The 57441-nt window shown below is 43.6% G+C and carries 57 protein-coding genes and 8 pseudogenes (2 of these 65 running past the window's edge); 26 read left to right on the forward strand and 39 right to left on the reverse strand.

The features are described from left to right. On the reverse strand, positions 1-389 hold the 5' portion of the coding sequence (gene purN / locus B5D77_RS12445; RefSeq protein ID WP_106908923.1) for a phosphoribosylglycinamide formyltransferase. 247 nt of this gene lie to the left of the window's left edge; only the first 389 of its 636 coding nucleotides appear in the window; it begins with the start codon at positions 387-389; its stop codon lies beyond the left edge, outside the window. Between the two features lie 142 nt (positions 390-531). Further along, positions 532-2025: a polyphosphate:AMP phosphotransferase gene (gene pap, locus B5D77_RS12450; RefSeq protein WP_106908924.1), complete on the reverse strand. Its 1494-nt coding sequence runs from the start codon at positions 2023-2025 to the stop codon at positions 532-534. A 69-nt stretch (positions 2026-2094) separates the two neighbouring features. Between pap and galE the strand changes: the two genes are divergently transcribed. Together galE and B5D77_RS12460 are read left to right on the forward strand one after the other, a co-directional pair. Next, the gene (gene galE, locus B5D77_RS12455; RefSeq protein WP_106908925.1) at positions 2095-3093 is read left to right on the forward strand and encodes a UDP-glucose 4-epimerase GalE; all 999 of its coding nucleotides are present in this window, start codon (positions 2095-2097) and stop codon (positions 3091-3093) included. 268 nt (positions 3094-3361) lie between these two features. After that, positions 3362-3787: a hypothetical protein gene (locus tag B5D77_RS12460; protein WP_106908926.1), complete on the forward strand. Its 426-nt coding sequence runs from the start codon at positions 3362-3364 to the stop codon at positions 3785-3787. Positions 3788-3929: 142 nt separating this feature from the next. Here B5D77_RS12460 and B5D77_RS12465 read toward each other — a convergent pair whose 3' ends face one another. After that, positions 3930-4901 carry an FkbM family methyltransferase gene (locus B5D77_RS12465; protein ID WP_106908927.1) on the reverse strand — a complete coding sequence of 324 codons (972 nt, stop codon included), beginning with the start codon at positions 4899-4901 and terminating at the stop codon, positions 3930-3932. Positions 4902-5063: 162 nt separating this feature from the next. Here B5D77_RS12465 and B5D77_RS12470 point away from each other — a divergent pair. The 5 genes and pseudogenes from B5D77_RS12470 to B5D77_RS12490 form a co-directional block, all read left to right on the forward strand. Next, a pseudogene (locus tag B5D77_RS12470) lies at positions 5064-6677 on the forward strand (MBOAT family O-acyltransferase); the annotation flags it as partial. A gap of 96 nt (positions 6678-6773) precedes the next feature. Then, positions 6774-7664 (forward strand): hypothetical protein, encoded by an 891-nt coding sequence (locus B5D77_RS12475; RefSeq protein WP_008204937.1) that lies wholly within the window; start codon positions 6774-6776, stop codon positions 7662-7664. Between the two features lie 464 nt (positions 7665-8128). After that, positions 8129-8617 (forward strand): annotated as a pseudogene (locus tag B5D77_RS12480) (MBOAT family protein); the annotation flags it as partial. A gap of 37 nt (positions 8618-8654) precedes the next feature. Next, positions 8655-9323 (forward strand): annotated as a pseudogene (locus B5D77_RS12485) (hypothetical protein); the annotation flags it as partial. Then, complete coding sequence (locus B5D77_RS12490; RefSeq protein ID WP_106908928.1) at positions 9320-10540, forward strand: NAD(P)/FAD-dependent oxidoreductase; 1221 nt, start codon at positions 9320-9322, stop codon at positions 10538-10540. The pseudogene B5D77_RS12485 and the gene B5D77_RS12490, both read left to right, overlap by 4 nt. A 348-nt stretch (positions 10541-10888) precedes the next feature. On the opposite strand, the gene B5D77_RS12495 is transcribed toward B5D77_RS12490, so the two are convergent. After that, entirely contained in the window at positions 10889-11809 is a 921-nt protein-coding gene (locus tag B5D77_RS12495) for a LysR substrate-binding domain-containing protein (protein WP_008207354.1), read from the reverse strand. 146 nt (positions 11810-11955) lie between these two features. On the opposite strand from B5D77_RS12495, the gene B5D77_RS12500 reads away from it, so the two are divergent. The 3 genes and pseudogenes from B5D77_RS12500 (at position 11956) to B5D77_RS12505 (ending at position 13412) form a co-directional block, all read left to right on the forward strand. Beyond that, positions 11956-12639, forward strand: coding sequence for a cadmium resistance transporter (locus B5D77_RS12500; RefSeq protein ID WP_008207355.1), 684 nt, complete (start codon positions 11956-11958; stop codon positions 12637-12639). Further along, positions 12630-12821: pseudogene (locus tag B5D77_RS28085) on the forward strand (hypothetical protein). The gene B5D77_RS12500 and the pseudogene B5D77_RS28085 overlap by 10 nt, the downstream one beginning before the upstream one ends. 156 nt (positions 12822-12977) lie before the next feature. Beyond that, positions 12978-13412: a YidH family protein gene (locus tag B5D77_RS12505; protein WP_002762666.1), complete on the forward strand. Its 435-nt coding sequence runs from the start codon at positions 12978-12980 to the stop codon at positions 13410-13412. Between the two features lie 10 nt (positions 13413-13422). Here B5D77_RS12505 and B5D77_RS12510 read toward each other — a convergent pair whose 3' ends face one another. Beyond that, on the reverse strand, positions 13423-14220 hold the full coding sequence (locus tag B5D77_RS12510; RefSeq protein WP_008207358.1) for a sulfite exporter TauE/SafE family protein: 798 nt from the start codon (positions 14218-14220) through the stop codon (positions 13423-13425). Between the two features lie 284 nt (positions 14221-14504). Here B5D77_RS12510 and B5D77_RS12515 point away from each other — a divergent pair, with 284 nt between their 5' ends. Beyond that, on the forward strand, positions 14505-15509 hold the full coding sequence (locus B5D77_RS12515; RefSeq protein ID WP_106908929.1) for a sulfate/molybdate ABC transporter ATP-binding protein: 1005 nt from the start codon (positions 14505-14507) through the stop codon (positions 15507-15509). Between the two features lie 15 nt (positions 15510-15524). On the opposite strand, the gene B5D77_RS12520 is transcribed toward B5D77_RS12515, so the two are convergent. The 3 genes from B5D77_RS12520 to B5D77_RS12530 are packed head-to-tail and all read right to left on the reverse strand — an operon-like array spanning position 15525 to position 16889. Continuing rightward, a complete protein-coding gene (locus tag B5D77_RS12520) occupies positions 15525-15968 on the reverse strand; it encodes a type II toxin-antitoxin system VapC family toxin (RefSeq protein WP_002795967.1) in 444 nt (147 codons plus the stop codon). Further along, positions 15965-16294: a hypothetical protein gene (locus B5D77_RS12525; RefSeq protein ID WP_002762669.1), complete on the reverse strand. Its 330-nt coding sequence runs from the start codon at positions 16292-16294 to the stop codon at positions 15965-15967. Before B5D77_RS12525 ends, B5D77_RS12520 begins: the two co-directional genes overlap by 4 nt. Positions 16295-16349: 55 nt before the next feature. Then, positions 16350-16889, reverse strand: coding sequence for a pentapeptide repeat-containing protein (locus tag B5D77_RS12530; protein ID WP_008207363.1), 540 nt, complete (start codon positions 16887-16889; stop codon positions 16350-16352). Between the two features lie 374 nt (positions 16890-17263). Between B5D77_RS12530 and B5D77_RS12535 the strand changes: the two genes are divergently transcribed. After that, positions 17264-17959, forward strand: a complete 696-nt coding sequence (locus tag B5D77_RS12535) for a TerC family protein (RefSeq protein WP_106908930.1) — start codon at positions 17264-17266, stop codon at positions 17957-17959. Between the two features lie 138 nt (positions 17960-18097). After that, positions 18098-18343, forward strand: coding sequence for a hypothetical protein (locus B5D77_RS12540; protein WP_212567835.1), 246 nt, complete (start codon positions 18098-18100; stop codon positions 18341-18343). Positions 18344-18414: 71 nt separating this feature from the next. On the opposite strand, the gene B5D77_RS12550 is transcribed toward B5D77_RS12540, so the two are convergent. Both B5D77_RS12550 and B5D77_RS12555 read right to left on the reverse strand, forming a co-directional pair. Beyond that, positions 18415-18813, reverse strand: coding sequence for a YidH family protein (locus B5D77_RS12550; protein ID WP_008207369.1), 399 nt, complete (start codon positions 18811-18813; stop codon positions 18415-18417). A gap of 71 nt (positions 18814-18884) precedes the next feature. Beyond that, positions 18885-19691 (reverse strand): prohibitin family protein, encoded by an 807-nt coding sequence (locus B5D77_RS12555; RefSeq protein ID WP_106908931.1) that lies wholly within the window; start codon positions 19689-19691, stop codon positions 18885-18887. Between the two features lie 619 nt (positions 19692-20310). Here B5D77_RS12555 and B5D77_RS12560 point away from each other — a divergent pair. The 4 genes from B5D77_RS12560 (at position 20311) to B5D77_RS12575 (ending at position 25092) form a co-directional block, all read left to right on the forward strand. Beyond that, complete coding sequence (locus B5D77_RS12560) at positions 20311-21171, forward strand: exosortase-dependent surface protein XDP2 (RefSeq protein ID WP_254053078.1); 861 nt, start codon at positions 20311-20313, stop codon at positions 21169-21171. A gap of 200 nt (positions 21172-21371) precedes the next feature. Beyond that, a complete protein-coding gene (locus B5D77_RS12565) occupies positions 21372-22670 on the forward strand; it encodes an O-acetylhomoserine aminocarboxypropyltransferase/cysteine synthase family protein (protein ID WP_106908933.1) in 1299 nt (432 codons plus the stop codon). A gap of 15 nt (positions 22671-22685) precedes the next feature. Next, on the forward strand, positions 22686-23738 hold the full coding sequence (metX, locus tag B5D77_RS12570; RefSeq protein ID WP_061432704.1) for a homoserine O-acetyltransferase: 1053 nt from the start codon (positions 22686-22688) through the stop codon (positions 23736-23738). 169 nt (positions 23739-23907) lie between these two features. Next, the gene (locus tag B5D77_RS12575) at positions 23908-25092 is read left to right on the forward strand and encodes a DNA cytosine methyltransferase (RefSeq protein WP_052276021.1); all 1185 of its coding nucleotides are present in this window, start codon (positions 23908-23910) and stop codon (positions 25090-25092) included. Here the strand turns inward: B5D77_RS12575 and B5D77_RS12580 are convergent. The 9 genes from B5D77_RS12580 to cysK all read right to left on the reverse strand — a co-directional run bounded on the left by B5D77_RS12580 (position 25058) and on the right by cysK (position 33481). Continuing rightward, the gene (locus tag B5D77_RS12580; RefSeq protein ID WP_106908934.1) at positions 25058-25963 is read right to left on the reverse strand and encodes a restriction endonuclease; all 906 of its coding nucleotides are present in this window, start codon (positions 25961-25963) and stop codon (positions 25058-25060) included. The genes B5D77_RS12575 and B5D77_RS12580 overlap by 35 nt on opposite strands. Further along, positions 25932-26207: a helix-turn-helix domain-containing protein gene (locus tag B5D77_RS12585; RefSeq protein ID WP_052278399.1), complete on the reverse strand. Its 276-nt coding sequence runs from the start codon at positions 26205-26207 to the stop codon at positions 25932-25934. The genes B5D77_RS12580 and B5D77_RS12585 overlap by 32 nt, the downstream gene beginning before the upstream one ends. A gap of 102 nt (positions 26208-26309) precedes the next feature. Then, complete coding sequence (locus tag B5D77_RS28090) at positions 26310-28460, reverse strand: FAD/NAD(P)-binding protein (RefSeq protein ID WP_106908935.1); 2151 nt, start codon at positions 28458-28460, stop codon at positions 26310-26312. Positions 28461-28528: 68 nt separating this feature from the next. Further along, entirely contained in the window at positions 28529-29167 is a 639-nt protein-coding gene (locus tag B5D77_RS12595; protein WP_106908936.1) for a cadmium resistance transporter, read from the reverse strand. Between the two features lie 30 nt (positions 29168-29197). Then, positions 29198-29773 (reverse strand): Crp/Fnr family transcriptional regulator, encoded by a 576-nt coding sequence (locus B5D77_RS12600; protein ID WP_008207372.1) that lies wholly within the window; start codon positions 29771-29773, stop codon positions 29198-29200. A gap of 143 nt (positions 29774-29916) precedes the next feature. Further along, positions 29917-30591 (reverse strand): hypothetical protein, encoded by a 675-nt coding sequence (locus tag B5D77_RS12605; protein WP_008207373.1) that lies wholly within the window; start codon positions 30589-30591, stop codon positions 29917-29919. Between the two features lie 217 nt (positions 30592-30808). Next, positions 30809-31345, reverse strand: a complete 537-nt coding sequence (locus B5D77_RS12610) for an MgtC/SapB family protein (protein ID WP_008207374.1) — start codon at positions 31343-31345, stop codon at positions 30809-30811. A 33-nt stretch (positions 31346-31378) separates the two neighbouring features. Further along, positions 31379-32518 carry a cystathionine gamma-synthase gene (locus tag B5D77_RS12615; RefSeq protein ID WP_008207375.1) on the reverse strand — a complete coding sequence of 380 codons (1140 nt, stop codon included), beginning with the start codon at positions 32516-32518 and terminating at the stop codon, positions 31379-31381. A 15-nt stretch (positions 32519-32533) separates the two neighbouring features. Then, on the reverse strand, positions 32534-33481 hold the full coding sequence (gene cysK, locus B5D77_RS12620) for a cysteine synthase A (RefSeq protein ID WP_008207376.1): 948 nt from the start codon (positions 33479-33481) through the stop codon (positions 32534-32536). Positions 33482-34151: 670 nt separating this feature from the next. On the opposite strand from cysK, the gene B5D77_RS12625 reads away from it, so the two are divergent. Further along, complete coding sequence (locus B5D77_RS12625) at positions 34152-34670, forward strand: phycocyanin subunit beta (RefSeq protein WP_002733930.1); 519 nt, start codon at positions 34152-34154, stop codon at positions 34668-34670. Positions 34671-34725: 55 nt separating this feature from the next. Next, positions 34726-35217: a phycocyanin subunit alpha gene (gene cpcA, locus B5D77_RS12630; protein ID WP_002803130.1), complete on the forward strand. Its 492-nt coding sequence runs from the start codon at positions 34726-34728 to the stop codon at positions 35215-35217. 174 nt (positions 35218-35391) lie between these two features. On the opposite strand, the gene B5D77_RS12635 is transcribed toward cpcA, so the two are convergent. From B5D77_RS12635 to B5D77_RS12650, 4 genes are all read right to left on the reverse strand, one after another. Next, complete coding sequence (locus B5D77_RS12635) at positions 35392-36390, reverse strand: sulfurtransferase (protein ID WP_106908937.1); 999 nt, start codon at positions 36388-36390, stop codon at positions 35392-35394. A gap of 109 nt (positions 36391-36499) precedes the next feature. Then, positions 36500-37168, reverse strand: coding sequence for a phosphatase PAP2 family protein (locus tag B5D77_RS12640; RefSeq protein WP_106908938.1), 669 nt, complete (start codon positions 37166-37168; stop codon positions 36500-36502). Continuing rightward, positions 37165-37545 carry a hypothetical protein gene (locus tag B5D77_RS12645; protein WP_106908939.1) on the reverse strand — a complete coding sequence of 127 codons (381 nt, stop codon included), beginning with the start codon at positions 37543-37545 and terminating at the stop codon, positions 37165-37167. The genes B5D77_RS12640 and B5D77_RS12645 overlap by 4 nt, the downstream gene beginning before the upstream one ends. A 205-nt stretch (positions 37546-37750) precedes the next feature. Further along, a complete protein-coding gene (locus tag B5D77_RS12650; protein ID WP_106908940.1) occupies positions 37751-38833 on the reverse strand; it encodes a sulfate ABC transporter substrate-binding protein in 1083 nt (360 codons plus the stop codon). A gap of 536 nt (positions 38834-39369) precedes the next feature. Between B5D77_RS12650 and B5D77_RS12655 the strand changes: the two genes are divergently transcribed. Then, entirely contained in the window at positions 39370-40368 is a 999-nt protein-coding gene (locus B5D77_RS12655) for an IS630-like element ISMae24 family transposase (RefSeq protein WP_106908334.1), read from the forward strand. Between the two features lie 537 nt (positions 40369-40905). On the opposite strand, the gene B5D77_RS12660 is transcribed toward B5D77_RS12655, so the two are convergent. The 9 genes and pseudogenes from B5D77_RS12660 to B5D77_RS12695 all read right to left on the reverse strand — a co-directional run bounded on the left by B5D77_RS12660 (position 40906) and on the right by B5D77_RS12695 (position 44769). Next, positions 40906-41298 carry a DUF5615 family PIN-like protein gene (locus B5D77_RS12660; RefSeq protein ID WP_106908941.1) on the reverse strand — a complete coding sequence of 131 codons (393 nt, stop codon included), beginning with the start codon at positions 41296-41298 and terminating at the stop codon, positions 40906-40908. Continuing rightward, positions 41295-41672: a DUF433 domain-containing protein gene (locus B5D77_RS12665; protein WP_061432720.1), complete on the reverse strand. Its 378-nt coding sequence runs from the start codon at positions 41670-41672 to the stop codon at positions 41295-41297. The genes B5D77_RS12660 and B5D77_RS12665 overlap by 4 nt, the downstream gene beginning before the upstream one ends. A gap of 240 nt (positions 41673-41912) precedes the next feature. Beyond that, positions 41913-42005: pseudogene (locus tag B5D77_RS28095) on the reverse strand (clan AA aspartic protease); the annotation flags it as partial. Between the two features lie 55 nt (positions 42006-42060). Continuing rightward, positions 42061-43124, reverse strand: a protein-coding gene (locus B5D77_RS12675) for an ISKra4 family transposase (protein WP_106908108.1) whose coding sequence is annotated in 2 segments (ribosomal slippage) — positions 42061-42968 and positions 42968-43124 — 1065 coding nt in all. Because the reading frame shifts where the segments join, the coding sequence is not laid out codon by codon here. Between the two features lie 152 nt (positions 43125-43276). Continuing rightward, positions 43277-43561 (reverse strand): annotated as a pseudogene (locus tag B5D77_RS28100) (clan AA aspartic protease); the annotation flags it as partial. Further along, positions 43558-43833: a hypothetical protein gene (locus B5D77_RS12685; protein ID WP_002733756.1), complete on the reverse strand. Its 276-nt coding sequence runs from the start codon at positions 43831-43833 to the stop codon at positions 43558-43560. The gene B5D77_RS12685 and the pseudogene B5D77_RS28100, both read right to left, overlap by 4 nt. Before the next feature lie 138 nt (positions 43834-43971). Then, positions 43972-44097, reverse strand: a complete 126-nt coding sequence (locus B5D77_RS27745; RefSeq protein ID WP_255348744.1) for a hypothetical protein — start codon at positions 44095-44097, stop codon at positions 43972-43974. A 5-nt stretch (positions 44098-44102) separates the two neighbouring features. After that, on the reverse strand, positions 44103-44291 hold the full coding sequence (locus B5D77_RS12690) for a hypothetical protein (RefSeq protein WP_008195959.1): 189 nt from the start codon (positions 44289-44291) through the stop codon (positions 44103-44105). Between the two features lie 4 nt (positions 44292-44295). Next, on the reverse strand, positions 44296-44769 hold the full coding sequence (locus tag B5D77_RS12695; protein ID WP_008195957.1) for a type II toxin-antitoxin system VapC family toxin: 474 nt from the start codon (positions 44767-44769) through the stop codon (positions 44296-44298). Between the two features lie 385 nt (positions 44770-45154). Here B5D77_RS12695 and B5D77_RS12700 point away from each other — a divergent pair, with 385 nt between their 5' ends. From B5D77_RS12700 to B5D77_RS12715, 4 genes and pseudogenes are all read left to right on the forward strand, one after another. Continuing rightward, complete coding sequence (locus tag B5D77_RS12700; RefSeq protein WP_002759060.1) at positions 45155-45706, forward strand: transposase; 552 nt, start codon at positions 45155-45157, stop codon at positions 45704-45706. Between the two features lie 440 nt (positions 45707-46146). After that, positions 46147-47324, forward strand: a protein-coding gene (locus B5D77_RS12705; RefSeq protein WP_106908886.1) for an IS630-like element ISMae25 family transposase whose coding sequence is annotated in 2 segments (ribosomal slippage) — positions 46147-46588 and positions 46588-47324 — 1179 coding nt in all. Because the reading frame shifts where the segments join, the coding sequence is not laid out codon by codon here. Positions 47325-47811: 487 nt separating this feature from the next. Beyond that, positions 47812-49060: pseudogene (locus B5D77_RS12710) on the forward strand (ISNCY family transposase). A 333-nt stretch (positions 49061-49393) separates the two neighbouring features. Then, positions 49394-50053 (forward strand): PEP-CTERM sorting domain-containing protein, encoded by a 660-nt coding sequence (locus tag B5D77_RS12715; protein ID WP_106908943.1) that lies wholly within the window; start codon positions 49394-49396, stop codon positions 50051-50053. 154 nt (positions 50054-50207) lie between these two features. Here B5D77_RS12715 and B5D77_RS27225 read toward each other — a convergent pair. The 4 genes and pseudogenes from B5D77_RS27225 to B5D77_RS12730 form a co-directional block, all read right to left on the reverse strand. Then, positions 50208-50297, reverse strand: a pseudogene (locus B5D77_RS27225) (transposase); the annotation flags it as partial. Positions 50298-50345: 48 nt separating this feature from the next. Next, complete coding sequence (locus tag B5D77_RS25865; protein ID WP_159036963.1) at positions 50346-50507, reverse strand: hypothetical protein; 162 nt, start codon at positions 50505-50507, stop codon at positions 50346-50348. 203 nt (positions 50508-50710) lie between these two features. Next, positions 50711-50920, reverse strand: coding sequence for a hypothetical protein (locus B5D77_RS12725; RefSeq protein ID WP_002732654.1), 210 nt, complete (start codon positions 50918-50920; stop codon positions 50711-50713). After that, entirely contained in the window at positions 50907-51398 is a 492-nt protein-coding gene (locus B5D77_RS12730; RefSeq protein ID WP_106908944.1) for a type II toxin-antitoxin system VapC family toxin, read from the reverse strand. Before B5D77_RS12730 ends, B5D77_RS12725 begins: the two co-directional genes overlap by 14 nt. 313 nt (positions 51399-51711) lie before the next feature. On the opposite strand from B5D77_RS12730, the gene B5D77_RS26635 reads away from it, so the two are divergent. Next, positions 51712-52668 (forward strand): IS110 family transposase, encoded by a 957-nt coding sequence (locus B5D77_RS26635; RefSeq protein ID WP_216362947.1) that lies wholly within the window; start codon positions 51712-51714, stop codon positions 52666-52668. Between the two features lie 180 nt (positions 52669-52848). Here B5D77_RS26635 and B5D77_RS12735 read toward each other — a convergent pair whose 3' ends face one another. Then, positions 52849-53100 (reverse strand): hypothetical protein, encoded by a 252-nt coding sequence (locus tag B5D77_RS12735; protein ID WP_106908945.1) that lies wholly within the window; start codon positions 53098-53100, stop codon positions 52849-52851. 2 nt (positions 53101-53102) lie between these two features. Further along, on the reverse strand, positions 53103-53711 hold the full coding sequence (locus B5D77_RS12740; RefSeq protein ID WP_106908946.1) for a hypothetical protein: 609 nt from the start codon (positions 53709-53711) through the stop codon (positions 53103-53105). A 793-nt stretch (positions 53712-54504) separates the two neighbouring features. Here B5D77_RS12740 and B5D77_RS12750 point away from each other — a divergent pair. Beyond that, positions 54505-56835 carry a cation-translocating P-type ATPase gene (locus B5D77_RS12750; protein ID WP_106908947.1) on the forward strand — a complete coding sequence of 777 codons (2331 nt, stop codon included), beginning with the start codon at positions 54505-54507 and terminating at the stop codon, positions 56833-56835. Positions 56836-57132: 297 nt separating this feature from the next. Here B5D77_RS12750 and B5D77_RS12755 read toward each other — a convergent pair whose 3' ends face one another. Continuing rightward, positions 57133-57441, reverse strand: partial view of a hypothetical protein gene (locus B5D77_RS12755; RefSeq protein ID WP_008195905.1) — the 3' portion only. The gene runs 33 nt beyond the window's last position; the window shows 309 of its 342 coding nt (coding positions 34-342); the start codon falls outside the window, past its right edge; its stop codon occupies positions 57133-57135.

Consider the following 57441-nt stretch of genomic DNA (forward strand, 5'->3'; position numbering starts at 1 on the left):
TGGATATTGATCACGCGATCGGGAAAAGCATCTAGTAATACCGGGGTGACAATTCGCATCCAGCCCGCCATAATTACCCATTTTACGCCGTATTCTTGGAAAGTTTCGACTATTGCCCGATCGAGTTCTTCTCTGGGTTTAAATTGACGATGATCGAGGAAAACCGCAGGGATATTGTAGTCAGCGGCTTTTTCTTTTACCTTGGCATCGGGATTATTGTAGATGAGGACAGGAATCCTGGCATTTAGCTGTTTTTTAGCGATCGCTGCCGCTAAAACAGCAAAATTGGAACCACTACCAGAAGCCATCACTCCTAAAGAGAGGGTTTCCTCTAGGGGAATATCGGCCAAACTGAGATCGGGAGAAATTAAACTGGGGGAAAAACTCATAAATTCAGTTATCAGTTATCAGATTTAAGTTATCAGATTTAAGTTTTAAGTTAATTAGTTAGTTATTTTCATCTTGATCCCCATTTACTGATCACTGTTTACTGTTTACTGTTTACTGTTTACTGATCACTGATTACTGATCCTATCCCCGTTGTTTCAAACCGGTTTCAATAGCGGCAATTACTGTTTCTATGACTTTAACGCGGGCGAAATACTTATCATTTGCCGCCACAATCGTCCAGGGGGCGACGGGGGTGCTAGTACGGGCTACCATGTGATTAACTGCCACATGGTAGAGGGGCTGTTTTTCCCGATTGCGCCAATCTTCATCGGTGAGTTTATGTTGACGATAGGGGTTATTTTGGCGCTCATTGAAGCGATTTAACTGTTCTTCGGGGCTAATATGTAACCAGAATTTGACTAAAACACAGCCTGAATGGGTTAATTGGGCCTCAAATTCGTTAATTTCTTGATATGCCCGTCGCCAATCCATATCTTTAGCGAATCCTTCCACTCTCTCCACTAAAATCCGTCCATACCAACTGCGATCGAATATACCGATAGTTTTGGCTGCGGGTAATTTGCGCCAGAAGCGCCAGAGATAATGATAGCGGTGTTCTTCCTCCGTCGGGGCAGCAAAGGCAATCACTTGATAACTGCGAGGATCGAGGGTATCGGTTAAGCGTTTGATCGCACCTCCCTTACCGGCGGCATCCCACCCCTCAAACAGGACTAAAACGGGAATATTTGACTGAAAAATCTTTAATTGCAGTTTTCTTAATTCTACCTGTGCCTGACGCAAACGGATTTTATAGTCTTCTTTTTCCAATTTGGCACTTAAGTCCACTCTCCCCAGATAATCGGGTTCCGTCGGCAGTAATTGGGCTTGGGGTGGTAGATTGACAGGAGGTTCGATCGGTAATTGCCGCTGATCCAAAGCTTGAGCGATCGTACCGACTAATTGGGAGAGAACTTTTACCCGGGCCCAGCGTTGACAGTTGCCCTCCACCAATGTCCAAGGAGCGGCCCCCGTGCTAGTGTAGGTAATCATTTCCTCGGCTAAACTGGCATACTCATCATAACGTTTGGCCTGTTGCCAATCTTCTGGACGCACGCGCCAAGATTCTAGCTCATTTTCGGCGTATTCTTTGATGCGTGACTTTAATTCCTTTTGACTGAGGTGAATCCAGAATTTAGCGATCGCAACCCGATCATCAGATAATTGTCGCTCAAAGGTGTTGATATCGCGCATGACTAGGGGAATCTGGGAGGAGGGCAATTTGTTTAAGAGTCGATCCTCTAGTAGATGGGTGTACCAACTGTGATAAAAAATGCCGATACTGCCTTTTGCTGGCAGTTTTTGCCAAAATCGCCACAAAAACGGGTAACTTTCCTCTTGGGGGGAAGGGGTTAAAATTGGATGGACGGTAAAACCGCGAGGATCCATATAGTTAACCATTTTTTTGACTAAAGTTCCCTTGCCTGCCGCCGCCCAACCTTCCAAAACCACCACCACGGGTAATTTACATTCCCAACAGGACTTCTGTAGCGATCGCAGTTGTTCCATTAAATCTTTAATTTGTGATTGATAAGTTTCTTTGTCAAGGGAAAGAGATAGATCGAGGGGACTTAACATGATGGTCAAATAAAAGCAAAATTAGGGTATAAAGTTATAGACAAGTCAATTTCAAATAGGTATGATCGCGTGTCTCAAGTTAAACCTACCATTCTCGTTACTGGCGGTGCGGGTTATATTGGTTCCCATGCAGTTCTAGCGCTCAAAAATGCCGGTTATTCCGTCATCGTACTCGATAACTTATCCTACGGTCACGCCGAAATCGTTAAGGATATATTAAAAGTTGAGTTAATTGTCGGTGATACTAGGGATCGATCGCTGCTGGATAATTTATTTGCTAGTCGTGATATTGCCGCCGTCATGCACTTTGCCGCTTTTATTGCCGTGGGGGAATCGGTGCAAGAACCGGCTATTTACTATCAAAATAATGTTAGTGGTAGTCTGACTCTTTTGCAAGCGATGATCGCCGCCGATGTGAAGAAATTTGTTTTTTCTTCCACCTGTGCTATTTATGGAATGCCGAAGGAAATTCCGATGACGGAAAATCATCCCCATCATCCCCTCAGTCCCTACGCTGCCAGTAAGGAAATGGTGGAACAAATTCTTCGGGATTTTGATCCGGCCTACGGTTTAAAATCGGTGGCTTTCCGTTATTTTAATGCTTCTGGAGCGGATCCCAGTGGTTTATTAGGGGAAGATCACCAACCAGAAACCCATTTAATTCCCCTAGCTTTATTAACTGCCCTAAAAAAACGGGATTCCCTGTCAGTTTTTGGCACGGATTATGATACTCCCGATGGCACTGCTGTTCGCGATTATATCCATGTTAATGATTTAGCCCAAGCTCACGTTTTAGGCTTAGAATATCTCTTAAATGGGGGCGAAAGTAATGTGTTTAATTTGGGCAATGGTAACGGTTTTTCCGTGCGTGAAGTGATTGAAACAGCGCAAGCGGTAACTGGTTTAGATATTCCCGTCATCGAAAGTCCCAGAAGGGCAGGTGATGCCCCCATTTTAATCGGCAGTAGTGATAAAGCTAAACAGGTTCTCGGTTGGCATCCCCAATATGCCGATCTCAAGGTAATAGTTGAACACGCTTGGAATTGGCATCAAAAAAGACACGCTTAACAGCGATCGAGTGCTAAACTTTAGTATTATCAGATTGAACATTTCTAAGTAAGTGGTTTCAATTAAATTGAAGATAGATTTTGTCTTTGATCCCCCCTGCCCCCCTTGATAAGGGGGGTGCCGATAGGCGGGGGGATCCCCCTTGATAAGGGGGGTATCTGACAATTTTGAACACCCACCTACTTATCAGTCGATAACAGTAAAAAACTGCTAGAGGCTGATAGTTTACCGCTATAAGCTTCTCTAGAATCCTCTCGAATACAATGGTATGAATAACAAAATAATCTTAATATTTATAGGCTTGACTTTTTTAGCAAGTTGTGCTGATAGTAAACAGTTTCAATGTCAAAAAATCTATCGGATTGCCAACGAAGTGGCCCAAGAAACCAAATCCTTAACCAAGGGTCAAGGGAAAGAAATTGACCAAAAAAGTTGGCTATTGGCCGCCGATAAAATCGAACAGGCCGCAGAAAATATGAAAAAATTAGAAGTGAAGGATACCGAACTAGAGAAATATAAAATCGCTTTCGCTCAAGTTTACGAAGATTATGCCACTGCCACCCGTGAAATAATTCAAGTTATCGAAACTCGCAATAAAAACGGGGCAAAATTAGCACAGGAAAAGGTAAGAAAAGCGGGACAATTAGAAAAAGAAACTGGCGAAGCTTTTAATACCTATTGTCAAGCACAGTAAAGCAGTTATCAGTTATCAGTTATCAGTTATCAGTTATCAGTTAGAAGGTGTTGGGTTTTTGGGGTATTAGTGGAAATTTCCCCATTTCCCCATTTCCCCATTTCCCCATTTCCCTATCTCCCCATCACCTCACTTCTGTACTTTAGGGTTTAATTGCGTACAAAGTGCCGACATTTTTACTGCGAGGCATCCTGGAAAAGATGATAAAACCGAAGTCTTGCAGATGTTTGACTAAAGCATCGGGACCCTTGTTATGCCATTCCATCATGATAATTTTGATCTGTCCTAATTGACCAGTTGCCGCTAAAGAATCGAGGATTTCGTATTCGGAACCTTCACAATCAATCTTGGCAACTATATCGATATCGGGATAGTCAGAGGTAATACCTTTAAACTCATCGGTGAAAGGTTTAATAATTAAATCGGCTGTAGCGGTTTGTTTCGAGGCAAAAGGTTTTAATTGGTTATCAATACCAGAAATACCAACACTACCTTTAACACTGTAATCGTATTCGACTTGAATAATTTCATCACGAGCGCCGACTCCATAATCAAAAGCTTTAATCTTCTCCGCCAGATTGGGATTGAGGGCAAAATTTCTTAAAGCTTGGTCGTAGGTAGCCTTAAAAGGTTCGTAACTATAGACAGCTTTCACATTAGCTCGATTGGCAAAAAAGAGACTAGCAAAACCCGTATTCATGCCAATATCGATCGCTACACAGGGCTTATCATAGAGGAAATTATATACACCTAAAAGGAAAATTTCATGGGCGATATCCAAATCCTGTCCCGTCTCGATAATTAACTTAACTCCATCGATCTCGATAATTAATTCCTGTTGCTCATCGATATAAAATTTACAATCGGCCAGAGCTTTTAAGGCGTTAGCTTTGTTAAAAACTTTACTACCCAAGAGGAAATCCTGCTTATTTTTGCTTAAACTGACCCCTAAAGGCTTATAAAAAAGTTGACCAGATTTAGCATCATATTCCACATAATTAGGACTAATATTATGCTCTGCCAATTGACTAGACCAATATTGATCGGCAATATGGGGATAAGTCTTAAATTGTCGATAGCGTTTATGGACATCTAACAGTTTTTGATAAAGCATTACTTGTCTAGCCTCGATTTTTTAGGATGGATGAAGGTAATTTTATGGACAAGTCTGACAAAGTTTGATAGGCTTGTCAAGAAAATCCCTCCTCTATGAGCATCAGAAGTGAGGAAACCGATCTCAAACAAGGTAACACAGACCATCAGGAGTTAACAAGCCTTGAATTACTCTGATTTTATATTTTGGTGGATATTAATCCTTTTTAGCGTTCCTTTCTTAACGGCGCGCTATATAGCGAAGTCCTTCAATCTCTGGCGAGGTGTTTTTGATGGAGTCGGATTAGCGGCACTTTCCCTGATCCTATTTTATTACGCCAGTCGCACCAGTTTCCTCGTTTTTATCGTCTCCCTAGCCTTTAACTACATTATGGTCTGGCTAGTGCTGAAAATGAGCGGCTGGAAAGCGAATCTCCTGGCCACAATCGTTATCGTCATCGATATTCTTGTCCTCGCTTACTTCAAGTATTTCGGCTTTTTCGTCCAGGAAATCATCGGATTATTCGTTTCCCTTCCCCCTAACTGGAAGGAACTTTCTCCGATTCCCGTGCCTAGCCAGATACCGCCAGGGGTATCCTTCTATACATTCCAGATGGTGGCTTTCGTGGTGGACTCCCTGCGGGAAAAGAAAAAGAAACCCCTAGCCGTTCTCGATTATGTCAATTTTATCTCCTTTTTCCCCCAAATTGTCGCGGGTCCGATCGATCGTCGCTGGGATTTATTACCACAGATGGGGGGATTTCGCCTCAAATTTACAGGAGAAAACTTCGAGAAGGGTTTGCGTTGGCTTTCCCTCGGTTTATTTATGAAATTTGTCCTTGCAGATAACATTGCGCCCTACATTGAATTAGATAAGATGATCGACAATGCTTGGTATATCTGGTTTGAGGCCTTTTTATTCAGCCTGAGAATCTATTTTGACTTCGGCGGTTATAGCTTTATTGCTGTCGGTTTAGCCTATTTTGTCGGGGTGAGATTAGAATTAAACTTTTTAGCACTCTATACATCCCAAAGTATTAACGAATTTTGGCGACGTTGGCATATTACCCTTAGCACTTGGTTTCGGGATTATGTGTTTTTACCCCTGATGGGTTCCAATAAAAATTGGGTGCCTTTTTATCTATTCATCACCTTTACTCTTTCAGGTTTCTGGCACGGTGCGTCCTGGAATTTCATCTTTTGGGGTGCTTACCACGGGGCATTATTATTATTATTGCTGCGTTATCTGGTTCGACCTTTCTATGCTTTTTTAGCCAAGAATGTTAGTCTCTATTTAAACACGGGATTAAAGGAAGTTATCGCTAATTCCATGACCGTATTTAAAGATAATACAAATGAGGTTGTCTCCATTGATTTATTATTGTGGACAGCAGGAACTGAGGCACAGGATTGGATCAATAATTTAGATTGTCAGAAAACAGCACAAGGCAAATTATTAACCCGTTCTAGTTTACAATTAATCGACTATCCTGAAGTGTTTGCCCTTGGGGATATAGCCGAAATTTATCCTAGTAAACAGGTAATTCCTGCCACAGCACAGGCAGCCTATCAAGCAGCCAGTGTAGTAGCCAAAAATATCTCGGCAGTGATCAGAAAAAAATCGCCACGAACCTATTATTATCTGCATTTAGGTGATATGTTAACCCTGGGTAAACAATCAGCCCTTGTCTCTAGTTTTGGCATTAATATTACCGGTAGATTGGCCGATATAATGCGTCGATTTGTCTATATACTGCGTTTACCAGGCAAACGCTATCAGTTGAAAGTGTTTCAATATTAGGCAAAAAAAATTCTTCTCCGACTCCCTTATTCACAGGTGTTATCTAAACAACCCATCGAATCAAAAAATACTCGTTAATTGTAGTTAAAATCCATGAAAAACTTTCTCAAAAGTATGGCATCACCTTGGCAAGCAATCCCAGAGATTCTCAAAAACCTTAAGTCTCTGAATAGTTCCTCCTCAAAATATCAAGATATACTAACAGAGTTACAAATTGATAATTATCTGCTAGAAAACTTGCATAAAAACCCAAAATATGATAGCCCTAAAAAACTAAACCGCTACGAATTTAAGGTTTTTTCTCAAGCGGGGGAAGATGGCATTATTAGCGAAATTTTTAATCGCATTGGAACCACAAATAAATTCTTTGTGGAATTTGGAGTTGGCAACGGTTTAGAAAATAATAGTACCTATTTGTTAGTGAAAGGATGGCAAGGTTATTGGATTGAAGGCAGTGAGCGATTTTGTAAAAGTATTCGCCAATCTTTTGAAGATTTAATTGCTAAGCAACAATTAAATTTAAAAAATACTTTTATCACTGCCGAAAATATTGAAGACTTGTTTCGAGAGGGCAATGTACCGACAGAATTAGATTTATTATCCATTGATATTGATGGTAATGATTATTGGGTCTGGCAAGCAATTACTAATTATCGTCCCCGGGTGGTAATTCTTGAATATAATGCTATTTATCCCCCCGAATCCAGTTGGGTGATGCAGTATAATCCCAGTCACCAATGGAAATATAATAGTCATATGGGATCAAGTTTGAAAGCTCTAGAAAAACTTGGTCATCAAAAGGGTTATAAATTGGTAGCTTGTAGTTTTTCGGGAGTGAATGCTTTCTTTGTGCGAGAAGATTTACTCGCAGATCATTTCTGTTCCCCTTTTAGTGCTGAAAATCATTACGAACCCGTGCGCTATTTTCTTTGTTCCCAAAAAGCTGGCCATCCCCGCGCTTTTGGCCAATTTAAGACTATATGAATCAGGGAAATTAACCGATAATTAATAACTTGTTGGTGCGGGTTAATTTAAGCAGCAACCAGGGTGAGAGCATCTTAAACGCTATTGACAATTGGCCAATTTTGTGATCCGTTTGCTGTGCGGCATTGCAAGTGATACCAGTCAATCAGAATAGTCACGAAATCGACCAAATGGGTCGATTTTTGCTTAACAATTGAGATGGGCAATTTTCCTCAAATATGTCTGAATCGCTCTCTGGACAAGCAACTCACCTAAAGTTCATTTTGTCAAGGATTGTTAAGATGCGCTTACCCTGTTGAGGATTGCTGGAGGTAATTTTATGGACAAGTCTGACAAAGTTTGATAGGCTTGTCAAGAAAATCCCTCCTCTGTGAGCATCAGAAGTGAGGAAACCGATCTCAAACAAGGTAACACAGACCATCAGGAGTTAACAAGCCTTGAATTACTCTGATTTTATATTTTGAATGAGCGGCTGGAAAAGGAATCTCCTAGCCACTATCGTTATCGTCATCGATATTCTCGTCCTCGCCTACTTCAAGTATTTCGGCTTTTTCGTCTGGGAAATCATCGGCTTATTCGTTTCCCTCCCCCTTGACTGGCAGGAACTTTCCCCGATTCCCGTGCCTAGCCAAATCCCACCAGGGGTATCCTTCTATACCTTCCAGATGGTGGCTTTCGTGGTGGACTCCCTACGGGAAAAGAAAAAGAAACCCCTAGCCGTCCTCGATTATGTCAATTTTATCTCCTTTTTCCCCCAAATTGTCCCAGGTCTGATCGATCGTCGCTGGGATTTATTACCACAGATGGGGGGATTTCGCCTCAAATTTACAGGAGAAAACTTCGAGAAGGGTTTGCGTTGGGTTTCCCTCGGTTTATTTATGAAATTTGTCCTTGCAGATAACATTGCGCCCTACATTGAATTAGATAAGATGATCGACAATGCTTGGTATATTTGATTTGAGGCCTTTTTATTCAGCCTGAGAATCTATTATGATTCTCGAAAAAGCGCGCCAGGGGGACGTAATTCTGCTGATTCCCGAATATCTCATGCTCATGGATGAGGACGGTTTTAATCGCGGCGAAGGACTTTGGGGATCAGCACCTTTTAGTGTCGCTATTGGTAAACCAGGGTTAGGTGGGATACCTTTAAAAACCACGATCAAGGACACTTGGTTATTAGGTATTCTGGGGATGCGTCCAGTCACTAAATCGATGGTTGATTTATTCACCAAAGGCAGAATGACGGGTTATCTTTCCGATCCAATTACTAATACAGGAGATGCAACTATAGTTAAGGAAAAAACAGGGAAATGGTGGCAAATGACTTTTGATAGTGCTGGCTCTGCTCACTCAATTAAAGTGATTGAAAAACTCAAGAAAGATTTAGAAGCAAAAGGGGGAACTCTGGTGGTTTCTTTGCTCTAGGTTTATGCCAAAAATGAAGGTAAAACCGTTGCTAATATTTGCAAATCTGCCGAAGAATTAAGTCGGGTTGTGCCAACAATTTATGAACCAAAAGACTTGAATATTAAGACCGATTCTACTATTTTTGCTGACACTCACTATCATCTTTTGCCCCCGGCGAGAATTATTCGTTCAGAACAATTAGTTTCGGAACTGAAACCCATCTTAAACACAACTGAGAATAAAAATCCATGAATAACCTAATGACTAAGATTTGCATTTTGGGGGGTGGTTTTGGAGGGTTATACACGGCGCTCGATCTGAGTCGATTAACAGCAGTAAAATCGGGTCAATGGCAAATAACTTTAGTCGAACCGAAAGACCATTTTCTCTTTACTCCCCTTCTCTATGAACTAATTACAGGAGAATTGCAACGCTGGGAAATTGCTCCCTCCTACCGTCAATTATTAACAGGAACTCAGGTTAATTTAAAAACTCAAAAAGCCAGTAATATTGACTTAAATAATCATCAAGTATATTTAGAAAATGAGGAGATTATAGATTACGATTACCTGATTTTAGCGGTGGGAGTACGGAATCGTTGGCCAGCTATACCGGGGTTAGCCGATTATGGGCTAACTTTTCGGAGTTTAGAGGATGTGGAAAGATTACAAACGGCAATTCATGACTTAGAAACTCAAGGAAAATCCTCAATTAATTTAGCAATTATTGGTGGCGGTCTCAATGGTGTAGAATTAGCCTGTAAGGTGGCTGATCGTTTAGGAAAAAAAGGCAAAGTTCATCTAGTGGAAAGGAACGAGGAAATACTGCAAAACTTTCCTAAATCGGTGCGTGTTGCGTCCTACCGTTCCCTTTTAGCCAAGAATGTTAGTCTCTATTTAAACACGGGATTAAAGGAAGTTATCGCTAATTCCATGACCGTATTTAAAGATAATACAAATGAGGTTGTCCCCATTGATTTATTATTGTGGACAGCAGGAACTGAGGCACAGGATTGGATCAATAATTTAGATTGTCAGAAAACAGCACAAGGCAAATTATTAACCCGTTCTAGTTTACAATTAATCGACTATCCTGAAGTGTTTGCCCTTGGGGATATAGCCGAAACTTATCCTAGTAAACAGGTAATTCCTGCCACAGCACAGGCAGCCTATCAAGCAGCCAGTGTAGTAGCCAAAAATATCTCGGCAGTGATCAGAAAAAAATCGCCACGAACCTATTATTATCTGCATTTAGGTGATATGTTAACCCTGGGTAAACAATCAGCCCTTGTCTCTAGTTTTGGCATTAATATTACCGGTAGATTGGCCGATATAATGCGTCGATTTGTCTATATACTGCGTTTACCAGGCAAACGCCATCAGTTGAAAGTGTTTCAACATTGGGCAAAAAAAATTCTTCTCCGACTCCCTTATTCACAGGTGTTATCTAAGCAGGGTAAGCTCATCTAATTCGGGATAAATTTTACTTGACAAAGATTTCTAAATAGGGTAAGGAAATCGCTGTAGTATCGTCCCGCAGTGCCAGTACCCAGACTTATCCCATTTTTCTAAAGTAATGGCAGAGATGGTTAATTTCTTTCACCCCCAAACCCTATCCCAGAACGGGAGAGGGGAGTAGAATGCTTGCCACAAATAAAGAAAAATGCTATCAGATTACAAGATATGCTCGAAAACTTGACAGACGCAGGGTTGAAAGCGCTTCGCCTCTACAATAAACAATATTACTGCGCCATAGGGGCGCACGCAGTGCGCCCAAAATGTCATCCAGCGGGTTAATTTTCGGTGATTGCTATCAGATTACAACATCTGCTCGAAAACTTGACAGACGCGGGGTTGAAAGCGCTGACGGTGTTTTATTTTTAAAAAAGGGCGCATAAATTCGAGATAGCGAGGGGATAAACCAGAAGTATCGATGACTCGAATCGATCGCAATGTGCCTAATTCTAATTCCTTTTGAACCATCAGTTCGGAAATGCCGGCCGCTGCCGAACTATTCTCGATGATTGCCTTGACCATTTCTCCCGTATTTAACAGCAAAGTCACCTTTAATGTCCGTAAATCGATGCCCCAATTCTGTAACGCTTCCTCGAATCTTTGTTGGGTTCCCGATCCCGATTCTCGCATTACCCAAGGGGTTTCCACTAATTCCGGTAATTCGATCGCCTCTCTTTTATACCAGGGATGAGAACGTCCGACAATAATTAATAGGCGATCGCTGCCGACGATCTCCTGTTCTAAACAATGTGTTAAATCACTTTTGACTTCTCCCTCGATTAATGCCAGGTCAAAACCTCCGTTAGCCGTACCCAGACAGATTTCTTCCGTATTAGCTAGGGTGCAATTGATCTTAATTGCCGGATAGCGCTCCTGAAAATCGCTAATTTTTGCCGGCAGCCAATAGTTACCAATAGTCAAACTCGATCCTAATTGTAGTTCTCCCCGTTGCAAGTCGTTAAATTCCGCCAATCCCCTTTCTGTCAAAGTTACCTGGGTGAGAATGCGTTGCGCTTCTAATTGCAATAAACGTCCTGTTTCCGTGATCTCGATGTGACGACCGACGCGATGGAATAACTTCACCCCGTATTCATTTTCTAGGGAGGCAATGGCGGCACTGACGGCCGGTTGGGTGATATATAAAGCTTCTGCTGCTTTGGTGAAGTGGAGATGTTCGGCAGTCGCTAGAAAGATTTCTAGTTGATCTAGGGTCATTCTGGCCATGGCAAGGGGTTTTCCGTCTCTATTGGTCTTTCCATCATTTTAATTTATTAAATCAACAAGAAAGAATATTTGATTTTATTAATAGCTCTTTCTAGAGTGGAAGTAGGGCGATCGAGACCAGAAGAGCCGATTCAGAAAAAAATCCTATGACTACCATGATTACTGCCATATCCACAGCAATAGCGGCCTTTATTGCCACTAATCTCGATGACATCCTGATTTTGACGATTCTTTTCGCCCAGGTCAATAAACTTTTTCGCCGTCGTCATATCGTTATCGGTCAGTATTTAGGCTTTATCCTGCTAATTTTGGCGAGTTTAACTGGCTTTTTCGGGAGTTTCTTGATTCCGGCTCAGTGGATTCGTTTTCTCGGTCTGTTACCCGTGATTTTCGGGATTCGGAGTCTCTGGCAGCGAGAAGAAACCGAGACGGATAATCATCTGGAGGTGGCTGTAGGATCGGCACCGTCTTCTCCTTTGCTGGCCTGGTTTTCCCCTCAAACCGGCGCTGTGGCGGCAATTACCATCGCCAATGGCAGCGATAATATCGGCATTTATCTGCCGCTGTTTGCTAGTAATACCTGGCCAAATTTAGTTACTATCGTCAGCGTTTTTCTGATCTTGGTGGGTGTTTGGTGTTTTACTGCTCATAGGTTAACTCAATTACCAGCGATCGCTAATTTAATTACCAGTCACGGCAGCCACCTTGTCCCCTGTGTGTTGATCGGTTTGGGTGTATTTATAATCAAGGAAAGTCTTCCCCTGGCTTTCTTGGCCCTATCCTTAAGCTATGGATGGACGCTTTTCCAGCAGCAAGCAGAATCTATTTAGGGTTTGCGGCAAAAAGTTTTTCCTGGGGGCAGGGTGTAGGGTGTAGGGTTTTAGCGATTTTGAGGGGGTCAATTACCTAATTTTCAGGGAAAAAGTACCTGCATTTTCCCCCCGATCACTCCCCAATCTGGTACTTTTTGGTTGACAAAAAGTCTAAAAGTCTTACCCAACAAGGTTTTTAGATTTATTGAGCAAACCGTATTTAATTTTTGATTCAATACAAATACATCTAAAAATAGATTTTAGATTTTTTCCATACCATCTATAACTCAAGTGCCATAGAATAACATCATCTTCTCAAGCGCTCCCCTTGAAACTGACCCCTAGTCATCTCGATCATGTTATTTTTTCTCAAATCGCCAGTGACGGAAAGCAAGACCAGCATTAAACCGAAAAAAGTAAATCCCAATCGAGTCCGCGATCATCTGGCCAATGAACGCACCTATCTGTCTTGGATGCGAACGGCGATCGCATTAATGGGTTTTGGTATGGTTATTCTGCGCTTACGGGCCTTTCATCCTCCTCTGGTTCCCCGGCCCGGTTATGGCTGGAAATTGGGCTTAATGTTTGCTTTAGTGGGTTTATTGACCGTATTTTTGACCACAGCCCATTATTTTACAGTCAGACGAGATATAGATGAAGATACCTACGAACCAGCCGATCGATGGGTGCTACTATTTAGTTTAGCGATCGTTATTCTCGGTGCGGGAATTATCTATTTTGTCGCCACCAGTCCCGATCTGTTGATGGGTAGTATGATGACTTTCGAGTGAACTCTGGGGATTAGGTGGGTTGGAGTAAGCGCCAACTGACCGTGACCAGAACCGTATAAAGCAGTATTTTTAGGGCATTTTTGGGTAAATATTCCGATAATCTTGCTCCCACTACTACCCCCGGTATTCCACCCAACCAGATGGGAAGTACCAGATTCCAATCGACTGTTCCTAATCCCAGATGACCGATGGAAGTACAGGTTAAGAGGATGGACGCTTGCGATAGATCTGTACCGACTAATTTGCGAGAATCAAGGTGAAAAAAGGTCATCAAGACCAATGCAAACAAGGAACCACTGGAAATACTGGTTAAACCGACCAAATAGCCTAAAACTGCCCCTAATACGGTTGTTTTTATCTGACCAGAGCGAGTGGTTAAATCTAATTTTGGCCAGGACCAAGGAGACAAATCGGGAAAAAATAAGGAGATTAGTAGTTCCAGGGCCGCTAGGACAGTCACGATCATCAAGACAAGGCCGATGATAGGAGGCAACCATTGATCGAGATTGAGGGAGCTATTCTGCTGAAAATAGCGAAAACCGACTAATCCTAACAGAGAACCGGGGACACTGCCAATTACTAGCCATTTTACTACCTCTAAGTCGATCGTTTGCTGTTGCCAGTGACGAACGGTGCCGACCACTTTCATCAACCCGGCCGCCACCACATCGGAACCCACTGCGGTGGTAGCGGGAACCTGAAATACAAAGATCAATAGGGGGGTAATCAAGGATGAACCGCCAATTCCCGTTAATCCCACGATAATTCCGATAAAAAAGCTAAATATTGTCAATAAAGAATAGTCCATTTTTGCCTCAGTTGTCTCTTTTCTCCGGTGTGTTTCTGGTGGTTAAGGGACAAAATTAGTTAATTAAGGCTTTAGAACCGACTAAAAGAGTAAAAAAGAGTAATAGTAAGCTTTTATCGCTGTTTAATCTTTTTAGTCTCGGTTTATAACCAGTAATCTCCCGAATCGAAACTTAATTTTTTTGCTATCCTGTAAAATGTAATTGTATTTTAATACGATTGAGATTAAATCATAGTTAAAATACGGTCAAACCCTATACATTTTTTGCCAGAGGATTAGCTACCGTGAGTATCATCATCGAGCAAGTATCGAAACAATTCGGCGCCTTTACTGCTTTAGACAACATCAACCTAGAGATCAAATCGAATCGTCTGGTGGCACTGCTCGGGCCGTCCGGTTCGGGAAAAACCACTCTCCTGAGAGCGATCGCAGGATTAGAACCCCCCGACACAGGCAAAATTATCATCAACGGCAAAGACACAACCCATTTAAATGTCAGAAAAAGGAATATTGGCTTTGTTTTTCAGCATTATGCGCTTTTTAAACACCTGACGGTGCGTCAGAATATCGCTTTCGGTTTAAAGATTCGCAAAGCTGCCCCCGACTACATTCAAAAACGAGTGGACAGTCTCTTGAGTTTAATTCAATTGCAGGGATTAGGCGATCGCTATCCGGCCCAACTATCCGGGGGTCAACGTCAACGGGTTGCCCTGGCCCGGGCTTTAGCGGTAGAACCGGAAGTATTATTATTAGATGAGCCTTTTGGGGCCTTGGATGCCAAAGTTAGAAAAGAGCTGCGGGTTTGGTTGCGACAGTTACACGAGGAGGTCCATGTCACCAGTGTTTTTGTCACCCACGACCAAGAGGAAGCCATGGAAGTGGCCGACGAGATCGTAATTTTCAATGAGGGTAAAATCGAACAGGTGGGAACTCCCGATCAGGTGTACGATCATCCTGCCTCTGCTTTTGTGATGAGTTTTATCGGCCGGGTGAATGTTTTACCACCGACCTCGGCTGCACTATTCGAGCAGCTTGGGGGGAGTACTAACGGAGTCAAGATTTTTATTCGTCCCCACGACCTAGAAATTCTCTCTTCCCCCAATGGGTCTAGCATTGCGGCAAAAGTTGAGCGCATTATCCACCTGGGTTGGGCCATCGATGTGGAATTAATTCTACCCGATCGCTCTCTCCTGATTGCCCATCTGAATCGAGAACAACTGGATCAACTGCACCTCAAAGTCGGGGAGCAAGTTTATGTTCGTCCTCGGGATGCTCGCGTTTTTGCTTAAAAGTCACCCTTATTGTTAGCACCTGACGGTCGCAGGATGAACGGCGATTATTTCCGGGTAACGGCTAAAATCGTCAACATTAAAGGTCAGAATATGTGTAAGGTCATGAACGCACATGGCTGCTACTAGCTTCGCATCATGTACCTGCACACCCTTGACTGAATAGGTGAAGACTAAGCGTTCCCATTCGGGATAAATAGCGGGCAGATCGTCAATAATGGGAAAAAGTGACTTTAGGCGATCGATTTCAGCCTTGGCTGCGGCCACTGTGCGTCCTAAACCATTTCTATTAATTGGACGGGTGTAAACGTTCCAAAACTCGATTAAATTCTGTGGTGCGATATAGAGTTTTTCTCCTTGTCCCAATAATAGACTTGTCGCACCCACAGCATCGCCATACATGGTGTGATCAGGTTCCGCACTTCGCAATAAGACATTAGTATCAACTAAAAAAGTCACAGGCACTCATCGTCATAGATACTATCGCGACTTACGGCATAGTCGGATAAAAGTGCGCTGCCTCGATCGTGACTACTTGCCCAATCCCGAAAAGCTTGCGCTCGTTCCGTCGGTGTTGCCGTCTCGTAAAAAGGTGTTTTTGGCTCTATCAGTTGTTTTAGCATTGTCTCCAAGAGAATTTCTACCTTTTCTGGTGATTGGTGGCTAATTCTTGCCAAAATCTCGGCAATTGCCTTTAAATCTTGCTGATGGGCTTTTTTAAAGTCTAGCAGCATTTCCGCTCCCTCCCCATCTAGCGATCGCTGAGAAAAAGGAGTAATTTCCATAGATATTGCTCTCCTTGAAAACCGCTAAAACTTGATTCTGCCATAAAAACTTTTTTTAGAATAGATTGGGATCGACACCGATCGCGCCTTCACCGTCGGCATCTTGCAGGTTAGCACCGTCTAACCGAGCATTAGTGAGATTGGCCTTCTCTAAGTCAGCTTTTTGCAGATTGGCGTTGGTTAAGTTTGCCCCTTGCAGGTTGGCTTTTTCTAAATCTGCACCTAAGAGATTGGCCTTGCTTAAATCGGCTCCCGCTAGGAGAGTTTTGCCGAGGTCGGCTCCCCGGAGGTCAGTCCCTCTGAGATTAGCACCCTGTAGGTTGGTTCTTTCTAGATCCGCTTGACTGAGGTTTGCTCCTTCTAGATTGGCCGAGGACAAGTTTAAATCTTTGAGGCTAATTCCGTTAAAGTCACAACCGACACAGGCGTTAGTTTCCTGTAGTTTTTGCAGATTATCGGCGGCAGCTGGCTCGACCAGAGTAATTTTTGCCGGTGCGCCGCCAGTGGGGGTAACGGCCCTAGCGATGGCAGGGTGGAAGCAAGAAAAAACTGTGATTAGCAATAGACAGAAGGCTGTCAGTAGCTTCGGTTTCATCGTTTTTGATCTCCTTGAGTGATCTTTTTCAGTCTCTGTTTTCACTCTAGGCAATGGCTTTAATAAAAACAAATATTCTTTGTTTTCAAATCCATAAATTCCCTTTATGGAAAGCTGGGAAGCCCCCTCGCCGTTCCATCACTTTTATTTATTAAAACAACAATTAAGAATATTTGCTTTTATGGTTGTCCCCTACCTAAGATGATAGTGTCTGGCCAAAATCCTGATCAAGGAGAGTGTGGTCAGCAATCTCACCCTCGATCGCAAGCTCAAGAACTTGACCTTGGATTGATACCGACAAAAAAATAGTCAAGAATCCTAGCAGCAAATACCAAGACGCATCTACAACGTTATAAAAGTCAAAATATAATTATATGTCCCCTCAAATTCTCGATATAGCTGAAAATCTCTCTCTAACCACTTGCGGCACTATTCTCACCCTGGCAGTCTTAGAAACCATTCTATCGGCCGATAATGCCGTCGCCCTGGCCGCTTTGGTGCGAGAACTTCCCGACCCCAGACAACAACGCCAGGCCTTAAACTGGGGATTAGCTGGGGCATTTGTGTTAAGAGTTGCCCTGTTAGTGAGTGCCAGTTGGACAGTTAAATTCTGGCAGGTGGAGGTACTGGGTGCTATTTATCTGCTCTGGTTAGCGGGTAAGCATTTTTGCCAGAAATTTTTAAATATAGAAATAGAAGACCAAAATTTTGCCACTAATCTCGCCATAGAATCTTTTGGCCGTGTTATTGTTCTGATTGCTTTTACGGATCTGGCTTTTTCCCTCGATAGTGTCACCACAGCGATCGCCCTAGCCGATCAATTCTGGATTCTCCTGACTGGTGGTATTTTGGGAATGTTAGCCCTACGATTTTTGACCGGTTTATTTGTCAGGTGGTTGGCTGAGTTTGTTTACCTACAAGATGCGGCCTACCTGACGGTTTTAGCGGTAGGGGGAAGATTGTTATTAAAAGCTTGTCAACCAACCTATTTGCCGCCAGAGTGGATGGTATTGATGATGGTGGCGGTCTCCTTAAGTTGGGGCTTTTCTAGGCGTGTTGTGGTGGAATAAGTCTAGCAGCAAGGGATTTTCTCAATTTTTTAGGAGCGTGTCAATCGTTATACTCCGGGAGGATGGGCGACTGTGACATAATTTGGGACTAGGTACGGTAAGAGTCGCTAGTGAACCCCGTTAGCCTTGGAGACTTCCTTGCTAGACACCATTTCCACCCTATCCCCAAAACTAACAGCGATCGAAACCAAGGGAAATCCTCTCCCCAAAGTTGCCACTTGTTCCTCTACCTGTCGTTACTGTCGGTTTTATAAGTTTCAGGGGAGAGGAAATGGCTATTGTCAACGCTTGGGAGTCCCTGTTCACAGTCATTGGCGTGCCTGTCCTTTGATTTGTCCACCTTTCGCCCCTTCCTGGGAAAGGTCGGAAAATGGGCAATTTTAAGTAGTTATCTGGATTTTACCACCTGTATCGAGCAATTTTTTCCCCATCCCGCTCCGTGCGAGGATGGGGTTTTAATCGAAACCGATACTTTCCACTCCACCGCTATCGGGACTGGTGGCGACAAAATAGAGAATTCCCGATCCTAGACAGGCGATCGCTATACTAAAGCAAATAATCCAGACTTGAGCGGGTTCGTAGCTATTACTATCGATCGCTCGCCGGATGAGAAAATACCGGCGCGTGGCGATGACAACGATTAATAATCCCACCATAGCGAAGACAAAACCCAACAACCACCCCAATCCTAGTACAGTAGAAGATGCCGTCCGTAAACGCAAAATGACCAGACCAAAACCCATCAAAGCGATCGAGGCGCGCATCCAAGACAGATAGGTGCGTTCGTTGGCCGAATGATCTCGCCAGTAATCGGGGTTAAATTTCTGCTTTGTCTTTCGGGATTTAAACAGCATAGAGGAGTTCCTCGCTGGGAAGTTCAATAAAATCAAGTATTCTTTCTTATGGTTTTAATAAATTGTTTTTATCATCTAGTTTTTCGCTTATCTTTAACCAATTCAAGGGACTTAAGCAGATTATCATCCATAAATAGCGGAAGTTTACCGTCCCATCTTTCGATCGCTTTGTTCTGTAAAACTTCTGGACTTAAGGAATCTTGGAGAATGCGATGAGCTGCCGCCTCTCCTTGAGCCAGATTGATTTTTACTTCCGATTCTTTCAAGGCTTTCAGTACCATAAAACCGGCTTTTTTGGCTTCCTGTTCGGCAATTTGTTTGGCTTCCACCGCATCGGTAAAGCGATCGGAAAAATTGACATGAACCAAAGAAATATCATCGACACCGATATGATAATTTTTCAGTCTTTCGCTCAAACGAATATCCACTTCCCCTTTCACCTCCTCCCGTTTAGTAATTAATTCTTCGGCGGTATATTTAGCCATAACTGCCTTGAGAATTTCCTCCACTGCTGGATCGATTACTCGTTCAATGACAGCCGCTTCATCGCCAATTTGTTGAAAAATAGTATTAACTTCTGATGCTAAAATATGCCAATTCAGGGCCACATCTGTAAATACTTCCTGTAGGTCTTTGGAGGAAGCTTCGGCCGCTATCTGTTGTTTTTGGATTCTCACACTTAGTTTTTTTACCGTGTTAACAACGGGAATAATCCCGTGAATGCCCTCATTAAGTATTTTATCCTGTACTTGACCAAAAACCATTAAAACCCCTCTTTCTCCCGCATTGACAATCACGAAAGGATTAAAAATAATCGCCAAAATTAATAACACAAAAAAGAGATTACTTGGCCTAGCAAAAAGACGAGTTTTAAACATTTTAATTGAGAATAGAGATGGTTGATAGTATAAGTTTACATATAAATAAAAGGGCTGATTTTATCTTGGTAATTAGTGACAGTTTTATCTATTTTAATAATTTCAGCAACTAGAAAATGAAGATGAAGTCAGATTTAGTCTCGTTATTTATTTCCCTTCTGGCTGGCAAAATATCGGGAAATAATTGTCTATTTATAGTTATGATATTCGCCAATTAAATGTTTTAGTAATCATGGATTAAAACGAGCATCTCGTTAGTTGTTGACCCAAAAAGCATTTATTTATCCAAGAAAGCAATCGGGGTTATCCAGAAGCAATTATAACAAAATTTCCCTTGTCTTAAATGGTACATTTTCATTCCACCAGTCTAGCTGGTACTTTCTTTTGTAGCAATTACCTTAACACAATCTAGTTTCGGCATAAAAGATATTTTGTATAAAGGATATCTGGATAAATTGACTCGCAGAAGATGGCTATGGTAGAACCCTAAATACAGTAAACGGATAAGCCTACTGTACCTAATTCCATCCCCTAACGAGGTCATTTATCGATGAGTCATCTTTTCAGGCAGTCGCGCCACCTCGCCGCTCTTTTTAAAATCGCCGCCACGACCACCGGAGTGGCCTTAGCTCTAACGACCGGAACATCGGCGCGTGCGGCGGGTTTTCTCCCCTTTTCCTTTCAAACCAACGTTACCGCGAGTCCAGATCTAACCGGAAATCCTAATCTTCTCAACGATCCCACTAAAGATGTCCGTCTCGATTCGGTGGTTTTCAACGGTTTAACGGTCAGTCAGTTTGATCTGGTCAATGCGGGTCGGGTTATCCGCAACGATACCGCCGACGTTACCGTAGGGGGAATCACATATACTAACGGAATTCTCCATGCGGGTCACGGACCGAACACGACTAGCGATCCCCTGGTCGGGGAGGGTCCAGCGAAACCGAACCCCACCGACGCGGATATCGCCGCCAGTTTGGGCAATTTAAATCTGAATAGTCTCCTCGTAACCCGTGAGAACGCCGATACTGCGATTATCGAGGTTTCTTTCGCCCGACCGGTGAATACGTTCTTTTTCTGGGAACGGGGGGGAACGCCTGGGGGAACCGTTGCGGGGGATAGCGATTTACTGGTGGAAGCGCTCGCGGAAGATGGAACGACGGTCTTAGCCAGTTATAAAATTTTACGCGCGAACTACACGAAAGCGGACTATAACATCAGCACGATCGTTCCTCCCGTCCTCAACAACGGCCCGTTCAATATTGGTTCGATCGGGATTCGGCTCGACGGTATCCGCGCGCGAACTCTGCGCTTAACTAGCGAGCGCAATAACGATCTCCAACGTTTGAACGGAGTCGGCGATAACGGGCCAGATTTCAAAGTAATCGCCGCCGATGTCAAGGTTCCCGAACCGAGTATCGTGTTCGCCACTCTACTCGCAGCAAGTCTTGGAATCTTTGTGAAACGAGAGAAGGCCTGATCGTTCTACTCGAAGTAGGATAGGAAGTGAATGCTTTTAATGCTGTTTAAATGCCATCAACCAGCGAACTGTCATTCATGAAAAAATAGCGATAAATGGGTTAAAACCCTCTATTTATCCAGTATTAAGGAGATAATCACCCTTTTTCCTTGATCGCACAGATCGAGGAATTTGCCCTTTATTTTCGTCCGTGAGCGCCCATGTCTGACCGTTACCGTTTCGAGACGCTGCAAGTACACGCCGGCCAGGAACCTGCCCCCGGAACCAACGCCCGTGCCGTTCCCATCTATCAAACCACCTCCTACGTTTTCAACGATGCCGACCACGGGGCGCGACTGTTTGCCCTAGAAGAGTTCGGTAACATCTACACCAGGATCATGAACCCGACCACCGATGTCTTCGAGAAGCGGATCGCCGCTTTAGAAGGGGGTGCGGCGGCCCTGGCCACCTCTAGCGGTCAGGCAGCCCAATTTCTAGCGATCGCTAATATTGCCGGTGCGGGGGATAATATCGTTTCCACTAGCTACCTCTACGGCGGAACCTATAATCAGTTCAAAGTCTCTTTACCACGTTTAGGAATAAATGTCAAGTTCGTCAATGGGGATGAGGCCGAAGCTTTTCGAGCGGCGATCGACGATCGCACTAAAGCTTTATATGTAGAGACGATCGGCAATCCCCGATTTAATATTCCCGATTTTGCCGCCCTGGCCCATATCGCCCACGAGAACGGCATTCCCCTCATCGTCGATAATACCTTCGGCTGCGGCGGCTATCTCTGTCGCCCGATCGAACAGGGGGCCGATATCGTGGTGCAATCGGCCACCAAATGGATCGGCGGTCACGGCACTTCCATCGGCGGAGTAATCGTCGATTCGGGGAAATTCGACTGGGGAAACGGCAAATTTCCCCAGTTTACCGAACCCGCGCCGGGTTATCACGGGTTGAATTTCTACGAGGTGTTCGGACCGTCGGGCCCTTTGGGCAATATCGCCTTTATTATCCGGGCGCGGGTGGAGGGATTGCGGGACTTCGGACCCGCCTTGAGTCCGTTTAACGCATTTTTACTGCTACAGGGATTGGAAACCCTCTCCCTACGGGTCGATCGTCATGTATCCAATGCGTTGGCCTTGGCGAACTGGTTAAAAGAACAGCCGCAGGTGCAATGGGTCGATTATCCCGGATTACCGGAACATCCTTACCACGAACGGGCGAAGAAGTACCTAAAACACGGCTTCGGCGGGGTTTTAGCCTTCGGGATTCGGGGCGGTTTCGAGGCCGGGCGGAATTTTATCAACCGGGTGAAACTAGCTAGTCATCTCGCCAACGTGGGGGACGCAAAAACCCTGGTTATCCATCCCGCCTCGACGACTCACCAGCAGTTAAACGAAGAAGAACAGCGATCGGCGGGAGTAACGCCCGAATTAATCCGCGTTTCCGTGGGTTTGGAACATATTGACGATATTATCGAGGATTTCCAGCAAACTTTCCAGAGTTTATAACCCACCACCCCGCCCATGGATCGCCTAGACTTGATCTCCCCGGAAACCCGTTTCTATTCCCCACCGCATCCTTTTGTTCTCGAATCGGGGGCGGTTCTCGAAAGGGTGCGGATCGCCTATCGAACCTGGGGAATTTTGAATAACAAGCGGGATAACGGGGTTATTGTCTGTCATGCCTTCACGGGATGGGCCGACGTGGAAGCTTGGTGGGAACCTTTGTTAGGAACCGGACGCGTTCTCGATCCGACCCGGGATTTTATTGTCTGTAGCAATATTCTCGGCAGTTGCTACGGGACAACCGGCCCCACTTCGATCGATCCCCGTACCGGTAAACCCTACGGTCCGACTTTCCCGGAGATCACCATTCGGGATCTGGTTCACCTACAACGGCTGTTGGTGGACGCATTGGGGATCGAGTCTTTGCGATTGGTGATCGGGGGTTCCTTGGGAGGAATGCAGGTTTTGGAGTGGGCGCTACTGTACCCGGAGAAGACGCGCTCGATCGCTGTGATTGCGGCTTCGGGACGACATTCGGCTTGGTGTATCGCGCTGGGAGAGGCTCAAAGGGGGGCGATCTACGCCGATCCCCATTGGCAAGGGGGAAATTATGCGCTCGATCGCCCTCCGGCCCGGGGTTTATCGGCAGCCCGGATGATGGCGATGACTACCTACCGATCGCACGCCAGTTTCGAGTCCCGTTTCGGCCGCGAGTACGGGGAGGGGGGAGAGTTTACGATCGCCCGCTATTTAGAATATCAGGGGAGAAAGTTAGTCGAACGTTTTGACGCCAATGCTTATATCACCCTAAGTAGGGCGATGGATCGTCATGATGTCACCCGGACGGGAAAAAGTTACGAATCGGTGTTACAGTCGATTCAACAACCGACGGCGATCGTGGCGATCGATTCGGATCTTCTCTACCCTCCCGTAGAACAAGAGGAATTGGCGAAATATATCCCCAATTCTGAATTATTTTGGTTGCGATCGCCGCACGGTCACGATGCGTTTTTAATGGATGGCGATATGGATGCGTTGAATGATCTTCTCGTCACTTTCGGGAATGGATGAGCAACGGGAAATAGTCGCGGGTTGGGGATGGTCGGGGTAGAGAGCGATCGGGGATTGATGACGACCAGGTTAAAAGTAGCTTGACTTTGTTACTCTACCTTCCATAGGCGTGACTTGATTTTTTGTGGACGATGTGTCACAATAAACCATATATATTCAAGTCAGAGCAATGTCAGAACTTCAATTATCATTATTCCCTCAAAATAATCAAGATATTGAAAAGACGAAAAAAGTCAAATTAGGACGTTATGAAAAAATTCAACGGGAACTACTGACCATCAAGCGTGATTTACATCAAGTTTTTGTGGATGTTAATTGTCCGATCGCTCCTCATCTAACTTATAACTTCATTGATTTATTTTGTGGTGCTGGTGGCATAACTCAAGGTTTAGTTCAGGCAAATTTTCATCCAGCAGCAAGTGTTGAAATCAATCCTGTCGCTTCATTAACACATCGGTACAACTTCCCACAATGCCATCATTTCTGTGGTGATATTCATGACTTTCAAGCAGAGAAATGGCTTATCTTGGCAGGCTCACCCGATATACATTTAGTGGTTGGAGGTCCGCCGTGTCAGGGTTTTTCGGTCGCTGGTAAACGAGATCCCAATGATCCTCGAAATCAATTATTTAAAGAGTTTATAAGAGTGGTTTCTGAAATTCAGCCTTGGTATGTCGTCATGGAAAATGTGCCAGGGATTCTCACGATGCAAAAAGGCAAGGTGAAAGAAACTATCTTAGAAGAGTTTGAATCGATCGGTTATTCTAATATTTCGATCGCTATTCTTGAATCTGCCGCTTATGGAATTCCTCAAATTAGACCGAGAGCAATTTTTATAGCTAATAGATTCGATCTACCTAATCCTTATCCTCAACCTCAATTACTACCTCATCAATATATTCCAATAGAGTCGGCTATTTCCGATTTACCTGCTTACACGCCTATTCCCGAAATTAATCATGAATGGACACGCCATTCCTCGAAGTATATGGAACGGATCGCACGAGTACCCCCCGGTGGTTCTCTCTATGAAACCTACGTTGATGCTTTTAAGCGCCAGTATCCAGGCAAACCGAGTATGACCATCAAAGAAAATCATGGAGGTACACATATTCATCCCCATCTTAATCGAGTTATTTCCGCCCGTGAAATGGCCAGACTTCAATCTTTCCCCGATTCGTTTATTTTTGAGGGAACCATGAAAAAAGCTATGTGGCAAATTGGTAATGCGGTTCCCCCACGTTTAGCCGAATGTATCGGATACGCTTTAATTCCTTATCTCAACAAAGTTGCTTTACAGCTAGAGCAAGAATCGCAGATTAATCAGAATTTAAATCCGATAGCTTGCGGTTGAGAGCAATTCTCCATTTCTGCAAATCATACCATCCACAGCCACTACACCCTACTTCCGCCACTTTTCCACTTTTTGGAATGGTATCCGGCCATTTTTCATCACCCTCATAATAGTATTGGATACCGAAGGGATAGCCCCGATCCCCTGTTTGGTAGCATTTACGGCAGACTTCACGCTTCTGTAAATTGCGCTGATTCGTCAAAAGTTGAAATTGTTCTCGAATCTCCGTATCGGCCAAATGCTCTAATGAATCTCGTCTCGTATCGTTTCCCCAACGAATTTCTGGAAATTTATGGTCGGGTAACAGATTATCTTTCCCTACAGTCTTACCCTCGTAAGCATCATAACCACCGAGCAGATCAATGATTTTCTTTCGTAGGGATGACGACCATACTTCGTATCCAGATATTCCACCACGAGGTAGAGGAACAAGTATAATATGCGTTTTCTTGGAACCACAAGTCGGGCATTTTTTTGATGTATGAGTTGCGATCGTATATCCCATTTCTTTTAAATCTTGAATCCTTCTAGCCCAATTCGGATTCGGGGGTAATTGACAAGCAACACAAGTCCATTTAAAAGTGATGAGTACATCAAAGAATGATTTTGTTACTTCCGCTTCTTTCTGTAACCAGAAGACCTCTTGTTCTTGTCTCCACTTCGGATAATTACTCGGATGACAGTATAGAAAAGCTTGCTGAAGATATTCTTCGATTGCCGAAGATTCGGCCAGATCTACGCCAGTACGTCTATACTCAACTGGAATCGCGCCTTCCCAAATCGTACCGTCATCATATCGAAAAGTAACATCTATGTAACTTTCGGAAGCTTTTGAGTGTCTACGTTGTCCGTGTTGTACGATCTTTTCCATTGGTTTGATTAACTTTGTTTTCCAAGCCTTCTAATAGATTGGAGACATTGAGGTTCATTCCGTTCGCCAGACTAACAAGAGCGGTTACAGAAGGATTGCGAATCCCGCGCTCGATGCCAGAAATATATGTTCTATCTAGATTCGAGCGTGTCGCTAGTTCTTCTTGGGAAATACCTAGATTTTCTCTGTGTTGTCTTACTAACGAACCCAACGCTTTTAAAATTTTTGCCTTGTTTTCGTCCATAGCTCTATCCTGACCGAACATAGACGATGAGTCCACGGACGATCTGTCACATTCCGAGCGAAGCACTAGAAATCGAGCGGCTTTTGAGTATCGCTTGCCCGTTTATATCTGATAATCCATGACGAAAACCACCTTACCACCCCGTGCGTTGGCACTTAAGGCAGCGGTCATCTTCTTGGGATAGGGGAGATTGAGATTATTCATTAACTGAATAAAATCCTCGCGATTGCGGCCGGCGAAACGGGGATTCCAGCGCTTTTCCTCACCGATCGAGGAGACCGTTCTTCCCAGATAATCGTGACAGGGATAAACAAGCGTATCGTCGGGGAGGGTGAATAACTTCTCCGTCACCGTCCTGTATAGTACTTCCGGCGAACCGTTCTGAAAATCGGTACGACCGCAACCGCGAATTAAGAGTGCATCCCCCGTTAATAGGCGTTTTTCATCGATGAGATAGGCTATATGACTATCGGTGTGGCCTGGAGTAGCGATCGCTTTTAGCTGCTGACCTGCCACGGTCCAGAGGTCGCCATCGCGCACATAACCATCGATATCGCTCACTTCCGCGTTTTCGGGAACGAGGATCGAACAGTTGGTTAACTCGCGTAATCGGTGCGCTCCGGTGATATGGTCGGCGTGGACATGGGTTTCCATGGTGTAGCCTAGAGTTAACCCCAACTGCCAAAGAATCTGCCGATCGCGATCAACCTGTTCGAGAACCGGATCGATTAAAATTGCCTCCCCCGTACCCGAATCAGCGATCAGATAGGTGTAGGTACTCGATTCCCTATCAAAAAGCTGGCGAAAAATCGGCGCTGCCGGCCGGAATGCGATCGAGTAGGCTGCGGGGAGAGAAATTCTCTCTTTCAGCGATCGCAACAAATCCCGGGCCAGTTCGGCCACCTGTAAACGCAGTTCGGGAATGGCGGTGGTTTCCCAGAGATCGCCTTTGCGGGGATTTCCCAAGGTGTACAGCGTGTTCGATGCCGTACCGTCTGGCCTGAGAATCGCCCCGTTGTCCGCGGTTTCGATGCCACAATTCAAAGGATGGGGACGGATTAACCCCCGTTGGCGAAGATGAACGACGAGGGGATCGGTGATCGTCTGGTAATCGTTACTCGCGCCGGTACAGTTAATGATTCGATCGATCGTTAGGTTTAAGAGGTTTCCCGTCCCCCGTTGACGGATAGTAACCTCTACACAGCCGTTTTTATCCTCGGCAGTTTCAATTCTTCCCCCATGATAGGTTAATTGTCCCGATTCTACGGCCTCATCGAGGATACCGGCGATCTCGTCGGCGACGCGATGGCGAAGAACCTCCCAATAGGCTTTCAGGTGGCGTAGAAATCTGGCGCGTTCCGCTATCGGCAGACAATGCCATAGACCTTGAGATATCGGGCGTAAGGCGTTTAAAACGGCCCGCCAGTCGTGACCTCGACTCTCTGCGGTTTTTACCTCCGCGCGAATTCGCCGTAGGAGTCCCCGCGTGGTCTGGGGCGCGGTTTCGAGGGTGAGGAACGGGGGATAGGGATCGGTGGGTCGGTGCGATCGGGGGATCAGGCCATGACGGGAAACCGCGTGGATTTTGCCCGTGAATCCCCTTTGTGCCAGGGAAACCACCATATCCACCATCGTTAACCCCGTACCGACGAGCAGAATCGTCCCGTCGGGTTTTAGCTCGGCGAGTGTGTCCGTCTCCCAAGCGTCGCGGAGATAGAGGGAATTGAGAGACGCGAGGGGTTGGGGAACCGTTGCGGGAAAATTGCCCAGCGCCAGAACTACTTTAGCGGCGCTGATTTTCTTGCCTCCTTTGAGGGTAATCGTCGCCTTTTCCCCGTCGAGTGCCAGATCGATCGCCGCATCGGTAAACGTTTCCAGACGGTGATCGGCAATGGCGTTGTCCCGCGCTTCTTCTAGGATCGATCGGATGTATTTGCCGTACACTAGACGCGGTACGAAGCTGGCCGGATCGATCGATCGATAGCCGTTATCCGCTAACCAGTGGAGGAAATGTTCGGGATCGTCCTCGAAGGCGCTCATTTTGCCCGCAGGAATATTGAGCAGGTGGCCTCTGTCTCGCGTTCCGTAGGCGATCCCCGTACCGAGGGGTTTTCGGCGCTCGATCAGGGCGATCGATAATGGAGTCCCTGTGTCGCGTAACAGGTTCGCCGTCACGAGGGAACCACTAAATCCTCCCCCGATAATGGCGATGTCGAAAGTTGCAGAAAATTGATTCCGGTCAATGTAGCTCATAGATAACTTTTAAAGAGGATTTAGTATTAGTTAGTCTAGCTGAAAGATAATTTTTTAGGCATTCTTGGTTAATAGGTTAAAAATAAACGATAGAATTGGCTATCAATTAAGATATAAATACCGAGAGCAATATAGATAAAAGGACTAATTTTATGTCCGTAGTTTGTAACCACTTTAGCTATCCTGGGATGGGTAATCAAAAAATAGGCTAGGGCGCACCAAATACCCATCATGAGATAAAAAACTATCATGATAATTAAGACGTGCATCGGGGAATTATTGGCAAAAAGAGAGGTATAGATACCAATATTATCACCACCATTAGCCACGGTCACGGCGGCAACGTAATAGGTTTGGGAGGGAAAACGAGGAACAAAGGAGCGATTTTTAGAATAATTAACATCTTCTCTTACTTCTTGAATGTAATCCTCATTTTCCCTTGACAAAAGTTGTTTAATGCCGATAATCAAAGGAATAAATCCTAATAGACCAATCCATTCTTTAGAAACCAGTAACCCAAATAGTAAACCGAGGGAACTAGCTAGAAGAATCAGGGTAAAACCGAGGTATTGACCAATAATCAGGTGTCGAGGTCGAAAATTAGCATTAAGTCGCGAGAAAAACAACATTAGCACCATCAGATCATCAAGATTTGTGGCCACAAAACTCGTCACGCTAGTAATTAAAAGGGCTACTAACCAATTCATAGATTGAAAAAAGAGATAATCCTTCTCATTCTAAATCTCATAGTGCCAGATTTCCTCCTCTCGTAAAAGAAGACGATGGACGGGAAGACGTTCCACGGCCCCCTGTTGTTCAAGATGATTAAGCGCGCGGGTAATTGTGACTCTAGTGGTTCCTAATAAGTCAGCGATATCCTGATGAGTTAAACGCACATCAATTAATTGTCCGTTACCGGTTTGTTTACCAAATTGATTGCCTAACCATGACAGTAATTTCAAGACCATAACATCAGTACGTTTGTAGCTACGAATAATACTTAGTTCTTGTGCTTGCTGAAGATGAGACAGCAGAATTTCTGCCATTTGATAACTCTCAACTGCGGAAAAGGAAACTGCTTGCACAGGACTAATGCACTCAACTTGATAGGGATTGACTCTCTCTAGGGTTTTGCCAACAAAACTGCCAGGTCCCCACAATCCCAAGACGATGAGGGTTCCATCTTCTAACCAAGTGGAGGTTTTCACGACTCCACTCTCGATTTTCCAGAAATTAGGATTTCTGAGCGGCAAAATTGCCCGATTATCAAAGTGCCAGCGATGGGGGGTTGGTGGTTGATAGGTAAGCGTCATGATTGGTAAGTAGTCGTGCAAAATTAATTTCCTAGTCGAGACAGGAGACGGGATACAGCTATTAGGGATCGGATTTGATAATTTTGGGGTAAAAACGATAATTACCCCAAAAAAGACTGATTTTATGCCCTTGCAAGCCCTATTTATTTCGGGGTGTTAGTCTTCTCCAGTTCCGTGGTGGCCGAGGAGATCAGTTCTTGCCAAGCTCGATCGCTTTCCTGTAGAGTCTGTTTAACCGCGTCGATGGTTTTTTCCACGCGAGTTTTCAGGAAAGGGGAAGCATTGTCTTTGAGTCGTTCGGTGTCGTCGGCTAAGATATCGATCGTCTCGGAGGTATTAACAAGGCTATTTTCTAGGGTAATAAGGTTGTTTTGCAGGGTTTCACTGAGTTTAGCCCCAGAATTGACCAATTTTTTCCCTAATTTGCTCACTTTTTCCCCTAGATCGTCAATATTATCTGCTAAGTCCTCTAGGTTGTCCTGTTGAGCTTCGATAATATTCTTGTCGAGAGAAGGAGCAGCTAGTTGAGCATTTAGGTCATCGATAGCCGATTTTGTCGCTTGGATGGCTTTTTCATAGGCAATTTGGGCATCTTCGAGAATTTTTGGCCTAGAAACCTCATTTTTTTTCTTAACTGGTTCCACCACAGTGCCGCCGGTTGCCGTTGCACGGTCGATGACGGCCAACTGTTCGGGGAGTAGCGGCAAGGCGATCGCATTTGCCCTTCCCCCTAGGAGCAAAGTGACAGTTAAGAGGAAAATTAGCAGCTGGAAAATTTGATTTTTGAGGCTTTTAAAGCTCTTATTTCGGTTGATCATATTTGGATTTTCTCCCCTATTCAGAAAAGTGGTTACTTCATCTAAATGCTATCACACAAAATATTTATTTGTTGTTTATTTACAAGAAATTTCATAAATAATTTATCATATTTTTGGCAGATAAATTGCAGGAAAAAGCATAAGTTTTTTGAACTAAAAACCAGTAAAAAAAGCTTTTATTCTCTCAATATAAATTAATTTTTTATCGCTTTTTTTATTAATGATGTGCTGAATTATCCGATGAATCTATTTCTTGATTGATCCGAGATATTTTCTTACGACCTTTAATATATTTGGCTAAAGGTTGTTTTTTCTTCAGTCGTTTAATGCCACTTAAAGTGCAGAGAGTAAAAAAAGTTCCCACGAGAACCATCTGCCATAAACCGCAGCCAGAAGCGGCCCCTAATCCTGCTGCTAACCAGATAGTCGCCGCCGAAGTCAAGCCTTTTACTTGTATCTTATTTAGTTCCCGATGGGATTGTTGTAGGATGATTCCCGCCCCTAAAAAACCGACACCAGAAGCGACCCCCTGAATAGTGCGACTGAGAGCATTAGAAGACGCATAACCCACATCTCCTTCCGCTTGTAGGGGAATCATGACAAACATGGCAGCCCCGAGACTAACGATGATAAAAGTTCTCAATCCGGCGGGACGACCGCCTCGCTGTCGGTTATAACCAATCAGACAGCCGACGGCCATAGCCATACTCAGCCGAAAAATAATCGTTTGCCAATCTTCCGAGTTAAAAAACATTGCTTAACCTAACAAATGAGATAAAAACTTCGCCTAACCAATCAAAGCCTTTTCCAGATCCCGCTTTAAATCGTTCCTATTCTCGATCCCGATCGATAATCGTAGTAAAGCTGGTGTTATACCTCGTTTTAAGCGTTCTTTTTCCGGCATTGAGGCGTGAGTCATCAAAGGGGGATAACAGACCAAAGACTCCACACCACCCAAACTTTCTGCCAGTAAAAATAATTGCAATCGCGAGGCAAAAGCCGTCGCTGCCGTTAATCCCCCCTTTAACCCGATGCTAATCATGCCGCCGAATCCCGACATTTGTTGACGGGCGAGACTATGCTGGGGATGACTGGGTAAACCGGGATAATAAACTCGATCGATCTTGGGATGATTAGCCAGAAAATAGGCGATAAATAGGGCATTTTTCTCGTGTTCCCGCATCCTCACCGCCAGGGTTTTTAATCCTCGCAGAACTAACCAACTATCGAAGGGACTAGGAACCGCACCGATCGCATTTTGGTAGAATTTAAGAGGCTCGTAGAGAAGAGGATCAGAAGTAATCACCGCCCCACCGATAATATCGCTATGACCACTCAGGTATTTAGTCGTACTATGGACAACGATATCGGCCCCTAATGTTAGGGGTCTTTGGAAGTAGGGAGAAGCAAAAGTGTTATCCACCACCAAAATTAGGTTATGTTTCCTGCTAATCGCTGCTAAAGCTTGAATATCGACAATTTTTAAGAGAGGATTGGTGGGGGTTTCAATCCAGATTAATTTAGTATTCGGTTGCATCGCCGCCTCAAAAGCGGCCAGATCGTTAATATCGGCATAGGTTGTGCTTACACCCCAATTAGTGACCACTTTCTCCAAAAGACGATAGGTTCCACCGTCGAGATCGTCTCCAGCAATTAGATGGTCGCCGTTTTTTAAGAGACTTAAAACCGTGGTAATGGCCGCTAATCCCGAAGCGAAAGCTAATCCATATTGGCCCTCCTCCAAGGCAGCCAAAGCCGTTTCTAGGGCCCGGCGCGTCGGGTTGCCGGTCCTGAAATATTCATCGCTTCCGGGTTGACCGATTTTTTCCTGTTGATAGGTGGAAGTGAGATCAATGGGAACCGTTACCGCCCCATGGCTAGAGTCTGGTTCTTGCCCCCCATGAATCGCCCTCGTTTCAAATTCCATTAATTTATTGTCCTATTAGTCGATATCTTCGAGGTCTTTAAACAGGGCCGTGCTGAGGTAACGTTCCCCGAAACTAGGCTGAATCATGACGATTAATTTATCTTCGTTTTCGGGTCTTTTGCCCACCTGAATCGCCGCCCATAAAGCGGCCCCGGCCGAGATGCCCGATAGTAGTCCCTCCTGACGAGCTAACCGTCGCGCGTAGGCGAAAGCCTCTGTATCATCGACGATAATCACCTCATCGATTAATTCCGGTCGGAAAATTGCCGGGATAAAACCGGCCCCGATGCCTTGGATTTTGTGCGGCCCGGGTGGCCCCCCCGATAACACGGGACTATTAGAGGGTTCAACTGCGATCGCTTGAAATTGGGGACGACGGGGTTTGATGGTTTCGGCAATACCGGTAATGGTTCCCCCGGTTCCCACGCCACCGATAACGATATCTACCAGGCCGTCGGTATCGGCCCAGATTTCCTCGGCAGTGGTTTCTCGGTGAATTTTCGGGTTAGCCGGGTTGCGGAACTGTTGCAAACTATAGGCGTTGGGGATGTTTTCGACTATTTCCTCGGCCCGGGCGATCGCTCCTTTCATGCCTTGGCTACCCGGGGTTAATTCTAATTGCGCCCCGTAGGCTTTTAACATCGCCCTTCGTTCTAAACTCATGGTTTCGGGCATAGTCAGGATTAAGCGATAGCCTTTGGCAGCGGCTACCATGGCCAGGGCGATGCCGGTATTGCCGGAAGTGGGTTCCACCAGAATTGTTTTATCGGGGTGAATTAGTCCGGCGGCTTCAGCGTCCTCCACCATACTGACCCCGATGCGATCCTTAACCGAGGCGGCGGGGTTCATACTTTCCAGTTTGACGACGATGCGGGCTTTTACTCCCTCTGCCACTGGGATTCGATTCAGTTGGACTAGGGGAGTCCGTCCTACCAATTGGGTGATGTCTCTTGCGATCGGCATAATCCCACTTGCTTTATACTTGTTGGCTATTTTTGATTATATATGTATTTAAGATGTTTTACAATACTTTTTAAGTCGGAGTACACTGCAAAATGCTGGTGTTGGCACCTCTGATCACAACGTCGGCGGGGATTATCCCTGTCGATTTTTTTGCCTTGCCACTTTTTTTGTATATCGAAGCACAATCGATAAAATCATCTTGGGAAATTTCTCTTAATTTAGTTAACTATTATTAGTATATAAAAGCACATCTCTTTAAATAACTTAAAGGAATTATTAGAGATATGAAAAGAGCGATACTTTTTCTTAGTATAGGGTTACACATTTAAGAAAGTTTTCTGAGATTTATCCTAAAAAATTATTTTTTTGCTGCTTTTTTAGGAAATAATTTTTAATAAACAAAGGTGTAAATATAGTTTATAAAATAATTCATGGCAAAAACGAAATATTACTGTAAAAGGGGATCAAGGCTAAATTCAATTAACAAGAATTGTTCCTCGATATACAAAAAAATCTGGCCAAGGGAGAGTAAAACTTTTTTCAAGGACGATAGTATAGTCCCAAGAAAAAAACTCCTAGATACTTTATCGGAAAAAATAAAGAAAAGCCAGAGAAATCAACCTCGATATTTTGCCGAAACCAATCATCATTATAGGAGATGAAAACTATGGTGTTAGATGCCTTTGCCAAAGTCGTTTCTCAGGCCGATACCCGGGGGGAATACCTGAGCGAGAATCAAGTCAATGCCCTAATTGCCTTCGTCAAAGATGGTAATAAACGCGTGGATGTAGTCAATCGTCTTTCCAGTAATTCTTCTGCGATCGTTACCGATGCCGCGCGTAGTTTGTTTTCAGAACAGCCCGTTTTAGTTGCTCCCGGTGGCAACGCCTATACAAACCGTCGTGCCGCCGCCTGCCTGCGGGATTTGGAAATTATCCTGCGCTACGTTACCTATGCCACCTTCACCGGCGATGCCAGCATCCTCGATGATCGCGCCTTGAACGGTCTCCGGGAAACCTACGTCGCCCTAGGAGTTCCGGGGGCTTCTGTTGCGGCCGGAATTCTCAAGCTCAAGGACGCTTCCCTTGCCCTAGCGGCCGATCCCAACGGGATCACTCGCGGGGATTGCAGTTCTTTACTAGCAGAAGTCGCTTCCTACTTCGATCGAGCGGCGGCGGCAGTTTCCTGATGCTGTGACTTTCTTCTCTCAATCCGATTAAACTTTTGTAGGAGCAATTCCATCAATGACCAAGACACCTTTAACCGAAGCGGTGGCTACTGCCGATTCCCAAGGCCGTTTTCTCAGCAGTGCTGAATTACAAGTGGCGTTCGGTCGTTTCCGTCAGGCCGCCATCACCCTAGAAGGGGTAAAAATCCTCGCCCAAAAGGCCCCCAGTTTAGCCCAAGAAGCAGCCAACGCTGTCTATCAAAAATTTCCCTACACCACCCAACTCCAGGGGCCGAACTATGCCTACGATGAGCGGGGGAAATCCAAGTGCGTTCGCGATATCGGCTACTATATCCGAATTATCACCTATGCCCTCGTGGTGGGGGGTACAGGCCCGATCGATGAATATCTAGTCGCCGGTTTGAGTGAAATTAATAGTGCCTTTGAACTATCTCCTAGCTGGTATATCGAAGCCTTAAAATACATCAAAACCAATCACGGATTAAGTGGGGATGCTGCTGTAGAAGCTAATTCCTACATTGATTATGTGATCAACGCCCTTAGCTAATTCCCGTCAACTTCACGTCAACATAAGCTCAAATCTCCTAAATTCACCTCGGGATGAGCGCCGAGGTTTTTTTGCGTCCGTCTAACTTGGTCGTCCTCGGGAACCTACCCTAACAAAAAAACCATCTTGGGCAAGATGGTTAAACACAACGAGTATAAACCGACAAACTTGACTTTAGACTGCTTTTTCTGGCCCGGTAGCGACGGGCAGATCCGTGGTACTGTACTCTGTCCAAGAACCCTCATAAATTCGCACCTTGGGATAACCGAGCAGATGTTTGAGGACAATATACTGTAAAGTCGCTTCCCGTCCGGTACTGCAACTGACGATAATATTATCCGAGGGCTTGATGTTGCGTTGGGCAAGAATCTTCCTGATTTCGTCTAAAGATTTCAATTTATGAGGATTTTTCAGGGATTCATCCGGATTATTCGCTTCCGTAAAGGTCGGCCAGGGTATATTTTTCGCCCCCGGAATATGACCATTTCTCAGCCAGATATCCTGTTTCCCCTGAAAAAGTTCTTCGGGTCTAGGATCGATAAAAACCACATCGGGTTTGCCGAGCAATTTCTCTACTTCTGCTAAATTTACCCGAATCGAGGGATTATCACGGACAGTAAAGCTCCCGGGTTGATATTTAGGGAATTCTTTAGTTACCTTTTGTTCGGAACCCTTATAACCCTTAAAACCACCATCTAAGACCGCCACATTTCGGAAACCCGATCGCTCTAGTAAATAGGCGACCATGGTTGCCCCCAAGACATCGCGACCATCGGAATATACCAGCACTAGATCGCCGTTAGTGATTCCCGCAGCGGCAAAGAGACTGCCAATTTTATCCTCTTGCCAATATTGAACCGGCAAAAATCCGTTTGGACCACGAAAATTATTGTCGGCTATATTCACCGCTTTCGGTAAATGACCGGTGATATATTCCAAAGGGTTAATCCGCACATCGAGAATTTTTAACTTCGGATCGTTGAGATTTTGTGCTACCCACGCCGGCGATACAAAGTCTATCTTAGTCTCAGATTTAGACGTGGCCATCAGGGGCGATGACGGGGCTAAGGTAAAGGTTAAAATGCACAGAAGAACTAAAGTGAAAAAAGCAAGGGGACGGCTGTGAAACCGTCCCAGGGATAGACCCTTCCCTTGACGCAGTTTTGGTTTCATGATTCAGTGTCAGCGACGAGTATCAAACGATAATTAATATAGGGCTTTGATTAGCTTTTTCCAAAAATTTAGGTATAACGTGATATTTTTTTTGCAGCAAGTAGGCCGATTAATTATTAATTTCTTCTTGGGTGTTGATCGCCTTGGGTGTCTTTAATAACTGTTGCCACCAGATATGAACTAGGAGGGACCAAGCGATCGCTAAAAGCCAAGCGGCAAGGATATCACTAGGAAAGTGAACTCCTAAATAAAGACGAGTCCAAGCAATAATCAAAACCAAGGGAATTCCCAGTAAAACCACCCCGAAAAACCAGCGCGTTCTCCAAGATAGGATCAGTAAAGAAACCACTAACAGGGAACTAAATAAAGCATGACCGCTAGGGAAGGCAAAATCATCGGGTAACGGATAAAATAACTGCCAAAATTGCGGGCGATTTCGATGAAAAAAAATCTTGAGATTATAACTAATTGCCCAACCTCCCGCCATAGTCACAAGGAGATAAGCGAACCCATACCAGTATTTTTTGAGGGCAAAAATCAGCAGTGAAATTGTTAGTATCGGAGCTACTCCCCAATAAGTGCCTAATCCCGTTAGTTTTATGGCCAAAAAGTTTAGGTTTAAATTAGTAGTTTGATGAATAGATAGCATTAGGGATTTTTCCCAAGCAAATCCTTGGGGATGCCGCTCAACAGCGAGCGCTAAATCCGTAAAAGTTAGCGATGTTAACAAGATGGCTAAGAAAATTAAGCTATTGTTTAAGTAGGTTTTGGGAATCACGGGGAAAAAGTGGCGATCGAGGATAACAGGGGCATTTCTAATACCTGAAAATGAATTAAGACCAGAATAACTAATGTATAGGCAGTCGAGGAAAGTAATCCATTTCTTAATTCTTTTTGCCAATGGCGTTCTTCTTTCTCTCCACCGATTAATTCTTTCGTTCCGAACTGCATCAGCAGAATTCCCACCAGATTGGATAACCAATAACCAACCATGGCCGCTGGTAGAAAAAAATCGGCGTGCAAGCAGGCAATTAAACGACCGAAACCGTAGGCGATCGGCAGATTAAAAATTAGATCGTTCCACCAACACAGGGGCGATAATAAGTAACCGATCAATACCAAGGTTCCGTTTTTGATTTTGTCCAGTAGATACATCTTTTTTTTAGTTACTAACTATCAGCTTTGTTTTTTTGGCCATCAGCTATCTAAGTAAGTAGCTGTTGAAAATTGTCAGATACCCCCCTTATTAAGGGGGGATTAAGGGGGGATCGGCACCCCCCTTATTAAGGGGGGATTAAGGGGGGATTAAGGGGGGATCAATTAATCAGAACCACTTACTTAGCTGACGGCTCACTACTAATTAACGCTGAATTTGGTCAAAAATCGCCCCATCAGCGAAGAATTTTTTCTGGATCGCATCCCAGCTACCAACCGCAGTATAGGGGAAAAGATTCGACACTTTTGGATATTGTTTACTAAACTCTTTAGCCACATTAGCATTAACGGGACGGAAACCCACCTTGGCGAATTCCCGCTGCGCTTCCGGAGTAAAGAGAAATTGGGCAAAAGCTGTCGCTACTTCCCGGGTTTTGCGTTTATCAACTATTTTATCGACTACGGCCACGGGCGGATCGATCGAAACATTGACCGGAGGAATAGTATAGGAAAAACCAGTTTCTCCTTTTTGACGGGCCAGAATCACCTCGTTTTCGTAGTTAAGCAGCACATCCCCCTGATCCTGTTTAAAGAAGACATCGCTGGCTTCCCGGGCATCTTTGGGTAGTACAGGCACGTTTTTATAGACATTGCGGACGAAATTGGTCGCTTGTGCTTCACTGCCGCCGGTCCGAGTTACCGATCCCCACAGGGCCAGAAAATTCCACCGGGCCACCCCAGAGGTTTTCGGGTTGGCAGTAATGACTTTAATCCCCGATTTGGCTAGATCTGGCCAGTTGCGGATTCCTTTGGGATTGCCCTGACGAGTAACTAAAGCGACCACGGAACGAGTGGCGATGGCATTGTTGGGTAATTCTTTCTGCCAACCGGGGTTAACTAAACCCGCTTTTTGCAAGCGTTCCACATCGGAACCGATGGCCAAATTTACCACATCTGCATCTAATCCGTCGATAACAGCGCGGGTTTGGGAACCAGAGCCGCCATAACTCTGTTTAATCACCACATCCTGTTTTTTCTCTCTTTTCCATTTGTTGACGAATAGAGGAATGATTTTTGAGTAGGCTGATTGAGTCACCGCGTAGGAAACCAGGGTGATTTCCACAGTTTTTTGTTTAGCTTGCTGTTTATCCGGACTTGCCAGCAGATTACTCGATGCCGATAGGGGACTAGAAGTTAGTCCGATTCCCGTTGTGACGACGGCAGCCGTAGCTAGAGAAATAAAAGGTAAGAGGGTTTTCGGTTTTGAGGATCTAGGATCAGGGATCACGATGTCATCGGCTCCTTTGTTTATTTATGGGAGATTGCTAAGTAGGTAGGCACAATTATTTGTAGGATGGGTTAGCGGTAGCGTAACCCATGCGGGCGTTGGGTTTCATGCTTCAACCCAACCTACGTTCATTTTATATTTAATTCCACCCACCTACTTAGGTATTTTCTCTGAGATTGTATTTTATATGAAATAAAAAACAATTACAATACATCAGAGAAAAATTATACTGTCTCAGTTGGGTTAGATGCCAATAAATTAAGCTATTAATGGCTTGATTAGGTCGAAAAACTAGAAATATTCGATTTATAGGGCTTAAATATGCCTTTAAATTCGCCTGAAGCCTCTTTATGCTTCCAGAATAGAGATTTTATCGTTTTTATGGAAAAGAAAAAATTTTTTAGCGATCAAAAACCTCTCCCTAGGTGGCTTCACCGGTGAAGTTAGCGGACTTTAAGTAGTCATGCAAAATTAATTACCCAAATAAAAAATTAAGAAGTATAATAAATAAAAAAACGAAGCAGCAGGAAAATACCATGAGATTGATTAGAGACCTAAACCCCGAGAGCCAGAAAATGCTAGAGAGAATTTATCGAGCTAGTAAACATCATCAAGTAAGAGAGCGAGCGAAATGTATACTCTTAAGTTTTCAGGGAACCACGATAGAAGAATTGAGCGGAATATTTGGAGTTACGAGAAAGACCATCTATAATTGGTTGACGGCCTGGGAAGATAGAAAACTAATTGGTTTTTATAATCGTCGAGGAAGAGGGAGAAAACCTAAATTGACAGAAGCACAAGGTCAACAAGTTATTGACTGGGTAAAAGAAGAACCGAAAAGCTTAAAAAAAATCCAGATAAAAATTGTAGAAGAATGGAAATTAACCGTAAGCAAAGACACGATAAAAAGACTCATAAAAAAAATCAACATGAGGTGGAAAAGGGTGAGAAGAGGGGTCGCCAAAACCCCTGATGAGTGGGAGCTTGAGGTCAAACTACCTATTTTAGAAGAACTAAAAAAACAGGAAAAAAGAGGAGAGATTGAGATAGGATATTTGGATGAAATGGGATGGGATTCAAAGCCTTGTATTCCTTACGCTTGGCAAGAAGAAAAAACCACGATAAAGTTACCACCAATTGAAGGTAAAAGACTAAATATTTTAGGAATAATGAAACGAGATAATCAATTATTTTATGAGACACAGGTCGGAACGGTTACTAGCGAGATAGTTATTAATTTTCTGGATAAATATTCCCAAAATATACAGAAAAAAACTGTCATAATAATTGACCAAGCTTCCATTCATACCAGCGAGGCATTTATGGAGAAACTTGAGGAATGGGAAAAGAAAAATTTGAAAATATTTTGGTTGCCCACTTATTCACCTCATTTAAATTTAATTGAAATATTATGGAGATTTTTAAAATATGAATGGATTGAATTTAGCGCCTATAAAGACCGAAAGAGCCTCCTCGCTTACGTTAAAAAAGTGCTGGACAATTTTGGAGGCGAGTATGTAATTAATTTTGCCTAGGTACTTAGCAACTATTACCCTAAAATTGAAGCGGTCTAACGACTTCCATCAATGTGCATGGTGCGTTCCCCAAAATCTATTGGTGGAGCAGTAGGACTTGCATTATCGCACTGAGACAGTCCAGTAGGGTGTGTTAGCGTCAGCGTAACGCACGAATTTTGAACATTATACCATTTCTCTAAATGAAAACTACACATCGAATTTAAATCCCCCTTTAAGTTCCCCTTTTTAAGGGGGATTTAGGGGGATTAAACTTCTGTAGTCAGACTTTGGAGAATTGGTATTAGATAAGGTGCGTTACATTTCATTAACGCACCCTACCAGGTCGGCGTACTGCTACGCAGTCCCTTCGGCATCGCACTTAGACTGACAGCTTCAATCAATGTGCATGGTGCGTTCTCAAAAATCCTGCATTAGGGAACGCACCCTACAGCGATTGCGATCTATTCAGAAACTTGCCGCATAACGGCTAAGTTATGCCGTGCATCTCACCGATAAGACTGCGATCGCCCTAATTTTTAAGCGTAGCCGACAATATCATGGAATGAATAACCGACCAACCCCCTTGTAATTATCAATATCTACAGCAATTTCGATCAGTCGTTCAGCGCAGCGCTCTCTATACTCAGCTTCACTCAAACGATCGAGATTTCCAATCGTCAACACTGGAAACGATTTCTCTGTGTTCTCTTCTCGCATAACCTGCTCAAGGGAATCATCACCCTTCATATTTCGGTTAGCAGTAAGAATCATCATCTCCTGTTCTTGAGCATAGCACCAGACTACGCGATCGCTACTTTCCATCGACAATCCAACCTCTCTAAAGGTGACAAATTGGACAGACTGAAACTCAAGCCAACCACGTTTTGCCAATATACCAAGAAAAATCAGCGCATAACCGTCGAGGTTGTAGTCAACTAAGAAAGTCATTGTTTTTGTGCGGCACGTCTGGCTCTCTGCTCCTCAAGCTTTGCCCAAAACGCTTCTTGTCCTGGTTTATGTGGCATTGCTGCAATTCGAGCAAAGCGTTCACGGTTACGATCTTCCCAGTACTGGCGAATTTCTTCCCTATTCTGAAGAACCTCTTGATATTCAACCTCGACCTGAGCTTGGTTTGCCTCAATGTAGGACAAAGCTGCGTCAATTTGCGCGTCCGTGAGGTTAAATGTGTCACGAATCAGTTTAGGAGGATAATCAGCTTTTAGGAGATCGATCACATCATAGAGGGTGATGCGCGTGCCAGCGATCGTCAGTCCTCGCTCTGTACGGATAATTTTCGCTTGTTGGTTTGCCGTCCAGGTCATTCCCTTAGCTCCTTAGAATCCACTGAATGGTCAATGGTTTCACCAGACAAATATTGGTCAATTTTTTCTGACCAATCAGGTTCACAGTTCATTATAGCCCGCCCCTTACGCGACAAGATCAGTGTACTGCTACGCCGTGCCTTCGGCATCCCACTTAGACTGACAGCTTCAATCAATGTGCATGGTGCGTTCTCAAAAATCCCGCATTAGGGAACGCACCCTACGGCGATTGTGATCGCACTATGACAAAGGTTTAATTGTCACTAATCCTCCAGCAAAACCCTGAATATTCAACTCATAGCCATCAAGTAAACCCATACCAACTAATGGATCGGGAGCATCTCACCTTTGCAATAAGTAGAAATGCTTAATGAGATCAATAAAAAAGTTAAAAAAGGCAACCATTTAGATAAGCACAGCGATGACGAAGGACTTGCGGTACATTACAAGATTGCCAACTTGCACCAGTAATTTTAAGACGATGAGCAATTTGTTTAATTTTTGATTCGACGGAGCCAGAGCCAATGGAAATCCCCTCTGCCTGCAAATAACCATAATTGACAATTCGATGTTTATGCTTGTTTAAATAAGTAATAAAATTCTCAACTTGCGGCTCTGACCATCCTTCACAACAAGAGATAGCGGCGTCCACGTCCCCCTTCCATAGAAAACATTTTACCTCCTCAATTCGCTGGAATGACCCGCCAACTTTATAGAGGTTTTCGATTAAATGATACCAATCCAATATTTCAATTCTTTCCTGTTTCTCTCCGATCTCACGAAATAAATTCCAGATACCATCATGTCCATCTCCTAAACAAATTAAAGGCTTGGCCAAAACTTGAGAATTAACCAAATCTAATAAAGCTGAGTTATCTTGAAAAAAAGCCGCTACCCCCAGTTGATGAAAACTCACTGCTTTATAATCACGCCAAATTAAGGCTTTTCCCTTGGCAGTTCTTAGTCGTACCTTACCGCCATCTAGGCTCATTTCTTCCACTTCCACTTCTGGGTTAGACGGTAATTCTTCAAAAGCATATCGATGTACGAGGCGTTGTTGGGTACTGTGAGAAACAGCAATCCCTGTCAATGATTTGATTTTCTGCGCCGATTTTTCGTAGGATTCATCGCCACTTAATAGCAAACAGTTCTTCTCTAACATTGGACTCATCTGAGTCCGAGACTTTATTTCTAATTTTTTCGCTTGTTTTTCTGTAATTGGTAATTCCCCCAAAATACTTTTCACTTTTCTCGTCCGACCGGCAGTTTCTTCTGTGCTTGTTTTGACAAAAAAATACCGATTTCTGGGTTAACATAATGAATCATTAAATCTCTGACTGTCTCCTCTATCTCTCCCAAGTTATTAAATTTCTTAATTTGGGATTGCTCATAGAGACATTGCCCTAACTCTTGACATAACTCTTTAATTCTTTTTTCATTTTCTGATAACATTGAATTATTCCTCCCATCGAGAGCTATTCTGAATTGTAAGTTATAACTATTATAATCTCATTTCTCTTTGTGATCAAGTTGAAGATTTTCTAGTTTTTGACTGCTATAAGTATTAATACTCATTGCATAAGTGAGATGCTCCCTAATGGAAATGGATCTGTCTCTGACTCATTGATTTCAATAGATTTGATCTGACCATCCCAGATCACAGTTGTCTCAAATACGTTAAACATACAGAGGCTTCCATCGCCCAAGATTCCCTCTTCTTGCATATACCACGTTAATCCTAGTGTTGTAATGATAGCGGAAGGCAACGTGAGAAATCCAGTGTAACCAGTGTCAATAACTGCTTTAATCGCTTGCCTCTGGTGATTTTCGCCTAGCACTACGAATTGAATAATTGCTTCTCGGCGCGAATTGACGCTCCCCATCATCATGGCGACACACTGGGGGAACGAAAGCCAAAACGATGGACGGCACGATGTCCAATGCGAATACCAAATATTTGTGCATCAGGAAAACGTATTAACAGTTGTTTAGCAGCTGTTAGGCTGTCGTCAGCCACTTCAAAAGCCCCTGTTTCGATGTCTATTGCTACAATCTTCCCATGATTCCCTTCCTCGATTTGGGAGCGTACCTGAGACTCATAGACTTCGTGTCCACGTCGGGCAAATTCTTCTTTGCTGTAGCGGGGTTGTCGAACTGTCATTGAAGCGACCCTGTGGCAACTTTTGCCCCTCTATTTTAACCTAAACATTGGCAATCTTCGCTAACATTCCTCAACTGGGCCCACAAGAGCAGCACCGCACCTAACCTCACAGCTTCAATCAATGTGCATGGTGCGTTCTCAAAAATCCTGCATTAGGGAACGCACCCTACAAGATCGGCGATCGCTACAATCGGAACGATCGCACTTGACTCGCTGGTCGGCATAACGGCAAAGTTGAGCCGCTGCCGGATTTCCTTTGCTCAAACATATCACTCTTGGGTAGTCGGCTCCAACGCCTTGTTAAACTGTTGTTGATGTTGCAGTGATACTAATTGTCTGCCACTCGCGACTTGTCTTTTCTGCCAATCAGCAAATATGGCTTTGAAATCATAATTAAAAGATTTAGCATGCTCTTCTCGTATTCTGTGCAATTCTTCAAGAATTTCATCTTCCCACATAAATTTACTCTCCCATTAATTCATAGGGTGTACAAATGGTCGGCAATTTATAGCCAAAATCACGGCAGATTTCGGTAAGCTTTTTTTGGATTTGAGCGTTAGCAATATGTTTACAGTTCCATGTTAGCAAGTAATCTAATCCATGAACGGTGGCTACGGCAATGTGAATAGCATCATCGGATGCTTTAGCGGGAAGATTACTTCTAGTGAGGAATTGCATTCCCAAGTCTTCTATAGTGTCGGTAAGCTCAAGCACAGAGAGACTTTGCAGAATCTCTAGCCTCTTGCTTGCCATTTCTGTATCACCCTGTCCCGCTTCATCTAAGACAACTTGCGAGATGTAAAGGGTAAATTGACTACGGCGAGTTTCCCACCATCTTCTGGTTATTTCCAAATTTGCCATGAAGATCAAGTTGTTGCTTGGTCTAACGGCTAGATAGCCAATAACACTGGTTTCAATATAGACGGTTTCCCTCACAGCACTTTCTGAATTTTATTTGTCCCTCATTCTATCGCATTTGAGCTTTATTTTGAGGGTTTGCGAGGGAATTAGTGCGTTACATTTCATTAACGCACCCTACGAGATCAGCGATCGCACTCCCCGTTAACGCTCCTTGCGCCTATCTGTTTTGGCTCTGATTGCGTCCTTGTTCCCCGCTTCAGATATGATGTAGTGGACTGTTTCAGCTAAAATAGGGCAATAGATTTCGGCTTAAAGTCTTAGATTATAGAATTTCTAGCATTTTTCTAATACACCAAATTAGCTGAAACAATCCAGTAGGGTGTGTTAGCGTTAGCGTAACGCACGAATTTGTTGATTATCATTCAAGTTGTACATTTCATTAATACACTCTACGATCCAAATGTCTAATTATCGAAGACCTCATGTATTTGGAGGGACTTTCTTTATTACTCAAGTCACTTATCAGAGAGAGCCTTGGCTTTGTTGTGATGTGGCTAGAAAAGCGCTTAGGCAAGGAATCGAAAAGGTTAGAGTGAAATATCCTTTTGTGATTGATGCTTTTGTTCTATTACCTGATCATTTTCATTGTTTATGGACGTTACCAGATGATGATCAAGATTTTTCGGTAAGGTTACGATTAATCAAAACTTATGTCACAAAGCATTATGGGCAGGCATTGGGGGTTAATCGTGAAGTTTCTCGATCGCGGCAAAAACGAGGAGAAGGGAATCTTTGGCAACGCCGATTTTGGGAGCATTTAATCCGAGATGAACAAGATTTTGCAACACATTGCGATTATATTCATGACAATCCAGTGCGGCATGGTTTCTGTGAAAATCCTCAAGATTGGCAATATTCCAGTATCCATCGGTTTATCGCTCAAGGAATTTATCCCCAGGATTGGGGTAGTGGTGAACGTATAGCCAAGCCTGAAGGTTTTTGGGATGATTAAGCAATATAAATGTATCAAATATAGTGGATTGTTTCAGCTAAAATGAGGCGATAGATTTCGGCTTAAAGTCTTAGATTATACAATTTCTAGCATTTTTCTAATACACCAAATTAGCTGAAACAGTCCAGTAGGGTGTGTTAGCGTCAGCGTAACGCAGGAATTTTGAACATTAGATAAGGTGCCTTACATTTCATTAACTGAAACAGTCCAGTAGGGTGTGTTAGCGTCAGCGTAACGCCGGAATTTTGAACATTAGATAAGGTGCGTTACATTTCATTAACGCACCCTAGGGCTGAAACAGTCCAGTAGGGTGTGTTAGCGTCAGCGTAACGCACGAATTTTGAACATTAGATAAGGTGCGTTACATTTCATTAACGCACCCTAGTGGACTGTTTCAGCTAAAATAGGGCAATAGCTCGAACAAGCAGAGGACATCAATCATGGGAAGAGGTCGGCGAGATAAAGTCAATCTAACAGGGGAACAAAGAGAAAACCTCGAACAAATCAGTCGTAATGGCTATGCACCGGCTAAAAAAATTCTCCACGCTCGGATTTTGCTGATGTGTGACGAGGGAGAACAGGCGAAAAGAAAATGGACAGATGAAGAAATAGCCGAAGCTTTAGAGGTCCATAGAAATACAGTGGGACGTATTCGTCAAAGATTTCTTCAAAAAGGCGAAAAACCAGCATTAGAACGGAAATCGAGAAAAACTCCCCCCACTCCAGCAAAAGTTGATGGAGCCGCCGCTGCCCAAATCATTGCCCTGTGCTGTTCGGAGCCACCATCTGGCCGAGCCGAGTGGACAATCCGACTATTAACCTCGGAACTCAAACAAAGACAAATTATCACCGAGATTTCCAGTCCAACGGTGTGGCGTACTCTAAAAAAAACCAATTACGCCCTTGGAAAACCCAAAGATACTGTATTCCGGAACAGGATTTAGCCCGATTTGTTGCCCAGATGGAAGTTGTCCTTGACCTGTATGGCACTCAGCCATCGGAAGAAGAACCGTTAATTGCGATGGATGAAGCATCAAAGCAACTACTTGGAGAAGTTTACCCTCCGATACCCATGCAACCTGGACAAGATAAAAAAGAAGACTATCACTATAGTCGTGAAGGGGTTCAAGCCTTGTTCATGTTTTTTGACCCCCATCGAGGATGGAGACGGGTGAGTAACCGAGATAGTCGAACCCGAATAGATTGGGCAGAAGAAATTCGTCAATTATTGGATGTGGACTATCCAAAGGCTCGAAAAGTCAAGCTCGTCTGTGATAATCTCAACACTCATAACATAGCCTCGCTTTATGAAGCATTTCCAGCACCCGTTGCTCATCGTTTAGCTAGAAGACTGGAAATTTATTACACACCTCGTAATGGTAGCTGGTTAAATGTAGCCGAAACTGAACTAAGCGTCTTATCGAGGCAATGTTTAGATAGAAGGATTTCTAGCAAGGAAGAACTGAAAAGGGAGATAGAAACATGGCAAAAAGAACGTAATCAGACTGCATCTACAGTAATATGGACGTTTACGACCAGCGATGCCAGGGTCAAGCTGAAACATCTTTATCCTGTGTTTGAGGAGGAGGAATCGGGAGAATCTATTGCACCAAATTAGCTGAAACAATCCACTAGGGCTGAAACAGTCCAGTAGGGTGTGTTAGCGTCAGCGTAACGCCGGAATTTTGAACATTAGATAAGGTGCGTTACATCTCATTAACGCACCCTACAATATCTCTTGACATTTAGCGAGGTTATCTGCTAGGATTGAGGCTGAATAACGTTTCCTTTCCTGGCAAAAATACCGAAAAACAATGACAAAGACAAATCTTGGTAAACACCAGCAATTCTCATTTTAAAAAGTAACAAGTGATACAGACAGAAACAAAGCTTTAAGCAAGCTACAAAATGCGCTCCCGCGAGTGCGACTGCATCGCAGAGAAGTGAGTATATAGAGTATTTATACTCAAAATATTTGAAAGATGGGAGAAATCTAGAACAAAAGTTCTCTACATCAGAAAGAGAACCAAATAAAAATTGATGATTGTTGTCTGTTGAGGTAAAATTATTAAGTTGGAAATATTAATTAATCAAACTGTTCTGCGATGACGAAAAAGGCTGTGACTTTAGAAATTCCTGAATTAATACAATTTTTAGTTCAAGAATTACATGACTTACCCGATGACAGAAAACCAGGAAACAATACCAAATATCAGGTAGAAGATGCAGTTAAGGCGGCTTTTTCGGTTTTTTTTACTCAGTCACCTTCTTTTTTAGAGCATCAACGTTTGATGAAAAGTAGTAAGGGAAAAGATAATGCTTCAAGTTTATTTGGTATCAAAAAAATACCTTGTGATAATCAAATCAGAAACCTGTTAGATCCTATCCCAGCTGCCACAATATTTGGCTCTTTTCAACAAGTCTATCAATGGTTAAAAAAACAGGGAGTTATTAAAAAATTTTTCTACTTAGATGAGGAAATTTTAATAGCTTTAGATGGTACGGAATATTTTTCTTCAAAGAAAATTAGTTGTCCCCATTGTAATTGCCGCAATGCTCGTAATGGAACGACAACTTATTTTCATGGTTGCGTCACGCCAATTGTGGTTTCTCCTGAGCAAAAACAAGTGATTAATTTAGAACCAGAATTTATTAAAAAACAAGATGGGCAGCAAAAACAAGATTGTGAAAATGCGGCTGTTAAAAGATGGTTAGATAAGAATCATCAAAAGAAGTATGGTTATCCTGTAACCCTGTTAGGAGATGACTTATACTCTCGCCAACCTATCTGTGAGTTAGCTCTAAAACAAGGTTATAATTTTATTTTTGTTTGTCTTGAAACTTCTCATAAAACCTTATATGAATGGCTAGAATTTTTAAAAAAAAGTGGAGAAGTTAAAGCCGTAGAAAAGAAACAATGGGATGGAGGAAAGAATCTCATTTATCGTTATCGTTATGTTTCTAGAGTTCCTCTGAGAGAGGTCGAGTCAAGTCTCGAAGTTAATTGGTGTGAAGTCACGGTCATTAATGAAAAAACACAGAAAATTATCTATCAAAATAATTGGATTACCAATCATGAAATTACTGAAAATAATGTTGAAAAAATTGTCAAAGCTGGACGCAGCAGATGGAAAGTTGAGAATGAAGGAAATAACGTTCTTAAAAATCACGGTTATAATTTAGAACATAATTTTGGTCATGGTCAAAGTCATTTATGCGAGTTCTTGTTGTCTTTAAATTTACTAGCTTTTTTATTTCATACCGTTTTAGATTTAGTTAATCATACTTATCAAAAGATTCGTGAGTTATTAGTTACTCGCACCAGTTTTTTTAATGATATTCGTACTTTATTAAAATATTTTTGGTTTAAGAATTGGTCAGAGTTTTTCTTGTTTATTCTTACCGAATATGTCCCGCTCAAAAAAATAAATTCTAGTTAAAAATGTCAATTTTTCGAGAGAAGGAAAGATTATTTTATTCATTGAAAAAACCAGAAATTAGGTCAGAATTTCAGCTAAATTTATGAGTTGAGATAAGTTTTTTATGGGCAGATATTTTAAAACTGTCTCTTGAAGCTAATTATGATGATTATCTTGAAAAAAAATGATAATTAGACAGAAGTTCTCTTGTTCACATAGAGAACTTTATCTTCTTTTGTTTTCAAAATGAGAATTGCTGGGTAAACACATGAACCGTGGACTACTAGCTGTGGCAAGCATTGGGGCGATTTTAACCCTCTCGGAAGTCGCTAATGCTGTCACTTTCACAGTGGCAGACTTCTCAACTCCTAATTTTACGGTCACTCTAGGGGACAAAGTTTTTTCCGACTTCCTTATCACTGGTACTTCAGTTGATCCACAAGACCAAATAACCATTGGCTTCGTTAGTGGTGTCTTCCAGTTAAACTACTCTGCTAGTCCTGGTGCCAATATGGCTTTGGAGACACCAGGCACCCTTAAATATAAGGTAACCATTCCAGCCACTTTCACCAACGAATTTGCTTCGGCTGGTACAAATGCACAGGGTAATACTATGGGGTCACCCTTCAGTAAATCACTTACTGCGACAAATTTAGATCCCAGTACTCTGGCGTTTATTTCAACTGGTCCCACCGTTACTGGCACGTTCAGTGCTGGCACAAAAGCCATTGACGTAACCTCCGCCTGGACTCTGAATGGCCCAGGCGCCTTTATCAACGGTTTCTCTGACCAGTACATCCAAAATCCTCCTAATCCGACTCCGATTGCGGTTCCTGAACCCTCTGCGGTTCTAGGTTTGGCCGCCCTTGGTTTGGCGGGTGTCGTGGGCAGATCTGTTTCAAGATCGTTACACAACAAGCAGCAATAGATCAATAAAGCATGAGGACACCTCGAATACATTTTGGTCGGTTTTTTTTAAATAACTGATACCATTTTCTTTGATTAGTCGCGGGTGTCCCACACCAGCGATCTGGGAGTGGCAGGGGGGTTGAGGGCAATTAATCATCTCTGCCATTATTTTAAAGATCTTTTTGTCCTACACTCTGATTTTCTTGCCAATATCTAAGGCATTTATTGCGAACAAACTGAACTGTCCGAATAGCCTCATCAATGGCTTGATATTGAGATGGTTTTCCTCCAAGCTTTGCGTATCGACCGAACTACCGCCAATTATTATAACATACTAAAATTAGGTTGACAACTGTTCTTAGTGGTGATTCACTGTTGCTATAACTGGCGGAACCTTTCATCTCATCGGTAAAACCGAGGGTTCCTTCAAGCCGACATTTTAAGTAAAGACCATCCTTGCCTACTTTTTCCATGATCCTAGCCGCCGAAACTGGACTAAAAACCGCTACTCTAGCCCAGTAGGGTGTGTTAGCGTCAGCCTAACGCAGGAATTTTGAACATTAGATAAGGTGCGTTACATTTCATTAACGCACCCTACAAGATCGGCGATCACTACAATCGGAACGATCGCACTTGACTCGCTGGTCGGCATAACGGCTAAGTTGAGCCGCCACGATTAGATTTGAGATTCTTGTGGTTCATCCTGTTTTGGTCGGCTCCAACGACTTGTTAGACCTTGCTTTGGTGGTAAGCTGACTACCTGCCTGCCACTTTCTGCTTGTCTTTTTTGCCAATCTACAAACATTGCATCCAAATCGTAGTTAAAGGATTTAGCGTGTTCTTCTCGAAATTTATGAATTTCATCTAAAATGTCATCTTGCCACATCGTTATAATCTCCTAAAAGTTCGTAAGGAGTACAAATTATGGGTAACTCGTATCCCAAATCAAGACTGAGCTCTGCCAACTTCCTCTGAATTTGAGCGTTGGCAATATGTTTACAGTTCCATGTTAACAAGTAATCTAGCCCGTGGACAGTCGCCGCAGCAATGTGAACCGCATCATCAGAAGCTTTGGCAGGAAGGTTGCTTCGTATAAGAAACTGGGCTGCCAAGTTGCGTACAGCTTGATTGAGTTCAACCAAAGGCATTTCATTGACAATTTCTAACCTTTTCAAAGCAATCTCTGTATCTCCCTTAGCGACTTCATCTAAAACAACCTGTGAAATATAGAGAACAAAATCATTACGGCGATTTTGCCACCAATCCCGTGTCGTTTCAATATTACCAGCAACAACCAAGTTTTTGGTCGATCTGGCTGTCACATAGCCAATAACACTGGTTTCAATATAGACGCTTTCACTCACGGCAATCTAGAAAATCTATCCAACGTCTATCCTACTGCATTTAATCTTGGTTTTGAGGGAGTTGGGTTTCCTGCCGTCAACCCAACCTTGTATATTGAGAGAGGTGGTAGACCGTCCCAACCTTGGTCGGAAAAGACCGCTTCGTAGCAAGGGTCACCACCATAATCTCCCTGACAAAACTCGAACAGTCGCCGGGGTCGTGGCGAAAACAATCAATTGTTAAGCTAAGAGACCGTATCGGGCAAGGATGAGTAAAATCAAGGGGATGCTCTCCAAAAGAACCATTAATCCCGCCAATTTCTCAGGTTTAATCATGGAAAATATCTCTCAATGGGTAGGCATTGACATTAGTAAAGCGACCCTAGATGTTTACCTTCGTCCCCTCAGTAAAGCGATGAAAGTTGCTAACACAAAGGAGGACATATCTAAACTGGTCGAAACCCTAAAATCCTACACTGTCAACCTCATCGTTCTGGAAGCAACAGGAGGTTTAGAAACTGAACTGGTGATTCAATTACAAGAAGCGGATTTACCTGTAGCCTTAATCAATCCCCGTCAAGGAAGAGACTTTGCTAAAGCCACTGGTAAATTAGCCAAAACCGATGCCATTGACGCTCAAATTTTAGCTCATTTTGGCGAAGCAATGCAACCGCAAATATTAGCGGTTGAGTCGGAAGAATCTCGTCAATTGGGCGACTTAATTAGTCGTCGCCGGCAACTTGTCGAGATGCGGACTGCCGAAAAAAACCGACGGGAACGCGCTCGCGGTAAAGCTTTGGTCGATATCGAAGCCCATCTTGAGTATCTCGATAACTGCCTCGAAAAACTCAATCAAGAAATTGAGGAATTGACCCAAGCTAACCAACAATGGCTCGAGAAAGTCAATTTACTCAAAACCGTGCCGGGGATTGGTCAAGTAATTTCTACTACTCTCGTCTCCGACTTACCAGAACTCGGTCAATTAACCGCCAAACAAATCTCTCGCTTAGTCGGTGTCGCACCGATTAATCATGATAGTGGTCAACATAAAGGTAAGCGAATGATTCAGGGAGGTCGCGCTCAGATTCGGGCGACTCTTTACATGGGAGCGGTGGTAGCTATGCGTCATAATCCGGTGATTAAAACCTTTTACGAACGCCTAGTCGGACGCGGTAAATCAAAAAAACTGGCTCTGACTGCTTGTGTGCGGAAAATCTTAGTTATTCTTAATGCAATGGTTCGCCAAAATCAGCCTTGGCAGCTTGCTGACAATTTACCACCTTGTTCCTAGAGATTCACACTTTTTGTTATCTCTGATCAAGGGTTGCGCTTGCTTTGGTTTAACCTGAGCGACTTAGTTTTTGCTGCGCTTTTTTCTGGCTTGAGATTTTAGGTTCGACAGCAACTCCTTGATTGTTTTTTGAGTTACCCCTTGACAATCAAGACAGTCGCTACAAGATCAGCGATCGCACTACTCAATTTTTGGAGTTTCTTGAGAACTATTGGGTTGCTGTTGACTTTTTGATTTTAACTTTTCACGGGTTTCCAAGAACCTTTTGCCTAAATCTGTAACCTCAAAATATTTAGTTAGATCAATTGAGCGTTTTCCATAATCACTCAATTGGATTAGATAGCCAACATATCCAGATTTCATCGCAATCAACTTTAAATCTCGTAAACGTCTTAACTCATCGCCAACCTTCTCTGATAAGTAGTCGTGCAAAATTAATTTCCTAGTGAAAATAGGCAAAAGGCAAAAGGCAGGAGGCAAGAGGTGGTTAGATATGTGTAATTAATTTTGCTTAGGTACTTATCATAAAAATCATAATTTGAACTTGTTTTAGAATGATAGTTAAGCTGATCGATCTTTTCGTAATCCTTCTCTCCAAGCAAAAAATTATACATAAATGCTTGTGTTTGTTCTAAATTCTCTTGTGTCTCTCCTAGATTTTTTTGTTGTTGTTCTAGCTGTTCTAGTTGTTGCGCTTGAAGCTCATCAATTTGTTTTTTCTGTTCATTAACTTCTTGCTTTAGTTGTTTAAACTTAGCCGTAACGCCACCATCCTTGGAAACACCAAAGTCCTCTAATCTGTTTAGTAAACCAGAGTTAAAGAGAAATACAAGAGCAATGAGTATAATATCAGGAGCTTCAATCCTTCGAGGTTGTCGCTTTTCTTCAAAGTACATTGGGCTAATTAGGCTAAAGATTAGATAACTCATTGCTATCAATGAAACAATTTCGATCCACCAATTTCTGGGATTCTTGTCTTTTCCACTAGGACTGATGATCGTTGACTGCTGTTCAATTTTATCTTGATTATTGTCTTCGCTCATAAAAACCTCATTTATAAGGACATATTGAAAAATTCAAGCTTGTTGAGGATAGGGGCAATTAATCGAGGTATCCTAAAGTTCAATTCAGTTCAGATCAAGTTCAAACTAATCAAAGCGAAAAGGGTTTAGCCGACATTCCGCAGGTTGCCGCCACGAATAGAGCAATTAATCGGAACTACTCTATTTCCAGCGTACTAAAGCAAATTAACGCCACGCATAAAAAGCATTTACTTGTACTTTCACGCTGTCTGTAGCGTCTACGGAATGTGGGTTTAGCAATGGTAAGGATAACTATATATTATGCGGAAATTTTCCTTATATCACGCCAAATACGCATTTTTTTAAGAATCTTTCCGTATATTACGCTCAAATGGAGCGATCGCGAGAAGTTTTCCGTATAATATTACGATAAGCGTGTTATGCCGATTAGCGTACTCTGTTATGAACCCTTCCCCACTGATTTGTTCAAAGTTTTCTCGTTGTGCGACTGTCAGATAAACTTTATCTCGCCTACATCTTCCCATGATTGATGTCCTCAGTTGAGCTTATCTATTGCCCTATTTTAGCTGTGTCAGTCCAGTAGGGTGTGTTAGCGTAAGCGTAACGCACGAATTTTGAACATTAGATAAGGTGCGTTACATTTCATTAACGCACCCTACAAGATCGGCTACCTGAAATTTCAGCTATCTGTAATAAAATTTCATCTATCTGTAACCCTACAGGCCAAAATACTTTAAAAATCCGTCGATAATTTCTAGGATAGAAGTAAAGACCATCCTTGCCTACTTTTTCTATGATCCTAGCCGCCGAAACTGGACTAAAAACCGCTACTCTAGACGTAAAAGGCATGAAATGCGCCGGCTGTGTGAGTGCCGTAGAAAGACAACTCAGCCAAAATCAAGGGGTAAAATCGGCCCAAGTTAACCTAATCACGGAAATTGCCGTGATTGAATACCAACCAGATGCGATCGCACCAGAGCAGTTAGCCGCAAAATTAACCGCGATTGGATTCCCCACCCAACCGCGCAGCTCATCGACTCCCCTTTCTCAACAAAATCAACGTCGGCAAAACCAACAAAAAGAACAGCAACAACAATTATACCGATTAGCGATCGCTTGTTGTTTACTGGTTTTTTCCCTGATTGGTCACTTACACCACATCGGGGGACCAGAAATCCCCATCTTTCAAAGTATTGCTTTTCACTGGACTTTAGCCACCCTAGCCATTTTATTCCCCGGCCGCGATATTTTCATCGATGGTTGGCGCGGATTACGGCACGGGATGCCAAATATGAACACTCTCGTTAGTTTAGGCACAGGTAGCGCCTATATAGCCAGTTGTTTGGCTCTTATCTTGCCTAATCTCGGTCTAGAGTGCTTTTTCGATGAACCGGTCATGCTGTTAGGGTTTATTCTCCTCGGACGGACTCTAGAAGCGCATTCCCGTCATCGCGCAGCCGCAGACCTAGAAGCGCTTACTTCCCTACAACCGGCAGTGGCTCACCTGATTGGTAGTACAGATGACCGTGTGGGCGTGGCCATTCCCGTGGAACAGCTGCGCGTCGGGGAATGGGTGCGCGTCTTACCCGGAGAAAAAATTCCCGCGGATGGGGAGATTATTCAGGGAAGAACCACGGTAGATGAAGCTTTATTAACGGGGGAATCGCTGCCGGTGGTCAAGGAAATGGGAGATCTAGTCATTGCTGGCAGTTTCAATCTCTCTGGTGCGATTGCGGTGCAAACTCGTCAGGTGGGGACTGATACCACCCTAGCTAAGATTATCGCAGCCGTGGAATCAGCCCAAACTCGCAAGGCCCCAGTACAGAAGATAGCGGACCGGGTAGCGGGTTATTTTGCCTACGGAGTCATGATAATTGCCCTAATTGTGCTGCTCTTTTGGTATTTTTGGGGAACTAGGCTGTTTCCAGAGGTGTTAGGGTCAACCACAGGACACCACGAGATGATTCAATCCACTTCTCCCCTACTTTTGTCCCTAAAATTAGCGATTTCTGTGCTTGTGGTCGCTTGTCCCTGCGCTCTCGGTTTAGCCACACCGACGGCCCTACTGGTGGGAACCAGTTTAGCAGCCGAACGGGGCATTTTAATTAAAGGGGGCGATGTTTTGGAAACCGTCTCGCAACTGCAAACGGTGGTTTTTGACAAAACGGGAACCCTTAGCCAAGGTCATCCAGAAATTACCGATTGTTTGAGTTTTTCTATCCTTAATTCCCTGGAAATTCAACAATTAGCGGCAGTAGTGGAGAGTGGTACTAATCATCCTCTTGCTCAGGCGATTTTAGACGCGGTTACTCCCCCTACTAACCTGACGGGGGAAGATTTTCAAACTGTGGCCGGATTGGGAGTTTCTGCAAGGGTGCAGGGGTCGAAAATTGTTCTAGGAAATCGGCAATGGTTGGCACAGAACGGCATTAAAATCGATGAAACTATCTGGGGGATTCAAGAGCTTTTACAAGCGGGTAAAACGGTGATTTATCTGGGGATGGAAGAACAATTACTCGGCGCGATCGCTTTTCAGGATCGATTGCGTCCCGATGCTCAAACAACCGTGAATCAGTTACAAAAACTCGGTTTAGAGGTGATTTTACTCAGTGGCGATCGCCAAGAAGTGGTGACAGCGATCGCTAATAGTTTGGGTATTAGCCAATTTTATGCCGAAGTTGCCCCCACCGAAAAATCGGCCTTAATTGCCGACCTACAGACAAAAGAAGGCAAAATCGTGGCTATGGTCGGGGATGGTATCAATGATGCTCCTGCACTAGGACAGGCTAACATCGGTATTGCTCTGGCCGGTGGCACGGAGGTGGCCATGGAAACAGCCGGGATCGTTTTAATTAGCGATCGCCTAGAGGATGTGGTGCAATCTCTGCATTTAAGTCTGGCTACATGGCAAAAAATCCGACAAAATCTTTTTTGGGCTTTGGGTTATAATACCTTTGCTATTCCTATTGCTGGTGGTTTATTACTGCCCCATTGGGGTCTAGCTTTCAGTCCGGCCCTAGCAGCAGCTTTGATGGCTTTTAGTTCGGTTATGGTAGTGAGTAATTCCTTGCTTTTACGTCGTCAATTTCCCCCACTCAAATCGACGAAGGAAAGCGAAAATTAAAGCAATTACCGATTTTTTCTCGATCAATCCATCAAGCACCAAAAAGAGCATTTTTTCATCGTCGAAGATGATCAAAACAGAACCCAAATTCTCTTAGAGGATAGGGAAGAACGTAGGTTGGGTTGAAGCATGAAACCCAACGCCCGATTATGTTACGCTACCGCTAACCCATCCTACAAATAATTGTGCCTCCCTTCTTATATCTGAAGGAAAAGTTAGCCCCCCAGTTAAATCACGGTGATAAGATGGTATTTTGTCCCTGTCTTTGTCAGTTGACGGAGACAGGAACAAATCGGGTTAAGCGGTAATTCTGGTCAGGGATTGGCCTTGATAATTGTTGGTAATAATCTGGTGAATAGATTGGAAAAATTGCCGACAACGATTATTAGTTCTCAGGGGCAGCTCATGATTTTTTACCAATAAATCGATCTGAAGTTCCGAGCTAGTGGGGGGATGAATAAATAATTCCACTTTCACCAACTGGGGAAAGAGAGCATCGTTAGGAACTTCCGATAAAAGTAACACATCGGGCCGGCGCTTGATGATTTCAAATTCACCCAAACTCAGGATATCATCGTATAAAAACCCGGTCTGATGAGGAGAAAT

The organism is Microcystis sp. MC19, assembly GCF_003019735.1.
Taxonomy (GTDB): domain Bacteria; phylum Cyanobacteriota; class Cyanobacteriia; order Cyanobacteriales; family Microcystaceae; genus Microcystis.

Coding starts and splice junctions, on each gene's coding strand:
- B5D77_RS12665 (WP_061432720.1), bottom strand. CDS start 41,672: ATGACCTGGACGGCAAACCAACAAGCGAAAATTATCCGTACAGAGCGA.
- B5D77_RS12700 (WP_002759060.1), top strand. CDS start 45,155: ATGTCTAATTATCGAAGACCTCATGTATTTGGAGGGACTTTCTTTATT.
- B5D77_RS12740 (WP_106908946.1), bottom strand. CDS start 53,711: ATGAGCGAAGACAATAATCAAGATAAAATTGAACAGCAGTCAACGATC.
- B5D77_RS12525 (WP_002762669.1), bottom strand. CDS start 16,294: ATGGAAATTACTCCTTTTTCTCAGCGATCGCTAGATGGGGAGGGAGCG.
- B5D77_RS12465 (WP_106908927.1), bottom strand. CDS start 4,901: ATGCTTTATCAAAAACTGTTAGATGTCCATAAACGCTATCGACAATTT.
- cysK (WP_008207376.1), bottom strand. CDS start 33,481: ATGCCGATCGCAAGAGACATCACCCAATTGGTAGGACGGACTCCCCTA.
- B5D77_RS12715 (WP_106908943.1), top strand. CDS start 49,394: ATGAACCGTGGACTACTAGCTGTGGCAAGCATTGGGGCGATTTTAACC.
- B5D77_RS25865 (WP_159036963.1), bottom strand. CDS start 50,507: ATGGAAAAAGTAGGCAAGGATGGTCTTTACTTAAAATGTCGGCTTGAA.
- B5D77_RS12660 (WP_106908941.1), bottom strand. CDS start 41,298: ATGACTTTCTTAGTTGACTACAACCTCGACGGTTATGCGCTGATTTTT.
- B5D77_RS12460 (WP_106908926.1), top strand. CDS start 3,362: ATGAATAACAAAATAATCTTAATATTTATAGGCTTGACTTTTTTAGCA.
- B5D77_RS12690 (WP_008195959.1), bottom strand. CDS start 44,291: ATGTGGGAAGATGAAATTCTTGAAGAATTGCACAGAATACGAGAAGAG.
- B5D77_RS12500 (WP_008207355.1), top strand. CDS start 11,956: ATGACTACCATGATTACTGCCATATCCACAGCAATAGCGGCCTTTATT.
- cpcA (WP_002803130.1), top strand. CDS start 34,726: ATGACCAAGACACCTTTAACCGAAGCGGTGGCTACTGCCGATTCCCAA.
- B5D77_RS12555 (WP_106908931.1), bottom strand. CDS start 19,691: ATGTTTAAAACTCGTCTTTTTGCTAGGCCAAGTAATCTCTTTTTTGTG.
- B5D77_RS12575 (WP_052276021.1), top strand. CDS start 23,908: ATGTCAGAACTTCAATTATCATTATTCCCTCAAAATAATCAAGATATT.
- B5D77_RS12565 (WP_106908933.1), top strand. CDS start 21,372: ATGTCTGACCGTTACCGTTTCGAGACGCTGCAAGTACACGCCGGCCAG.
- metX (WP_061432704.1), top strand. CDS start 22,686: ATGGATCGCCTAGACTTGATCTCCCCGGAAACCCGTTTCTATTCCCCA.
- B5D77_RS26635 (WP_216362947.1), top strand. CDS start 51,712: ATGGAAAATATCTCTCAATGGGTAGGCATTGACATTAGTAAAGCGACC.
- B5D77_RS12610 (WP_008207374.1), bottom strand. CDS start 31,345: ATGTTTTTTAACTCGGAAGATTGGCAAACGATTATTTTTCGGCTGAGT.
- B5D77_RS12530 (WP_008207363.1), bottom strand. CDS start 16,889: ATGAAACCGAAGCTACTGACAGCCTTCTGTCTATTGCTAATCACAGTT.
- B5D77_RS12615 (WP_008207375.1), bottom strand. CDS start 32,518: ATGGAATTTGAAACGAGGGCGATTCATGGGGGGCAAGAACCAGACTCT.
- B5D77_RS12605 (WP_008207373.1), bottom strand. CDS start 30,591: ATGATCAACCGAAATAAGAGCTTTAAAAGCCTCAAAAATCAAATTTTC.
- B5D77_RS12595 (WP_106908936.1), bottom strand. CDS start 29,167: ATGAATTGGTTAGTAGCCCTTTTAATTACTAGCGTGACGAGTTTTGTG.
- B5D77_RS12495 (WP_008207354.1), bottom strand. CDS start 11,809: ATGGCCAGAATGACCCTAGATCAACTAGAAATCTTTCTAGCGACTGCC.
- B5D77_RS12510 (WP_008207358.1), bottom strand. CDS start 14,220: ATGGACTATTCTTTATTGACAATATTTAGCTTTTTTATCGGAATTATC.
- B5D77_RS12655 (WP_106908334.1), top strand. CDS start 39,370: ATGAGATTGATTAGAGACCTAAACCCCGAGAGCCAGAAAATGCTAGAG.
- B5D77_RS12600 (WP_008207372.1), bottom strand. CDS start 29,773: ATGACGCTTACCTATCAACCACCAACCCCCCATCGCTGGCACTTTGAT.
- B5D77_RS28090 (WP_106908935.1), bottom strand. CDS start 28,460: ATGAGCTACATTGACCGGAATCAATTTTCTGCAACTTTCGACATCGCC.
- B5D77_RS12475 (WP_008204937.1), top strand. CDS start 6,774: ATGAAAAACTTTCTCAAAAGTATGGCATCACCTTGGCAAGCAATCCCA.
- pap (WP_106908924.1), bottom strand. CDS start 2,025: ATGTTAAGTCCCCTCGATCTATCTCTTTCCCTTGACAAAGAAACTTAT.
- B5D77_RS12550 (WP_008207369.1), bottom strand. CDS start 18,813: ATGCTGTTTAAATCCCGAAAGACAAAGCAGAAATTTAACCCCGATTAC.
- B5D77_RS12750 (WP_106908947.1), top strand. CDS start 54,505: ATGATCCTAGCCGCCGAAACTGGACTAAAAACCGCTACTCTAGACGTA.
- B5D77_RS12725 (WP_002732654.1), bottom strand. CDS start 50,920: ATGTGGCAAGATGACATTTTAGATGAAATTCATAAATTTCGAGAAGAA.
- B5D77_RS12585 (WP_052278399.1), bottom strand. CDS start 26,207: ATGGACGAAAACAAGGCAAAAATTTTAAAAGCGTTGGGTTCGTTAGTA.
- B5D77_RS12635 (WP_106908937.1), bottom strand. CDS start 36,390: ATGAAACCAAAACTGCGTCAAGGGAAGGGTCTATCCCTGGGACGGTTT.
- B5D77_RS12535 (WP_106908930.1), top strand. CDS start 17,264: ATGTCCCCTCAAATTCTCGATATAGCTGAAAATCTCTCTCTAACCACT.
- B5D77_RS12645 (WP_106908939.1), bottom strand. CDS start 37,545: ATGTATCTACTGGACAAAATCAAAAACGGAACCTTGGTATTGATCGGT.
- B5D77_RS12505 (WP_002762666.1), top strand. CDS start 12,978: ATGTTATTTTTTCTCAAATCGCCAGTGACGGAAAGCAAGACCAGCATT.
- B5D77_RS12490 (WP_106908928.1), top strand. CDS start 9,320: ATGAATAACCTAATGACTAAGATTTGCATTTTGGGGGGTGGTTTTGGA.
- B5D77_RS12580 (WP_106908934.1), bottom strand. CDS start 25,963: ATGGAAAAGATCGTACAACACGGACAACGTAGACACTCAAAAGCTTCC.
- B5D77_RS12685 (WP_002733756.1), bottom strand. CDS start 43,833: ATGACAGTTCGACAACCCCGCTACAGCAAAGAAGAATTTGCCCGACGT.